This is a genomic window from Bacillus sp. FSL L8-0199, assembly GCF_038005705.1.
Classification (GTDB): domain Bacteria; phylum Bacillota; class Bacilli; order Bacillales; family Bacillaceae_G; genus Bacillus_A; species Bacillus_A cereus.
The window spans coordinates 32,501-80,000 of sequence record NZ_JBBOTS010000001.1; the positions used below are offsets into that span (position 1 = coordinate 32,501).

Here is a 47,500-nt window from a genome sequence, read left to right on the forward strand (position 1 = left end):
GGCGGCCGTAACTATAACGGTCCTAAGGTAGCGAAATTCCTTGTCGGGTAAGTTCCGACCCGCACGAAAGGTGTAACGATTTGGGCACTGTCTCAACCAGAGACTCGGTGAAATTATAGTACCTGTGAAGATGCAGGTTACCCGCGACAGGACGGAAAGACCCCGTGGAGCTTTACTGTAGCCTGATATTGAATTTTGGTACAGTTTGTACAGGATAGGCGGGAGCCATTGAAACCGGAGCGCTAGCTTCGGTGGAGGCGCTGGTGGGATACCGCCCTGACTGTATTGAAATTCTAACCTACGGGTCTTATCGACCCGGGAGACAGTGTCAGGTGGGCAGTTTGACTGGGGCGGTCGCCTCCTAAAGTGTAACGGAGGCGCCCAAAGGTTCCCTCAGAATGGTTGGAAATCATTCGTAGAGTGCAAAGGCATAAGGGAGCTTGACTGCGAGACCTACAAGTCGAGCAGGGACGAAAGTCGGGCTTAGTGATCCGGTGGTTCCGCATGGAAGGGCCATCGCTCAACGGATAAAAGCTACCCCGGGGATAACAGGCTTATCTCCCCCAAGAGTCCACATCGACGGGGAGGTTTGGCACCTCGATGTCGGCTCATCGCATCCTGGGGCTGTAGTCGGTCCCAAGGGTTGGGCTGTTCGCCCATTAAAGCGGTACGCGAGCTGGGTTCAGAACGTCGTGAGACAGTTCGGTCCCTATCCGTCGTGGGCGTAGGAAATTTGAGAGGAGCTGTCCTTAGTACGAGAGGACCGGGATGGACGCACCGCTGGTGTACCAGTTGTTCTGCCAAGGGCATAGCTGGGTAGCTATGTGCGGAAGGGATAAGTGCTGAAAGCATCTAAGCATGAAGCCCCCCTCAAGATGAGATTTCCCATAGCGTAAGCTAGTAAGATCCCTGAAAGATGATCAGGTTGATAGGTTCGAGGTGGAAGCATGGTGACATGTGGAGCTGACGAATACTAATAGATCGAGGACTTAACCATATAATATGTAGCAATGTTATCTAGTTTTGAAGGAATATGCCTTCAATAGTTTGGTGATGATGGCAGAGAGGTCACACCCGTTCCCATACCGAACACGGAAGTTAAGCTCTCTAGCGCCGATGGTAGTTGGGACCTTGTCCCTGTGAGAGTAGGACGTCGCCAAGCAACTAAAAACACAAGTCATTTGACTTGTGTTTTTTTGTATTGTTAAAAAGAATAGGAAAGAAGTAAGAGTAATACAAACACGTTGCCCAAGAGTTAATCATATTATATAAAAGATGGGTGTATATTTTTCTGTAAATTGTTAAGGATTAGAAGTATAAAATAGGTTCACTTAAATAGGGAGGGAAGGTTATGAAATTACAAAGTGAAGTTTGTATTGTTTGTGAGACGAAAAGAAAAGAAGGTATATATGTTTATAATAATTTAATATGCTATGAATGTGAAAAGGATATGGTGAATACAGAGACAGATGATCCGAAATATATACATTATTTAAAGCAGCTTCGAAAACTAGAAGTATCATATTTTTAAATAGGCATATGCCTATTATTTTTTTTGTTCTGTATAATAGATAGAGAATGAATAATAAGGAAGAGATGTAGATGAATCAAAATCGTATGCCTTTATATGAGGCGTTAATAGAGTTTAAAGAAAGAGGGCCGTTATCCTTTCATGTTCCAGGTCATAAGAATGGTTTAAACTTCCCTCAGGAGGCAATAAGAGAGTTTAAAGATATTCTATCTATTGATATAACTGAGTTAGCAGGACTAGATGATTTGCATAGTCCGTTTGAATGTATAGATGAGGCACAACAATTATTGGCTGAAGTTTATAATACAAAGAGGAGCTATTTTTTAATTAATGGTTCAACAGTCGGGAACTTAGCAATGATTTTGTCTTGTTGCGGGGAACATGATATTGTTCTTGTACAAAGAAATTGTCATAAATCAATTATTAATGCTTTAAAACTTGCGGGAGCAAATCCCATTTTTTTAGATCCATGGATTGACGAAGCTTATAATGTACCAGTGGGAGTTCGTAACGAAATTATTAAGAAAGCAATTGGAAAGTATCCAAATGCGAAAGCACTCATTTTAACGCATCCTAATTATTATGGTATGGGGATGGATCTAGAGGCAAGCATCGCTTTTGCACATGCACATAAAATACCTGTTTTGGTAGATGAGGCACATGGGGCACATCTGTGTTTGGGAGAACCATTCCCGAAGTCAGCATTAACATATGGTGCAGATATTGTAGTTCATTCTGCACATAAAACATTACCCGCAATGACAATGGGTTCCTATTTACATATAAATAGTCACTTAGTAGATGAAGAGAAGGTTACTACTTATTTAAGTATGCTACAATCTAGTAGTCCATCGTATCCAATTATGGCTTCCTTGGATATAGCACGCTTTACAATGGCACGTATAAAAGAAGAAGGTCACAGTGAAATTGTTGAGTTTTTACGAAGATTTAAGGAACAACTACGTTCTATTCCTCAAATCGCCATTTTAGAATATCCGTTGCAAGATGAGTTAAAGGTCACCGTACAAACTCGTTGTCAGTTATCAGGGTACGAATTACAGTCTGTATTTGAAAAGGTCGGTATATATACAGAGATGGCTGATCCGTACAATGTCCTATTTATTTTACCACTACAAGCAAATGAGGGGTATATGAAGGTTATAGAGATGATCCGAGTAGCATTGCAACATTATGAGGTGAAAGACAAGAGAGAATCTATTCGTTATACTTATAAAGGTGAGTTCTCTCTTTTACCGTATACGTATAAACAACTAGAAGGATATAAAACAAAGATAGTATCTATAGAAGAGGCTGTTGGAATGATAGCGGCGGAAATGGTGATTCCGTATCCACCTGGAATTCCATTGATTATGTATGGAGAGAGAATTACTTCAGGGCATAAAGAGCAAATTATGTATTTAGAGAGAGCAGGAGCTCGTTTTCAAGGGAATACGAAATATATGAAAGTGTATGATATAGAAAGTAGGTTTTAGGATGAAGGGATTATTTGTAACAATTGAGGGCCCAGAAGGTTCAGGTAAAACAACGTTAATTAAAAGCTTATTGCCATATTTTGAAAAAAAAGCACAAAAGGTAATGGCGACAAGGGAACCAGGCGGTATTGCAATTTCTGAGGACATTAGGACGATTTTACATAAACAAGAATATACGATGATGGAAGCACGTACAGAAGCGCTTCTTTATGCTGCTGCGCGCAGACAACATTTAGTAGAAAAAGTTATGCCAGCACTTAATGAGAACTACCTCGTGTTATGTGATCGTTTTATAGATAGCTCTTTAGCATACCAAGGCTATGCAAGAGGATTGGGTATGGATAAGGTATTTGAAATAAATCGTTTCGCAACAGAGGACTGTATGCCTAGTTTAACAATTTATCTAGACATTGAGCCTGAGGTTGGTTTGGCTCGGATTGAAAAAGATGCAGGACGTGAAGTAAATCGACTAGATATGGAAGATATCTCTTTCCATAAACGTGTGCGCGAAGGGTATTTACAAGTTGTAGAACGTTTCTCGGATCGTATTGTATTGGTAAATGCTGATCAGCCGATGGAAAAACTTATAGAAGAAGTTGTTCAGATTATAGAAGATAAATTGTTATAATAGAAGGAAAGAATGAAATAAGTGAGGTATGCATTATGACGAAGACGTGGGAGCAGCTTTCTGCTATACAACCCATCGGTGTAAAAATGTTGATGAATAGCATTGCAAAAGAGCGTATATCCCACGCTTACTTGTTAGAGGGAGGGAAAGGGACAGGAAAGTTTGCGACAGCAATTCAAATGGCAAAGAGTTTCCTCTGTTCTGAGCGGAATGGGGTAGAGCCCTGCCATGTATGTACAAACTGTAAGCGAATTGATTCAGGTAACCACCCTAACTTACATATTGTAAAACCAGACGGATTATCTATTAAAAAGCAGCAAATTCATGATTTACAAGAAGAGTTTTCAAAAACAGGATTAGAGGCAAATAAAAAATTATATATTATTGAGCACGCAGATCGTATGACAGCAAATGCGGCAAATACACTTTTGAAATTTTTAGAAGAACCAAGTAGTGATACAACTGCTATTTTACTTACTGAACAAAGTCATCAAATTTTAAATACGATTTTATCTCGTTGCCAAGTTGTTACGTTTAGACCGTTACCTACGGAATCTTTAATTAGAAGATTACAGGATGAAGGGATTACAGCATCTTTATCGACACTTGCTGCTCAACTTACAAATAGTTTTGATGAAGCTTTAGCTTTATGTAGTGATGAATGGTTTGCACAAGCACGAGCTTTAGTGATAAAATTATGTGAAGCGCTCGAAAAAGATAAAACCTCTATTTTTTTTGTACAAGAAAAATGGGGAAAACACTTTGGAGAGAAAGAACAATTACAGCAAGGTTTAGATATGTTACTCCTTATTTATAAGGATTTATTATATGTTCAACTTGGAGAAGAAGATCGTCTTGTTTTTCATGATCAGAAAGAGATGTTTGAATCGTTTTCCTATGCTCAGAAGCGCATTGTATCAGCTCTCTTTAATATATTAGAGGCAAAAAATAGAATCAACGCTAATGTAAATGCGCAGCTTGTGTTCGAACAGTTAGTGTTGCGGTTGCAGGAGGGATGACCGTTTTGTATGATGTAGTAGGTGTTCGCTTTAAGAAGGCCGGAAAGGTATATTACTTTGATCCAAATCAGTTCGATATCTCTGAAAATGAGTTTGTCATTGTAGAAACGGTAAGAGGTATTGAATACGGAAAAGTAGTTATTACCAAAAAACAAGTTGATGAAAACGACGTTGTATTACCGCTAAAAAAGGTTATTCGTATTGCAAATGAAAATGATCGTACCATTGTTGAAGAGAACAAACATGCTGCAAAAGAAGCATATCAAGTCTGTCAACAAAAGGTAGTAGAGCATAATCTTGATATGAAACTTGTAGATGTAGAGTATACATTCGATCGTAATAAGATTATTTTCTATTTTACTGCGGATGGTCGGATCGATTTCCGCGAACTAGTGAAGGACTTAGCCGCAATTTTTAGAACAAGAATTGAACTAAGACAAATTGGTGTTCGTGATGAAGCGAAGATGCTAGGTGGTATTGGTCCATGTGGTCGTATGCTTTGTTGTTCTACTTTTTTAGGGGATTTTGAACCTGTATCCATTAAAATGGCAAAGGATCAAAATTTATCATTAAATCCTGCAAAAATCTCTGGTTTATGTGGTCGCTTAATGTGTTGCTTAAAATATGAGAATGATGAATATGAGGCAGCAAAGGAACAACTTCCTGATTTAGATCAACGTATACAAACCCCGCATGGTACTGGCCGTGTTATCGGATTAAATATTTTAGAAAGATTAATTCAAGTGGAACTAGTAGACAAGGAACGGATAGTAGAATATACGTTAGATGAGTTAGTGAATAAAGGGGTCGTTTCGAGTCAAACCACAGATTAATGAGGTGGGTGCTTGTGGAGAAAAAAGATATTTTTGAATCGGTTTCTAGTATGGAAGAGCAAATTGGACATTTATATAAACAGTTGGGAGAGTTAAAACAGCATCTTGCAGAGTTGTTGGAAGAAAACCAGCATATAAAAATGGAAAATAACAATTTGCGACACCGTTTTGAAGAAGTGCAGAATAAAGAAAAACAAAAAACTCAAAAACGTAAAGAAGTGAAGCCGAAAACAGATATTGGTGAAGGCTATGACAATTTAGCGAGACTGTATCAAGAAGGTTTTCATATTTGCAATCTACATTATGGAAGTGTACGTAAAGAGGGAGATTGTTTGTTCTGTCTGTCATTCTTAAATAAAAAGTGAAATTACCTTTCCAATTATAATTGGAAAGGTAATTTTTTATACATGAAATAGGGTAGGTTAAGGGTAAGAAAAGGAGCAGTATATGAATTTATATGAAGATGAACGTTTAGATTACTTATTAGCACAAGACATGAAGATTATACAAAGCCCATCAGTATTTAATTTTTCTTTAGATGCCGTTTTACTTGCAGATTTTGCATGGGTACCAATTCAAAAGGGGAATTTACTTGATTTGTGTACAGGTAACGCGGTTGTTCCCCTTCTATTAAGTACAAGAACAAAAGGAAATATTACTGGTGTGGAAATTCAAGAACGCTTATATGATATGGGAGTAAGAAGTGTTCAATACAATGGGTTGGAAGAAAGAATTCACCTCATACATGGAGATTTGAAAGATATGCCAGAGAAACTTGGGCGTCATCAATATGATGTTGTTACATGTAATCCACCATATTTTCAAACACCTCAAACTTCAGAGAAAAATATGAATGAACATTTAGCGATAGCTCGTCATGAAATTATGTGTACATTAGAAGATGTTGTATCTGCAAGTAGTCAGTTAGTAAAACAAGGTGGGAAAGTAGCGTTTGTACATCGTCCAGGGCGATTACTAGACATTGTCACATTAATGCGTAAATATAAAATTGAACCAAAGCGTGTGCAATTTGTTTATCCTAAGGTTGGAAAAGAAGCAAATACATTGTTAATTGAAGGAATTAAGGATGGAAATGCAGATTTGAAAATCTTACCGCCTCTCGTTGTATATGAGAACAATAACGAATATACAAAGGAGCTACGTTCAATTTTATATGGAGAAGAATAAGCACTTTTTTTATGTGGTAGAGTGCTCTGATGGAAGTTATTATGCTGGATATACAAACCATATAGAAAAGAGAATTCAGACTCATAATAGCGGCAAAGGGGCTAAGTATACACGCGTCAGGCTTCCTGTCGTTTTAAAATATGTAGAGGCCCATGATGATAAGCGTACAGCTATGCAAGCGGAGTATTACTTTAAGAAATTAACGAGAAAACAAAAAGAGGCATATATGCAAAAAGGAGAACGCTATGTGGCAACAAAAAAGCTTTCAACAAAATGAAAAGGGAGTTTTATATTTAGTACCAACTCCTATTGGAAATCTAGAAGATATGACATTTCGTGCAATCCGAATTTTAAAAGAAGTTGATTTAATTGCTGCTGAAGATACGAGACAAACGAAAAAACTTTGTAATTATTTTGAAATTGAAACACCTGTCACGAGTTATCATGAGCACAATAAAGAAGTAAGTGGGAAGAAACTATTAGAGAAATTAGAGGATGGAAAGAATGTAGCACTTGTTAGTGACGCTGGTATGCCATGTATTTCTGATCCAGGTTACGATATTGTCGTTGAGGCAGTAGCTGAGCAATATCATGTAATTCCGCTTCCTGGAGCAAATGCAGCCCTTACAGCATTAATTGCATCTGGTCTTGAAACAAAGCAGTTTTATTTCTATGGTTTCTTGCAGAGAAACAAAAAGGAACGGAAGATGGAGTTAGAAAAGCTTCGTTATGTACAAACTACAATGATGTTTTATGAAGCACCTCATCGTTTAGATGATACTTTAATTTCGATGCAGGAAGTGTTGGGAAATAGAGAGATTGTATTATGTCGAGAGTTAACGAAAAAATTTGAGGAATTTATTCGAGGAACAATCGAAGAAGCAATTGAGTGGACGAAGCAAAATGAAGTACGTGGTGAGTTTTGTATTTTAGTAGCTGGTTCAACAGAAGAACCTGCTCCAGAAGAACAATGGTGGGAATCTCTTTCGGTATATGATCATATTGAATATTATATAAATGAAAAAAGTATGAATTCAAAAGAAGCGATTAAAACAGTCGCTAAAGATCGAGATTTGTCGAAAAGAGATGTATATCAAATCTATCATGTCGATAAAAAATAAGCTTCTCATAATTGAGAAGCTTATTTTGCTGTTTCGATATAATCTTGAAGTTCGTTTAAGATTTGCTCAGCGCCTTCTTTGCTTAAGATGATTTTACCTTCAGCTAAAGAAAGGTTACCGTCAGATACTTCACCAGTTACTTGGCAAGTCATGTTTGGTTTATATTTCTTTAAGATGATTTTTTCGTCATCAACATAGATTTCAAGAGCGTCCTTTTCTGCAATACCTAAAGTACGGCGTAATTCGATTGGAATTACTACACGACCTAATTCATCAACTTTACGAACAATACCAGTAGATTTCATAATTTTTTTCCTCCTAAATAAATAGTTTATAAGTTTCGAGTCTATTTTTAGATTCGTCATTTTTCGACAAAATACCCTATGGACATATGATACCAATCATTTACATTTCCGTCAATTCTTAAATTCTATATTTTTTAAAAAGATTTATAGATTTCTTATTTCTTATATATAATAGATTGAGAGGAAATTCCACAATTATTTACATTATTTTCTGAAAAAAATAATAAATTTAAAGTAGATATTGTATATTTTTTTGAAATATGAGCAATAGATGATAAAGATATCGAGCATTAAGACCTAAATTTAAAATTAGGTTGGCGTAAAGAAGATAAGTTAGATTTGGGCTGCTCGTAAAGCCCAATTAACGTGGGCTAATAATTAGTGGGGAGGAACAAAACCCTACTGATTAAAGTTTCACTTTATATATGAGTTTTTGATATACTGTTTATAAATACATATGAGGTTATTCGGGAGGTCCAAAACAATGACAGAGGAAAATAAGTCCTTTTATATTACTACCCCAATTTATTATCCAAGTGGAAAATTACACATTGGACATGCTTATACGACAGTAGCAGGAGATGCGATGGCACGATATAAGCGTATGCAAGGTTATAATGTGCATTATTTAACAGGAACTGATGAGCATGGACAGAAGATCCAAAAGAAAGCAGAAGAGTTAAATATTACGCCACAGGCATATGTTGATAACATTGTTGCAGGAATCAAAGAGCTTTGGGAGAAGATGGATATTTCTTATGATGATTTTATTCGTACAACTGAAGATCGTCATAAAGATGTTGTCGAAAAAATCTTTAAGCAATTAGTAGATCAAGGTGACATTTATCTTGATGAATATGAAGGTTGGTATTCTGTACAAGATGAGACGTTCTATACAGAGCATCAATTAGTAGATCCAATTATGGAAGGCGACAAAGTAGTTGGAGGAAAAAGCCCAGATAGTGGTCATGATGTAGAACTTGTTCGTGAAGAATCTTATTTCTTTAGAATGGGTAAATATGTCGACAGACTATTAAAGTTCTATGAAGATAATCCACATTTCATTCAGCCGGAGTCTCGTAAAAATGAAATGATTAATAATTTTATTAAACCAGGATTAGAAGATTTAGCGGTTTCTCGTACTTCATTTGACTGGGGAGTTCGTGTTCCTGGTAACCCAAAACACGTTATTTACGTATGGGTTGACGCATTATCTAACTATATTACGGCGTTAGGTTATGGAACAGCAAATGAAGAGAAATATAAAAAATTCTGGCCTGCAGATGTGCATTTAGTTGGGAAAGAAATTGTTCGTTTCCATACAATTTATTGGCCGATAATTTTAATGGCATTAGATTTACCTCTTCCGAAGAAAGTCTTTGCTCATGGCTGGATTTTAATGAAGGATGGAAAGATGAGTAAGTCAAAAGGAAACGTAGTAGATCCAGTTACATTAATCGATCGTTACGGATTAGATGCATTACGTTATTACCTACTTCGTGAAGTTCCATTTGGATCTGATGGCGTATTCACACCAGAAGGATTTGTGGAGCGTATTAATTTCGACTTAGCAAATGACTTAGGTAATTTATTAAATCGTACAGTAGCTATGATTGATAAGTATTTTAACGGAGAAATCCCTGCATTTAAAGAAAATGTGACGGAATTTGATGAAACGTTAGTAGCGTTTGCACAAGATACTTTGAAAAAAGTAGAAGAAGCAATGGAGAATATGGAGTTCTCTGTAGCGTTAGGATCTATTTGGCAACTAGTTAGTCGTACGAATAAATATATTGATGAAACACAACCATGGGTATTAGCAAAAGATGAGAATGATCGTAAAAAGTTAGCCTCTGTAATGGCTCATTTAGCAGAAGTACTTCGTCAAACAGGTATTATGCTTATGCCATTCTTAACAGTAGCACCAAGCAAGATGTTTGCTCAGCTTGGCCTTACTGATGAAGCTCATAAATCTTGGGAAAGTCTATCTACAATTGGCTGCATTCCAGCTGGAACAAAAGTAGAAAAAGGAAACCAAATTTTCCCTCGTTTAGAAATGGAAGTGGAAGTAGAGTACATTAAAGAACAAATGAAAAGCTCTGCTCCTAAAGTAGAAGAGAAAAAAGAAGAAGAACCGAAGGCAGAAGAAATTACAATTGATGATTTCTTTAAAGTAGAATTACGCGTAGCTGAAGTACTATCTGCTGAACCTGTGAAAAAAGCAGACAAGTTGTTAAAAATTCAACTAGACTTAGGCACAGAAAAGCGTCAAGTTGTTTCTGGAATTGCAAAATTCTATTCGCCGGAAGACTTAAAAGGTAAAAAGGTTATTTGTGTAACAAACTTAAAACCTGTAAAATTACGCGGTGAATTATCGCAAGGTATGATTTTAGCGGGCGAAGAGAATGGCGTATTGTCATTAGCATCAATCGACCAAAATCTACCAAATGGTACGAAAATCAAGTAATTAAGACAAGAAAAGAGATGTTTCACGTGTAACATGTGTGAAGCGTCTTTTTTCTTTTTACACTCTCTATTTTTGCATTAAGATTGTAGTATTGTTATCGTTAAGTTATTAAAGAACTTATTTTTGTAGAATAAACTTGATTTCAATATAAAAGGAGTTATGTATTATGTTGTTTGATACACATTCACATTTGAATGCAGAGCAATTCGAAGAAGATTTGCAAGAGGTTATTTCCCGAATGAAAGAAGCGGGAGTTACTTATACAGTTGTTGTTGGTTTTGATGAAGTAACGATAAAAAAGGCGATGGAATTAGCTGAAGCCTATGATTTTATTTACGCTGCGGTTGGCTGGCATCCAGTTGATGCAATCGACATGACAGAAGAACATTTAGCTTGGTTAGAAGAACTTGCTTCTCATCCTAAAGTCGTTGCACTTGGAGAAATGGGCTTAGATTATCACTGGGATAAGTCTCCAAAAGAAATACAGAAAGAAGTATTTCGTAAACAAATTGCATTAGCGAAAAAAGTGCAATTGCCGATTATTATACATAACCGCGATGCAACTCAAGATATTGTTGATATTCTAGAAGAAGAGAATGCAGCTGAAGTAGGGGGCATTATGCATTGCTTTAGCGGTAGCGTAGAAGTAGCAGAGCGATGTGTTGATATGAACTTTTTAATTTCGTTAGGTGGACCAGTTACATTTAAAAACGCTAAGAAACCGAAAGAAGTTGCTACGGAGATTCCATTAGAGAAATTGTTAATAGAGACGGATTGTCCCTACTTAACGCCGCATCCATTTCGCGGGAAACGAAATGAACCGAGTTATGTAAAACTCGTAGCAGAAGAAATTGCGAATTTAAAAGGAATTTCTTATGAGGAAGTAGCAGAAATGACAACTAAAAATGCAAAAGTTTTATTTGGTGTTGAATAAAAAGAACGGGGGAAACCTGTTCTTTTTTATTTTGAGAAAAACTAGTAGAAGTAATCAAGAAAATAAATGTGAATGATGAAGTGTTACAATAAGGACAGAGAACAAAGATTTTTCTATTCTATTTTTTAAAATATAAGAATGGGGAAAATAATAATGGAAAAGTCGTCATTTTTTTGTTTTACTAAGTAGAGACGAAATGAGTGTGGAGGCAAGCATGAAAATAAAAGAGATTATCGTTGTAGAAGGTAAAGATGATACAGTTGCGATTAAGCGTGCTGTTGATGCGGATACAATTGAAACGAACGGTTCAGCAATCGGTGATCATGTTATTGAGCAAGTTAAATTAGCGCAGCAAAAAAGGGGCGTTATTATTTTCACAGATCCGGATTATCCTGGAGAGCGTATTCGAAAAATTATTTCTGACAAGGTTCCTGGCTGTAAGCATGCTTTTTTACCGAAGGAAGAAGCGCTTGCTAAAAGGAAAAAGGGTGTTGGGATTGAACATGCTTCTAATGAGTCGATTCGCCGTGCTCTAGAGAATATACATGAAGAAATGGAAGCTTACACAAGTGAAATTAGTTGGAGTGATTTAGTCGATGCAGGCTTAGTGGGCGGAGAAATGGCAAAGAGCCGCAGAGAAAGAATGGGTAAGCTATTAAAGATTGGTTATACAAATGCAAAACAGTTACATAAACGATTACAGATGTTTCAAGTTTCAAAGGAATCATTTGCAGAAGCTTATAAGCAAGTAATACAGGAGGAAAAAAAATGAAGGATATCGCAACGCCAAATCGTACAAAAGACATTGTTGAAAAATATGGATTTTCATTCAAAAAAAGTTTAGGACAAAACTTTTTAATTGATACAAATGTATTAAATCGTATTGTCGATCATGCAGAAATTGGTTCAGAAAGTGGTGCAATTGAAATTGGACCAGGTATTGGTGCATTAACAGAGCAATTAGCGAAGCGTGCTAAAAAAGTAGTGGCTTTTGAAATTGATCAAAGACTATTACCAATTTTAGATGAGACGTTAGCGCCATATGGTAATGTTACAGTTATTAATAAAGACGTACTAAAAGCAGATGTACATGAAGTATTTAATGAGCAATTTGAAGAAGGGCAAGATGTAATGGTAGTAGCTAACTTACCATACTATATTACAACGCCAATTTTATTTAAATTGCTTGAAGAAAAGTTACCAGTTCGTGGATTTGTTGTTATGATGCAAAAAGAAGTTGGAGATCGTTTAGCTGCTAAACCTGGAACGAAAGAGTATGGTTCTTTATCGATTGCCATTCAGTACTATACAGAGGTTGAAACAGTTATGACTGTACCGCGTACAGTGTTTGTACCACAGCCAAACGTTGATTCTGCAATTATCCGCCTTCTAAAGCGTCCTAAACCGGTTGTAGAGGTGACAGATGAAACGTTCTTCTTTGAAGTAGTACGAGCAAGTTTCGCACAGCGCCGTAAAACTTTAATGAATAATTTATCAAATAATTTAAATGGTTTCCCGAAAGATAAGGAGTTATTGGATCGAATTTTAACAGAAGTAGGAATTGATCCAAAGCGAAGAGGCGAAACGCTATCTATTGAAGAGTTTGCAACATTAAGTAATGCATTAGTTCTTCATAAATTATCATAAGAATATGAAAGGGACAGTTCAAGTTGAACTGTCCCTTTTGTCACCTTTCTCTCTCTAAATTCATACTTTAAAAACAGGTAAGATGGCCTAATGAGTTTGGAGGTAGGAGAATGGTTTTACATGTTGGAGAGTTAGTGGAACGATATTCTCATAAGAGGGATATTCTTTTTCGTATTATAGAAATAAAAGGCGAGATAGCTATATTGTTTGGAGAGGAAATTAGACTGGTGGCGGATGCGCCACTGGAAGATTTAATTAGTATAGATCAAAGAGAACATAAAAAAAGGGTGAAGCGTGAGAAAGAAACAATGGAGCGCACGTATCGTTTGTTTCAACAAGATTATGTACTGATGAAACAAAGGCATGAACATACTTCAACTGGTGGATACACAAGTGAGGTGAATTATTTTCAAATGCCGGGACGTGTATTGCATATAGATGGAGACCCTTTATATTTGCGCAAGTGCTTAGATTTATATAATAAAATTGGCGTTCCTGTTCAAGGTATTCATTGTAAAGAAACGGAGATGCATGAAAAAGTAGTAGACTTAATAGATCACTTTCGCCCAGACATTCTCGTTATTACAGGGCATGATGCATATACAAAATCAAAAGGAGTGAAGGGAGATTTAGCGGCATATAGGCATTCAAGGCATTTTGTACAGGCTGTTCGTGAAGTGCGAAAAAAATATCCATCATTGGATCAACTTGTTATTTTTGCTGGGGCATGTCAATCACATTTTGAGGCACTAATTCGTGCAGGGGCCAATTTCGCTAGTTCACCATCTAGAATTAATATTCATGCACTAGATCCTGTATATGTAGTTGGTAAAATTAGTTTTACTTCATTTATGGAGAGAGTCAATGTATGGGATGTCGTACGTAATACAATTACTGGTGAAAAGGGACTAGGTGGAATTGAAACGAGAGGGATTTTACGAACGGGATTACCTTTTCAACATTACGAAGAGTAAGCAGGATACATATGTATCTTGCTTTTTTGTATGGAAGGATTTAAATGAATTTGGATAAAAAGAGGTAAGAACGTAAAGACTACGTAATGATACTTTTACAATATAGTATTTCTTCTATCTATTCAAACGCAGGATGATATTAGCTGTGAATCGCGGTTAATAATTAGGATAGATATATCGTGCTTTAAGTGTTCAATCTAAATTACAGCGAGGTGTAGCGAAGTATATGTCAAAACGTTTAGATGAAATTAAAAGCGAATTAGATCACCATCTTGGACAGCGACTTATGTTAAAAGCAAATAGTGGAAGAAGAAAAACTGTGGAGCAATCAGGTGTACTAGCAGAAACATACCGCTCCGTTTTTGTTGTACAATTGGATCAACAAGAAGATGCGTTGCAACGTGTATCTTATAGTTATGCAGATGTTTTAACAGAGACAGTAGAGTTAACATTTTATGGAGACCCTCATAATGAGGTCATTTTATAATCTGTATATCATTACATATATTCCCATAAATGAAAAGCTATATTATTTTGCATACTAACTATACCGTAGCAAAATAAGGAGGGACTCTGCATTGAGTAGACGAAGAGGTGTCATGTCAAACCAATTTAAAGAAGAGCTAGCAAAAGAGCTTGGCTTTTATGATGTTGTTCAGAAAGAAGGATGGGGCGGAATTCGTGCGAAAGATGCTGGTAACATGGTGAAACGTGCTATAGAAATTGCAGAACAGCAATTAATGAAACGAAACCAGTAGTTGTAAGATACTTTCTATGCTACGGTAGCCGAGGAGACATTCCTCGGCTTTTTGTACTCTAAAAGGTGCCATCATTTTACATAAGTAGTTTCATTCTGAATGCTTTTCGTTATAATTAGGGAAGTGTCATCGTCTTACTATAAATTTATGGTAAAATAAACGATAAAAGATTGAGTACATAGAGTGGGTGAATAGATTGAAGCTACTAGTGAAAGCACCAGCAAAGATTAATCTGTCGTTAGATGTACTGGGAAAAAGACAAGACGGATATCATGAAGTGAAAATGATTATGACAACCATTGATTTAGCAGATCGTCTAGAACTAACGGAATTAGCAGAAGACCGTATTGAAATTTTATCCCATAATCGGTATGTCCCAGACGACCAACGAAATTTAGCTTATCAGGCAGCGAAATTATTAAAAGAGAAGTTTAATGTAAAAAAAGGTGTATCTATTACTATTGAAAAAACGATTCCAGTAGCAGCTGGATTAGCAGGTGGAAGTAGTGATGCAGCAGCGACATTACGTGGTCTTAATAAATTATGGAATTTAGGGCTTACAATTGATGAGTTAGCAGAGCTTGGCGCAGAAATTGGATCAGATGTATCGTTCTGTGTATACGGAGGCACAGCAATTGCCACTGGAAGAGGAGAGAAAATTGAGCATATAAAGACTCCGCCTTCTTGTTGGGTTATTTTAGCGAAACCACATATAGGTGTATCTACTGCTGATGTGTATGGAAATTTAAAGTTAAATCGAGTTACACATCCAAATGTAGATAAAATGGTTGATGTCATAAATTCTGGTGATTATAAAGGAATTTGTGATACTGTTGGTAACGTTTTAGAAGATGTAACATTTGGAATGCATCCTGAAGTTGCCCGTATTAAATCACAGATGAAGCGATTTGGAGCGGATGCTGTATTAATGAGTGGAAGTGGTCCAACTGTATTTGGACTTGTACACCATGATTCACGAATGCATCGCATTTATAACGGATTAAAAGGATTTTGTGAACAAGTCTATGCGGTACGTTTATTAGGAGAGCGAGAAACGCTTGAATAAAGACGTATAATACGTTATGATTTGTTTAGAATATTCGTGATTTGAGGTGAGAGTATGAAAATTAGAAGAAGTACAAGATTAGTCGATATGACTTATTACTTGCTACAAAACCCTCGTCAGCTAGTATCTCTCACTTTTTTTGCTGAAAGGTATCAATCGGCTAAGTCTTCCATTAGTGAAGATTTAGTTATTATTAAGCAAACGTTTGAACAACAAGGGGTCGGCACATTGCAAACGATACCAGGAGCAGCAGGAGGAGTGAAATATATACCGTATATAAGTGAAGAAGAGGCAGATCTAATTATTGATGAGCTTTGTGGCTTATTTGAAAACCGAGATCGTATTTTGCCTGGCGGTTACTTATACATGACAGATTTATTGAGTAATCCTCGCCATATTAATGGCGCAGGTCGTTTGTTTGCTTCTGTTTTTGCTAGGCAACCAATTGATGCAGTTATGACGGTGGCAACGAAGGGGATTCCACTTGCTTATGCAGTGGCAAATTACTTAGATGTACCAGTTGTAATTGCAAGGAAAGATAATAAGGTAACAGAAGGTCCGACTGTTAGTATTAACTATGTGTCGGGTTCTTCTAAACGAATTCAAACAATGACGTTAGCGAAACGCAGTCTTCCAGAAGGGTCGAATGTTTTAATCATTGATGACTTCATGAAAGCTGGCGGAACAATTCAAGGTATGATGAGTATGTTAGAAGAGTTCAAGGCTAATGTTGTTGGTATTGGTGTATTAGTAGAATCCACAGATATTGAAGAACGACTAATTAATAATTTTGTATCATTAATTCGTCTATCGGAAGTTGATGTGAAAGAAAAAACGATTCAAGTGGAAAAAGGGAATTATTCTCTTGCGCCATTTGATGAAGGGCTTGTAGAGGCGGAATAAAAGATAGAGCAGATAGCTCTATCTTTTTTTATTTTATTTATAGATTATAAAATAGATGGACAAACTGCCTTTCGTACACTATTTTTAAAGAGTAAAATAAATAATAAAAGGGTGAAAAGTATGAAAGTTGTTCAAACAAGCAAGGCACCACAAGCAATTGGACCTTATTCACAGGGGATTATTGTAAATAACATGTTCTATAGCTCAGGACAAATTCCATTGATGGCAAATGGGGAGCTTGTAACAGGAGATGTAACAGTACAAACAGAACAAGTATTTCAAAATTTACAAGCGGTATTAGAGGAAGCAGGTGCTTCATTTGATACAGTCGTAAAAACAACAGTATTTTTAAAGGACATGGATGATTTTAATGCTGTGAATGAAGTGTATAGCTCTTATTTCACTACTCATAAACCAGCTCGATCTTGTGTGCAAGTAGCAAAATTACCGAAAGATGTTTCCGTTGAAATTGAAGTAATCGCCCTAGTTAAGTAACCTTTTGTAAGCGATAACCTCCACTAATCTCTATATTCAACTACTTTAAAAATTTTTATCTTAAAAATTTTTAAAAAATTAAAGGGAAAATAGAAAATTTGTGGAATTTATACAAATATATCGCTTATTTAGAAAAGGGTGGTGAACACAAGATGGAAGTGACTGACGTAAGATTACGCCGCGTAAACACAGAAGGCCGCATGAGAGCAATTGCCTCTATTACTCTAGACCATGAATTTGTTGTTCATGATATTCGTGTAATTGATGGTAATAATGGATTATTTGTAGCAATGCCAAGTAAACGTACTCCAGATGGAGAGTTCCGTGACATTGCACATCCAATTAATTCTGGTACACGCTCTAAAATTCAAGATGCGGTTTTAACAGAGTATCATCGTTTAGGCGAGTTAGAAGAGGTTGAGTTTGAAGAAGCAGGTGCTTCGTAAAATTCGAATGAAAAGGGCTTTTGACAAAAAGCCTTATAATTTTGTAGCAAACTCCTGTAAGCATTTACAGGGGTTTGTTTTTTTGCTTTATATTTGGAAACTTCATAATTTATTAACATAAAAAGAAGAAACTACTAATTTTTTCAAAATCATTTTAAATAGTATAGCTTATTTCTTAAAAAAGATACTAAAGAGTAAAACATCTTATAAGAATTATGGTAAAATTTAATAGTTAAAATGTGTTTCTTGAAATATATGATGATTTAGGATAATATCTTTAATGGATAAATAGGTTGCGATGGAGGGTCTATATGTCAAACAGATTTGCAGTGATTCTAGCTGCAGGTAAAGGCACACGTATGAAGTCAAAGCTATACAAAGTGCTGCATCCTGTATGTGGAAAACCTATGGTACAACACGTAGTCGATCAAGTATCTCAATTAGGATTGCAGAAACTTGTAACGGTTGTTGGACATGGTGCTGAAATGGTACAAGAACAGCTAGGGAACGTAAGTGAGTTTGCATTACAAGCAGAACAACTTGGTACAGCACATGCTGTAGATCAAGCTGCAAATGTACTTGCAAATGAAGAAGGAACAACTTTAGTTATTTGTGGTGATACGCCTCTAATAACTGCTGAAACAATGGAAGCATTACTTCAGCAACATAAAGAAGCAGGAGCAATGGCGACGGTGCTAACAGCATACATAGAAGAGCCTGCTGGATATGGCCGTATTGTTCGTAATGAGAATGGTCATGTTGAAAAGATTGTTGAGCATAAAGATGCAAATGAGAAAGAATTAGCTATTAAAGAAATCAATACAGGTACGTATTGTTTTGATAATAAGGCTTTATTTGCTTCACTTTCTAAAGTTTCAAATGATAACGTGCAAGGTGAATATTACCTTCCAGATGTTATTGAGATTTTAAAAAATGAAGGTCATATCGTATCAGCTTATCAAACAGAGCAGTTCGATGAAACGTTAGGTGTTAACGACAGAGTCGCTCTATCGCAAGCGGAAATTATTATGAAAAACCGTATCAATCGAAAGAACATGGTAAATGGTGTTACAATTATTGATCCAAGTAACACTTATATTTCTGCTGATGCAATTATCGGTAGCGATACAGTTCTTCATCCAGGAACAATTATTGAGGGGAACACTGTAATTGGTTCTGATTGTGAAATTGGACCGCATACAGTAATTCGCGATAGTGAAATTGGAGATCGTACGACAATTCGACAATCTACTGTACATGATAGTAAGCTTGGTACAGAAGTATCGGTTGGTCCATTTGCACATATTCGCCCAGATTCAGTTATTGGAGACGAAGTACGCGTTGGAAACTTCGTGGAAATCAAAAAAACTGTCTTTGGTAATAGAAGTAAAGCTTCACACTTGAGTTATATCGGGGATGCACAAGTTGGAGAAGACGTGAATCTTGGTTGTGGTTCAATTACGGTGAACTATGACGGTAAGAATAAATTCAAAACTGTGATTGGTAATGGGGTATTTATTGGATGTAATTCAAACCTTGTTGCTCCAGTAACAGTTGAAGATGGTGCTTATGTGGCGGCAGGCTCTACAATTACAGAGAATGTTCCATCAAAAGCATTATCGGTAGCACGTGCACGTCAAGTTAACAAAGAAGACTATGTTGATCAATTGCTGAATAAGAAAAAATCATAATAATGTGGAGGGTTAATCTAGATGTCGACTCAATATCTAAATTCTAATTTGAAAGTATTCTCTTTAAACTCTAATAAGGAACTTGCTGAGCAGATTGCAAAGCATATTGGAGTAGGACTAGGAAAATGTTCTGTTGATCGTTTTAGTGATGGAGAAGTTCAAATTAACATTGAAGAAAGTATCCGTGGTTGCGATGTATTCATTATTCAATCTACAAGCTTCCCAGTAAACGAACATATCATGGAATTACTTATTATGATCGATGCATTAAAACGTGCATCTGCGAAAACAATTAATATTGTTATTCCTTACTATGGTTATGCGCGTCAAGACCGTAAAGCGCGTTCTCGTGAACCAATTACATCGAAACTTGTAGCAAACTTGCTTGAAACAGCAGGTGCAACTCGTGTAATCACTCTAGATTTACATGCTCCACAAATTCAAGGGTTCTTTGATATCCCAATCGACCACTTAATGGGTGTACCGATTCTTTCTGATTACTTTGAAACAAAAGGTCTTAAAGATATCGTAATCGTGTCTCCTGATCATGGTGGTGTAACTCGTGCGAGAAAAATGGCAGATCGTCTAAAAGCGCCAATCGCTATTATTGATAAGCGTCGTCCTCGCCCGAACGTTTCAGAGGTAATGAACATTATCGGTAATATTGAAGGCAAAACAGCGATTTTAATTGATGACATCATTGATACAGCTGGTACAATTACATTAGCAGCAAACGCTCTTGTTGAGAACGGTGCTTCTGAAGTATATGCTTGCTGTACACACCCAGTATTATCTGGTCCAGCAATTGAGCGTATTCAAAATTCAAATATTAAAGAGTTAGTTGTAACGAACTCTATCGTATTACCGGAAGAGAAGAAAATCGACAAAGTACATGAACTTTCAGTTGCTCCATTAATCGGAGAAGCAATCATTCGTGTATACGAAGAAGAATCTGTGAGTGTATTATTCAATTAATTGGATAGAATGAGACGTAACCAAAATTGGTTACGTCTTTTCGTATCGAAAAAAGAAAGTAGTGGTACAAGAATGAAATTGATAGTAGGACTTGGGAACCCAGGTAGAGAATATGAATTAACAAGGCATAATATTGGATTTATGGCCATTGATGAACTTGCGAAGCGTTGGAACATTTCTTTGAATGAACAAAAATTTAAAGGTGTATTTGGTGCAGGGTTTGTTAATGGAGAAAAGGTAATCTTATTAAAGCCGCTAACATACATGAATTTATCTGGGGAAAGTATTCGTCCACTCATGGATTATTATAAAATTGATGTTGAGGACTTCGTTGTTATGTACGACGATTTAGACATTCCTGTAGGTAAATTGCGTCTTCGCATGAAAGGTAGTGCTGGTGGACATAATGGTGTAAAGTCAACGATTTCGCACCTAGGAACACAAGAATTTCAACGTATCCGTATGGGAATTGATCGCCCGAAAAATGGAATGAAGGTAGTCGATTATGTATTAGGACGCTTTACATCTGAAGAGATTCCGGATGTTAACCATTCTATTGAAAAAGCAGCGGATGCATGTGAAGAGTGGCTAAATAAGCCTTTTCTTCAAATCATGAATACTTTCAATAGTTAAAAATAAGATTGGGAATATTTCTCTTTTGTTTTACCCATACTAGTAGTAATTGAATTTTTAGGAGGCTAGTATGGAAGGGTATTATTATTGCAGACACTGCGGAGGTAATGTAGGCTCCATTAACGCAGAAAAAGTATATAGCGACGTTTTATTTCAACTAACGGAGCAAGAAGTAGTAGAAATGATTCATTTTCATGAGAATGGAAATATATATATAAAAACGATTTGTGAATCGTGTCAAGAAACGCTCGCATCTTATCCTGAGTATTATGAGTATGAAAAATTTCTGCAATAAAATGTTGTCGCTTTGGCATGTCCAAAGCATTTTTCTGTTTTCCTTTTCCAAAATATTTGCATAAAATAGAATGACTTGCTCTTTATGTTGAGAGGAGTTTTAAAAATGATAGGTTTATTAGAGCAATTTTATAAAAATGAAGAGATACAATCGGTTATTAATGGGTTAGAAGATGGGTTAAAAGAACAACTTATATCAGGGATGGCAACGTCTTCTCGTTCATTATTAATGGCGGCTTTATATAAAAAAACAAAAAAATCACAATTAATCGTGACACATAACTTATACCAAGCACAAAAAGTACATGAAGATTTAGTGGCGTTACTTGGTGAAAAAGATGTGTGGTTATATCCAGTGAATGAACTGATAGCATCGGAAATTGGAGTTGCAAGTCCAGAATTGAAGGCGCAACGTATAGAAGTGTTAAATCGCTTGGCTGCGGGAGAGAATGGAATCATTGTAGCGCCAGTGGCAGGATTGCGTAGATTTTTACCAATAAAAGAATTGTGGAAGCAAAAGCAAGTTGAAATCAATCTAGGGCAAGAGATTGATTTAGATGCGCTCTTGCATACTTTACATCATATTGGCTATGAACGTAAGTCGATGGTAGAAGCTCCAGGGGAGTTCAGTTTGCGTGGGGGAATATTAGATATATATCCTTTAACTGAAGAACTACCATTTCGTATTGAATTCTTTGATACAGAAGTCGATTCTATTCGATTATTTGATGTGGATGAACAGCGTTCTCAAGGTAAAAAAGAAAGCGTTAGGTTTGGTCCGGCAACAGAGTTTTTATTTTCACAGGAAGAATTAAAATCAGGAATTCAGCATCTTGAAGAAGGCTTGACTAAGACGATGCAAAAACTTTCTGATGATAAACTAAAGACTAAAGTGCTTGAGACGGTAAGTCATGAAATTGAGATGTTGAAAAACGGGCAAAGTATAGAACAGATGTTTAAATACTTATCTATTTTCTATAAAGAACCTGCTAGTCTGATAGATTATTTACCAGAAGATGGTGTTGTAATTTTAGATGAGATTTCCCGTATTCAAGAAACAGCATCACATCTTGAAACAGAAGAGGCGGAATGGTATATATCACTTCTTGGTGAAGGAACAATTATTCAAGATTTATCTTTCTCTCACCCATTCGAGGGGTTTCTTCATCATAAAAAAAGAAGTTTTGTATATTTAACGTTATTCTTGCGTCATATCGCACACACACATCCGCAAAATATTGTTAATGTAACATGTAAAACAATGCAAGATTTCCATGGACAGATGAATTTGTTAAAAACAGAAATTGATAGATGGAATGAAGGGCATTTTACGACTGTTGTACTCGGAACAGATGATGAACGTGTGAAAAAATTACAACATATTTTAAGTGATTATGATATTGAGGCAGATATTGTAGAAGGTACAGATATTTTATTGCCTGGAAGATTACAAATTGCTGTAGGTGATTTACATGCAGGATTTGAAATGCCGATGCAAAAGCTTGTTGTCATTACTGAAAAGGAGCTTTTTCATAAGAAAGTTAAAAAATCACAACGTAAACAAAAGTTATCGAATGCTGAACGTATTAAAAGTTATTCGGAATTAAAAGTTGGAGATTATGTAGTTCATGTAAATCATGGTATAGGTAAATTTTTAGGTATTGAGACATTAGAGATTAATGGTGTTCATAAAGATTATTTAAATATTAAATATCAAGGTAATGATAAGCTATACGTTCCAATTGAACAAATTGATCAAGTTCAAAAATATGTAGGATCTGAAGGTAAGGATCCGAAAGTTTACAAATTAGGTGGGAATGATTGGAAAAAGGTTAAAACGAAAGTTGAAAAATCTGTACAAGACATTGCGGATGACCTAATTAAACTATATGCTGAGCGCGAAGCTTCAAAAGGCTATGCATATACGCCAGATACGGCAGAACAACAAGAGTTCGAATCATCTTTCCCGTATCAAGAGACAGAGGATCAGTTACGTTCTATTGACGAGATTAAAAAAGATATGGAACGCGGACGCCCGATGGATAGGCTCCTTTGTGGTGACGTAGGGTATGGAAAGACTGAAGTGGCTATTCGTGCGGCATTTAAAGCAATTATGGATGAAAAACAAGTTGCAATTTTAGTACCGACAACGATTCTTGCGCAGCAACACTATGAAACAATTCGAGAGCGTTTTCAAGATTATCCGATCAATATAGGCTTATTAAGTAGATTCCGTACGAGAAAACAACAAAATGAAACAATTAAGGGCTTAAAGGATGGAACAGTAGATATTGTAATCGGAACACATCGTATTTTATCTAAAGATGTTACGTATAAAGATTTAGGGCTTCTTATTATTGATGAAGAACAAAGATTTGGTGTGACACATAAAGAAAAAATTAAACAATTGAAGGCGAATGTTGACGTATTAACATTAACGGCAACTCCGATTCCGCGGACGCTTCATATGTCTATGCTTGGTGTGCGCGACTTATCTGTTATTGAGACACCACCAGAAAATCGTTTCCCAGTCCAAACGTATGTAGTCGAGTATAATCCAGCGTTAATGCGAGAGGCGATAGAGCGAGAGCTTGCAAGAGGTGGTCAAGTTTACTTCCTATATAATCGTGTAGAGGATATTGAAAGAAAAGCAGATGAAATTTCGATGTTAGTTCCAGATGCCCGCGTAACGTACGCACATGGGAAAATGAACGAAAGCGAATTAGAGTCTGTTATGCTATCATTTTTAGAAGGACAGCATGATGTTCTTGTAAGTACAACAATTATTGAGACGGGTGTAGATATCCCGAATGTAAATACGTTAATTGTATTTGATGCAGATCGTATGGGATTATCACAGTTGTATCAGCTTCGTGGGCGTGTTGGACGTTCTAATCGTGTTGCATATGCATACTTTGCATATAAACGTGACAAAGTGCTGTCAGAGGTTGCAGAGAAGCGTCTACAAGCAATTAAAGAGTTCACGGAACTTGGATCTGGTTTCAAAATTGCGATGAGAGATTTATCTATTCGTGGAGCAGGTAATTTGTTAGGGGCAGAACAGCATGGATTTATTGATTCTGTCGGATTTGATCTATATTCTCAAATGTTAAAAGATGCAATTGAACAGCGTAGAGGAACAGATGGGGCTGAAAATATAGTTAATGTTGAAATTGACTTAGAGGTAGATGCATACTTACCAGATGCTTATATTTCAGATAGTAAGCAAAAAATTATGATGTATAAACAATTTAGAGGTGTTTCTGCAATTGAGGATATTGAAGAATTGCAGGAAGAAATGATCGATAGATTTGGCGATTATCCACAAGAAGTTGGTTATTTATTACAAATTGCAAATATTAAAGTGTTGGCAATGAAAGAAAAAATTGAATTAATTAAGCAGAATAAATTTGAAGTAACATTCCTGTTTTCTGAACAAGCAAGTCAAAATATTGATGGTGGAAAATTATTCATGCTCGGAAATAGTTTTGGACGTATGATCGGTTTAGGAATGGAAGGATCACAATTGAAAATTGTTATGAAAACAAATGGCTTAGAGACATCGAAGTGGTTAACGATTGCTGAAAATTTATTAAAAGGCTTGCCAGATGTAAAAAAAGAAGTAATAAATGCCTAAAATAAGATAAAAAAATACAATTCGACGTGCATAGAAGAACTAATGTGTAAAATACTATATCTAACAGTTGGTGATTTTTACATGAACAGGTAAATTCACCACTTTGATCATCAGTAGAAAGTGAGGCAGCATTAGAATGAAAGCAACTGGAATCGTACGTCGAATTGATGATTTAGGCAGGGTCGTAATCCCGAAGGAAATTCGTAGAACTTTACGTATTCGAGAAGGAGACCCACTAGAAATATTTGTTGATCGCGATGGAGAGGTAATTTTAAAGAAGTATTCTCCAATTAGTGAGCTAGGTGATTTTGCAAAAGAATATGCTGATGCTTTATATGACAGCTTAGGACATAATGTGCTTGTGTGTGATCGAGATTCTATCATCGCAGTATCAGGCGTATCGAAAAAAGAATACTTAAATAAAAGTGTTGGCGATTTAATTGAAAAAACGATGGAAGAACGAAAGTCTGTTATTATGACGGATGAAAGTGATATTTCCATTATTGATGGTGTAACAGAAAAGGTTCATTCTTATACAGTTGGACCGATTGTTGCAAACGGAGATCCGATTGGAGCCGTCATTATTTTTTCAAAAGAAGCTATTATAAGCGAGATCGAGCATAAAGCGGTTAATACTGCTGCCAGTTTCTTAGCGAAACAAATGGAACAGTAAGGGTATATTGATTTTAGAAGTAGCAATCTTTCCTAATTATGATCTTTCTTTTTGAGAAATCAATTATTTGGAGATATATGTATATTGAATGAAGGTAGCACTTTGCTACCTTTTTTCGTTGAATATTTTTAACGTGTAGGAACTCATTATTACCCGTGTTGGGAAGGGAGTTTGTTCTTTTCTTTATGATATAATACGAGAGGTGAGAATAGAAAAAGGAGTTTTCTTGTATGGAAGCGAAGAAGTATCAAGCCTTTTGGCGTGGGGCTATTATATTAACGATTGCAAGTTTCGTTACAAAAGTATTAAGCGCTTTTTACCGTATTCCATATCAAAATATAGCGGGGGATATTGGGTTTTATATTTACCAACAAATTTACCCGTTTTATGGATTTTGTTTAATTTTAGCTACTTATGGATTTCCTGTTATCATTTCGAAAATGGTTGCAGAACGACTAGAGCGGGGAAAACAAAAAGAAGCAGAAGAAATTATTTGTGTATCTTTTTGGTTCTTATTAGGAATTGGTTTTATAGGCTTCTTTACATTGTTTTTTGGGGCCGAAACAATTGCGGTAGCTATGGGCGATATACACTTAGATAAATTACTACGTGTTATTTCATTTTCATTCTTATTGATGCCATTTTTGTCTGTAGCAAGAGGGTATTTTCAAGGATTCAACAATATGATGCCAACGGCTGTTTCGCAAGTAATAGAACAAACAATTCGAGTTTCTATTATTGTATTTTTATCGCTATTCCTAATTGCTCACGGATTTGATTTATATACAGTTGGTGCAGGGGCTATGTTAGGCTCAATTGCGGGTGGACTTATTGGGATTATTGTACTTATATTGTATATGCGTCAAGATTTTCGTTCTATATTCTTCAAAAGTGCAGCGAGAATTAAGGGTAAAAGGAAGATAGTTAAAATCCTTTTTTGGCAGGGGTTAGCGATTTGTGTTAGTAATTTAGTGCTTATTTTTATACAGATGGCTGATTCAGTGTCCTTTTACAGCTTACTTATTGGTGCGGGAGAACAGGCTGAAAATGCAAAGGTATTAAAGGGTGTTTATGATAGAAGTATTCCGCTAATGCAATTAGGTACTGTTGTGACGACTTCTTTCTCGTTGTCACTTATTCCGATTATTACAGCGGCGAAGGAAAGAGGAGATCTTTCCTTTATTCAAGAAAAGGTAAAGTTAGCAGTGAAAATAACATGTGTTATTGGACTTGCAGCAGCTATTGGACTAACTTGTATTATTCAACCTACGAATATTATGTTGTTTGAAAACAGTGATGGATCAGATGTTTTATCTATTTTATCGTTATCTATTTTATTTAGTTCATTGTCAATTACGACAGCTTCTATTTTACAAGGATTGGGGCAAACGTTTAAGCCAGCATTATTTGTTGTATTTGGAGGTTGCTTAAAGTTAGCGTTAAATTATATATTCATGCCTTATTTTGGTGTGAAAGGTGCAGCCTTTGCGACTTTATGTGCGTTAATTATAATCTCTGGACTAAATACTTTGTTGCTTACGAGAGCTGTATCAGGGTCACTTATCAATAAGCGAAATATGTTAGGGATAGTAATTAGTGGTATCTGTATGGGATTTGTATTAATGATGTTCACACGTGTGTTACAGATGTCTGGATTAGTAATTGATACGGAACATAGAGGAAGCGCGACACTTGAAGCGTTGTTAGGTGTAGCCATTGGCGGATTGACATATATGTTTTTTATTTTGAAATTACGTGTATTTACAAAAAAAGAATTAGGAACCGTTATGAAACAAGAGAAAAAAGAAGGTTCATTGAAGAAGAGTGGATAGAGGTGACTGGTTGTGAGTGGAATCATTACTGTTTTAGGTTTAGGAGCTGGTGAATTAGATCAGCTAACGATGGGTGTATATCGAAAAATAAAAGAAGCAGACCATCTGTTTGTTAGAACGAAAGAACATCCAGTTATAGAAGAATTGGAGAAAGAAGGCGTACAATATACGTCTTTTGATGCTGTATATGAAGCACATGATACGTTTGAAATTGTATATGAAACAATTGCGAATAAATTGCTAGAACAAGCTGAAGGTACAGAAATTATCTATGCTGTTCCCGGGCATCCACTTGTAGCAGAAAGAACAGTTCAGCTACTGTTGGAAAAAGGAGAGGTTTCAAATGTTGAAGTGCGAATTGAGGGTGGACAAAGTTTCCTTGATCCTATGTTTGCAAGTCTAAAGATTGATCCGATTGAAGGATTCCAATTACTTGATGCTACATCATTTGAAAGAGGGCAATTAGAACTGCGTCAACATTTAATCTTTTGCCAAGTATATGATGAATTCGTTGCATCTGATGTGAAATTAACATTAATGGAGATGTTACCAGATGATTATGAAGTGTATATCGTAACAGCTGCAGGAACTTCATTTGAACAAGTAAAGAAGGTACCGTTGTACATGTTAGATCATGAAACGGAATTGAATAATTTAACGAGTGTGTACGTGCCGCCAGTTCAGGAGCGTGCGCCCTTGTATCAACAGTTTGATGTTCTTAGAGAAATTATTGTGGAACTTCGTGGTCCAAATGGTTGTCCGTGGGATAAAAAGCAAACACATCAATCATTAAAGAAATATTTAATTGAGGAAGCTTATGAAGTGTTGGAAGCAATCGATGAAGAGGATGATGATCACTTAGTAGAAGAATTAGGTGATATATTATTACAAGTTATGCTTCATGCTCAAATCGGAGAAGATGAAGGTTGGTTCTCTATAGATGATATCATTCGAACTCTATCTGAGAAAATGGTTCGTCGCCATCCGCATGTGTTTGGAAATACGGATGTAAACAACGCTGATGAAGTGATTGCAAATTGGGAAGAAATTAAAAAACAAGAAAAAGGATTCGTGAAAGAATCTGTTTTAAATGGCGTTCCCAAAAGTTTGCCGCAGTTACTACGCGCCTATGAAATCCAGAAGAAAGCTGGTAAGGTTGGATTTGATTGGGTTGATGTGCAACCGATGATAGAAAAAGCTTTGGAAGAATGGCAAGAGTTCCAACAAGAGGTTACAAATATGGATGAGAAAAAGATGCTAGGTGAGTTTGGTGATTTACTATTTGCATTTGTTAATATAGCTCGTCATTACAAAATAGATCCAGAAGAGGCGTTACGTTCAACTAATGAGAAATTTACTGGTCGTTTTTTATACATGGAGGCAAAAGTAGCTGAAATGAATAAAGAGATGAAAGATTTATCATTAGAACAGTTAGATGTTTTATGGGAAGAAGCGAAACAAACAGAGCGTTAATAGGGGGATTTGATATGCGTCTAGATAAGTTTTTAAAAGTATCACGTTTAATTAAAAGAAGAACATTAGCGAAAGAAGTAGCTGATCAAGGAAGAATATCTATTAATGGTCAAGTGGCAAAAGCGAGTTCTGATGTGAAAGTAGCTGATGAATTAACAATTCGTTTTGGTCAAAAAATAGTGACTGTGAAAATAAATGAATTAAAAGAAACAACTAAAAAAGAAGATGCAGCAAATATGTATAGCTTAGTTCGTGAAGAAAAAGTAAAAGCGGAAGAAGGCTTGTTCTAAAATCATTTATCCCCTCATACATTACTATTAGCTAGTAAAAACCTATGGGGGGATTTACGTGAATAATGGTTACTCACCTACGTCTTCTAATCAACAAAATGTTTCTGTAGAGCATGACATTATTATGCGTGGCAGGCGTATAATTGATATTACCGGTGTGAAGCAGGTAGAGAGTTTTGATAGCGAAGAGTTTTTACTAGAGACCGTAATGGGTTTTTTAACAATTCGTGGTCAAAATTTACAAATGAAAAATTTAGATGTGGAAAAAGGTATTGTGTCGATTAAAGGGAAAGTTAATGAGATGCTGTATATTGATGAAAATCAAGGGGAAAAAACTAAAGGTTTCTTTAGTAAGTTGTTTAAATGAGCTTAACAATTCAGTTGTATACAATGCTTTCAATGATTGGAATGGGTGCTTGGATTGGAGCGTCTTTAGATACATATCAACGTTTTTTAAAGCGCCAAGAACGTAAACGTTGGCTTGTATTTATACATGATATATTATTTTGGATTGTCCAAGCATTATCCGTCTTTTATGTATTGCTTCTCGTAAATGAAGCTGAGCTACGTATATATGTGTTTTTGGCATTATTATGTGGTTTTGCGGCATATCAAAGCTTACTGAAGGCACTATACATGAAGCTGTTAAATTTTCTCATCTATATTTTTATGCAAACAACATATTTTTTTGTTCGAATTATACAGCTACTCATGATAAAACCTGTTATTATTATAGCGCAGCTATTTATTGCATTTATATTATTCTTATTTCGTATACTGCTTTCAATTGGACATGTGTTATGGAAAATGGTGATTTGGATATTACTTTTCATATGGAAAGTTTTTTTCTGGCCTGTTCGATTTATTGCTTCGCTCATATGGAAACTTCTCCCTAATCGTGTTAAACTTTTTATAGTGAAACATATAGGGTTCCTGCAATATATAGCAAAATTGAAGGGACATATCTTCCAACTATGGGAGCATATAAAAAAGAAGTTAGGGGGACCTCGGAAATGAGGGAACTGAGACAAAGAACAATCGAAAAACAGAGTCCAAATCCTGTTAAAGAGCATATAATACAAACGGATGAGAACAGGAAGCGACTTTATCGCCGTTTAGCGGTTTTTCTTGTCTTTACTTTTACAATTATTGCGAGTATTAGTGTAACGTTTTATCAACAAAACAGTTCCATTAAAGCAAAAGAAGCAAAAGTTAAGGACATGAAAAAAGAACTGGATTCATTAACGAATAAAGAAAAAAGTCTAAAAGACGAAGTTCAAAAGTTAAATGATGAAGAGTACGTATTAAAGATTGCTAGAAGGGATTATTTCTTCTCTGGTAAAGGGGAGATAATTTTTCCTGTTTCTAAGTAGAGTATGTCTTATTGACACTATATTTTAGGATTATATATAATAAAGTAAAATTTGACTTTTTAACCACTAAGGAGGAGCATTTTTTTTATGTCAATCGAGGTAGGCAGCAAGTTACAGGGTAAAGTAACAGGTATTACAAATTTTGGGGCTTTTGTGGAGCTGCCAGAGGGCTTAACGGGTCTTGTTCATATTAGTGAAGTTGCTGATAACTATGTAAAAGATATTAACGATCACTTAAAAGTGGGCGACCAAGTAGAAGTAAAAGTTATTAATGTTGAAAAAGATGGAAAGATTGGTTTATCTATCAAAAAAGCGAAAGAACGTGAAAAAACAGAAGGAGATCGTCCACGCGGTGAATACCAACGCGGTGGTGATCAACAACGTTCTGGACGTCCACAACGTAATAATCGCTCTTTCAACAGAGATAATCGCGGTGGCGGTAACGACCGAGCTCCGAAAGAAACATTTGAGCAAAAGATGGCACGCTTCTTAAAAGATAGCGAAGATCGTTTAACTTCTTTAAAGCGTAACACAGAGTCTAAACGTGGTGGCCGTGGCGCGCGTCGCGGATAATAAGGACGTTTAGTTTTTAACATATAGAGAGGTACCCAGAGTGATGGCTCAGGGTGCTTTTTTATATGTTAAAAATATTTTTAAAAAAGTTTTTGAGATGTGTTGACTTTAATTAGTATCTGATGTAAGATACTAATTGTCCGTTAAATAAGACGACATGGCGGTGTAGCTCAGCTGGCTAGAGCGTACGGTTCATACCCGTGAGGTCGGGGGTTCGATCCCCTCCGCCGCTATATTTAATTTAACGGCCCGTTGGTCAAGTGGTTAAGACACCGCCCTTTCACGGCGGTAACACGGGTTCGAATCCCGTACGGGTCATCTAAAAAGATCATGCAAATTTGCATGATCTTTTTTTGTTAAATAAATTAAGATATACAACACTTCTACAAAATCACCCTATATTTTCTGAATATTTAATTAAAATCTCAAAAATAACTTACATACCGTGTATATCTGTAGAGTTATTTCGAATAAAAAGTCGAACGATTATAAAAGTGAAAACTGTTGTTTTGACAAAAAAACCAACAATCATCTTTTATAATGACAGTAATTAAACTATGCAGGTGGTGTTAAAAATATGCCTAAAGCAGGAAGGAATACTATGAATACAAGTGCATTGGCAATGAATGAGAGTCAGCTTGGAGGAATAAAGTGGACGAGTAAGTTGCGAATGAAATTTGAGCAAGTTTTCTTTAGATGGGGATTTATTATTGTTGTTATTGGTTTTCTTTTGGGACGAGCATATATATTAACAAATATTTTACCGTTTGCACTCCCATTTTTTGCTGCTGTTTATGTTATGAAGCGGGATAAGATGCCGCTAGCATTTTTAGCTCTAATGGGAGGAGCTCTTTCGGTATCGATAGATAATTTGTTTTTTACCTTTGCATCTATCTTTACCTTCTTCATTTATAATATCTTCTTTAGTCGATTTACACGTAAAACTGTTGGACTTGTTCCATTTCAAGTATTTATCTCCGCATTAACCGCACACTTAGTTGTTGTATATTTTGCGCAACAAACTGTCACCATGTACGATTTACTCGTTAGTACCATTGAGGCTGGGCTTAGTTTCGTATTAACTATGATATTTTTACAAAGCGTCCCGCTTTTAGTGGAAAGGAAAGGAAAACAACAGGCATTAGAGACGGAAGAAATTGTTTGTTTGATTATATTACTAGCATCTGTTTTAACGGGTACAACAGATTGGTTTGTATATGATGCTTCTATTCAACATATTTTTACAAGGTATTTAGTGCTAGTATTTGCATTTATTGCGGGTGCTGCCACAGGATCCACAGTAGGGGTTGTAACAGGACTAATATTAAGTTTAGCAAATGTGTCTAGCTTGTCTCAGCTTAGCCTTCTTGCTTTCTCTGGATTGCTTGGTGGATTGTTAAAAGAAGGGAAGCGTTTAGGTGTTAGTTTAGGTTTATTAATTGGGACAAGCTTAATTACATTATATGTGGACAAACAGACAAATATTGTAACAACTTTAATTGAGTCAGGTGTAGCGATTGTTATCTTCTTATTAACACCGAAGCTTGTTTTGGATCGTATTGCTAAATTTATGCCAGGTACACAAGAGCATTCGCAAGATCAACAACAGTATTTAAGAAGGATGCGTGATGTTACAGCAAATAAAATCAACCAATTTGCAAATGTATTTGCTGCTTTATCTAATAGCTTTTCTGTATATGGGTATGTAGAGGAAGAAGATAAAGAGACAGAAGCAGATTTGTTTTTGAGTACAATTACTGCGAAAACATGTCAAACATGCTTTAAAAAGGATCAATGCTGGGTAGTGAATTTTGATAAAACGTACGATTATATGAAACAAATAATGAATGAAACGGAAGAAGGAACCCTGCAACATAATCGTAAATTAGTTCGTGAGTGGGACAAGCATTGTGTGAGAGGGAAAAAAGTGACGGATTTAGTAGCGGGTGAATTAGATCACTTCTATGAGGGACAAAAATTACGAAAACAAATGAAGGAAAATCGTAGAATAGTAGCGGAGCAATTATTAGGTGTATCAAAGGTTATGGAGGATTTTGCTAAGGAGATACAACGAGAGCGTGAAAATCATCAAGTGCAGGAAGAACAGATTATGCAAGCATTCCGTGATTTTGGTGTCGAAGTAGAGCATGTTGATATTTATTGTTTAGATAGAGGAAGTATTGATATTGAAATGTTAATTCCAGTTGCATCTAATGAACATGGTGAATGTGAAAAGTTAGTTGCACCGATGCTTTCGGATATCCTTAAAGAAAATATTGTCGTTAAACATGAAGAAAAGTCTTCTTATCCAAATGGCCATAGTTTAATATCATTTGGTTCGGCGAAGACGTATTCTCTTGATACAGGATTGGCTACAGCTGCAAAAGGCGGTGGATTTGTTTCGGGTGACTCTTATGCGATGATGGATTTAAGTGTTGGTAAATATGCACTTGCAATTAGTGATGGTATGGGGAATGGGCAAAGGGCTCATATGGAAAGTAAGGAAACGGTGAAATTATTACAAAAAATACTCCAATCGGGCATTGATGAAGAAATAGCAATTAAGTCTATCAATTCAATTCTTTCTTTGAGAACGACAGAAGAGATGTTTACGACGTTAGATTTAGCTATGGTAGATTTGCGGGATGCGAGTGCAAGGTTTTTAAAGATTGGATCGACGCCGAGTTTTGTTAAACGCGCAAATAATATTTTGAAAATTGAAGCAAGTAATTTGCCGATGGGAATCATTGAAGATGTTGAAGTTGATGTGGTGGGTGAACAATTAAAAACGGGCGATATTCTTATTATGATGAGCGATGGGATTTTTGAAGGAGCACAGCATGTGGAGAATCATGAATTGTGGATGAAACGAAAAATTAAAGAATTGCAAACCGAAGACCCGCAAGAAATTGCTGATATCATTATGGAAGAAGTGATTCGCTCTTGTGATGGTTATATAAATGATGATATGACTATTGTAGTGGCAAAAGTGAAGAAAAATATGCCGAAGTGGGCTACGATTCCGATTGTAGGAATGCAGGCGCAGTAAAATGTAAGTGGAATGTTTATCTATAATTTGATTTTAAAAACCTAGGTGAATACCTAGGTTTTTTTGTGGAAAAAGGTAATGTTATTAATTTTGTGAATATACACGGAGGATGTAAGATAAAAATGTAATTTTTGTATATCTTTTTTTTGCACAATGTTTGTAAAAGTTGTACCATTGTAGACAAGGCAACTAACGTTGCTGTTCTTGTTTAATGAAAGGTGATTACGAAGTTGAAAGATACATTTGTTGAAAAAGTAGATGACTTTGTAAAGCAGCATGATGTATTAAAGAATGATTCAACAATTGTTGTGGGAGTTTCTGGTGGTCCTGACTCGTTAGCGCTTTTATATTATTTACTAGAAAAAAGAGCGGAAAAACAGTTGGAAATTGTAGTAGCTCATGTGGATCATATGTTTAGAGGTGATGAATCTCATGAGGATTTACGGTTTGTGCAGGGCCTTTGTGAAGAACTGGGAATTATTTGTGAAACGATAAGGATTAATGTATCACAATATCAACAGCAATACGGAATGAATGCACAGGTTGCTGCTAGAGAATGCAGATATGCATTTTTGGAAAGAATAATGAAGAAATATGATGCAAGATATGTTGCTCTTGGACATCATGGAGATGATCAAGTCGAGACAATTTTAATGCGTCTTGTAAGAGGGAGTACTCCGAAAGGATATGCAGGAATTGCAGTGAAGCGTCCTTTTCATAATGGGTATTTAATTAGGCCGTTACTTGGGGTAACGAAGGAAGAAATTGTTGATTACTGTAATAAGCTAAATTTAATGCCACGTATAGATCCGAGTAATAAAAAGGAAGTATATACAAGGAATCGATTACGTAAATATGTCCTTCCTCATTTGAAAGAAGAAAATCCACAAGTGCATGAGAAATTCCAAAAATTTAGCGTGCAGATGCAAGAGGATGAGGCTTATTTGCAGGAATTAGCTTTTGAAAAAATGAATAAAGTAATTACAAAAAAAAGTGATAAACAAATTAGCTTATCAATTCCTGCCTTTGAATCCATGTCTATGCCTTTACAAAGAAGAGGGATTCAACTAATATTAAACTATCTTTATGAATATAAGATTCCATCTTCTCTTTCTTCCATACATATTGACAAGGTGATTGAGTTTTTTAAGCGGACACAACCTTCAGGTTCACTTGATTTTCCAGGTGATTTGAAAATTGTTCGTACATACGAGGAGTGTAGCTTTAGATTTAAACAAGAAATTGTTTCTCCTTTTTTACAAGATTTATCAGTACCCGGGACCATTACGCTATTGAACGGGGATGAATTTGTAACAGAGGTGAGCGAAGATATACCAAGTAACATGAATGAAACAGTATTTGTTGCTAAGTATAATGATATATCATATCCACTTCGTATTCGTTCTAGGGAAAATGGAGATCGCATGTCAATACAAGGTATGAATGGCACGAAAAAGATAAAAGCTATTTTTATCGAAGCAAAAGTACCGAAAGAAAAAAGAGAAGAATGGCCGGTCGTTTGTGATGCAAGTGGGACCATTATTTGGGTACCCTTGTTGAAGCGATCTGCATTTGCAATTTCGAAAGAGATGGCAAAGAAGGATAAATATATGATTATTCACTACAAAAGCAAGGAGTCTTCCGGGAGGATAATGAAATGATGAATCAAGATATCGAAAAAGTATTAATTTCTGAAGAGCAAATACAAGAAAAGGTGCGCGAACTAGGTGCAATTGTTGCAGAGGATTATAAAAACACAGTACCTCTTGCAATTGGTGTATTAAAAGGCGCAATGCCATTCATGGCAGATTTATTAAAGAGAACAGATACATATCTTGAAATGGATTTTATGGCTGTATCTAGTTACGGTCACTCTACAGTTTCAACAGGCGAAGTGAAAATTTTAAAAGATCTTGATACTTCTGTAGAAGGTCGCGATATTTTAATCGTCGAAGATATTATTGATAGTGGTCTTACACTAAGCTACTTAGTAGACTTATTCAAATATCGTAAAGCGAAGTCTGTAAAAATTGTTACATTATTAGATAAGCCAACAGGCCGTAAGGTTGATCTGAAAGCGGATTATGTTGGATTTACTGTTCCACATGAATTTGTAGTAGGATATGGATTAGATTATAAAGAGCAGTACCGTAATCTTCCTTATGTAGGCGTATTAAAACCAAGCGTTTACTCAAATTAATTAAATATAGGCTTCACAATTGTATAGGAAAGTTTTTCTATGTTACGATTTACTATAGTGTTTATGCCGTGAGAGGAGGTTAGGAATGAATCGTATCTTCCGTAATACCATCTTTTATTTACTGATATTCTTAGTAGTAATTGGAATCGTGAGCTATTTTAATGGTTCGACACAAAAAACGACATCAGTTAGCTACGACAAATTCATTACTAAACTAGAAAGCGGTGAAGTGCGTAATGTGCAACTTCAACCGAAAAATGGTGTATTTGAGGTAAAAGGACAATTTAATAACTCTAGCCAAGGAGAACAATTTGTTACTTATGCACCAAATACTGAGGAATTACAAAAGAAAATTAATGATAAAGCGAAAGGTGCCGAAGTTAAGTATCAACCAGCAGAAGAAACAAGTGCTTGGGTAACATTCTTTACTTCAATCATTCCATTTGTCATCATCTTCATTTTATTCTTCTTCTTATTAAACCAAGCTCAAGGCGGCGGTAGCCGTGTTATGAACTTCGGGAAAAGTAAGGCGAAGTTATATAATGATGAAAAGAAAAAAGTTCGTTTCAGAGATGTTGCTGGTGCGGATGAAGAGAAACAAGAACTTGTTGAGGTAGTTGAATTCTTGAAAGACCCTCGTAAGTTCTCTGAAGTTGGTGCTCGTATTCCAAAGGGTGTCCTATTAGTTGGACCTCCAGGTACAGGTAAAACTTTATTAGCACGTGCTGTTGCAGGTGAGGCTGGCGTTCCATTCTTCTCTATCAGTGGTTCTGACTTCGTAGAGATGTTTGTCGGTGTCGGTGCATCACGTGTACGTGATTTATTTGAAAATGCAAAGAAAAATGCTCCTTGTATCATTTTCATTGATGAAATTGATGCAGTAGGGCGTCAACGTGGCGCAGGTCTTGGTGGTGGCCATGATGAGCGTGAGCAAACGTTGAACCAATTACTTGTTGAAATGGATGGATTCGGTGCAAACGAAGGTATTATTATCATCGCTGCGACAAACCGTCCTGATATTCTTGATCCAGCATTATTACGTCCAGGTCGTTTTGACCGTCAAATTACAGTAGATCGTCCAGATGTAAATGGCCGTGAAGCTGTACTGAAGGTGCATGCTCGTAATAAACCGCTTGATGAGAATATCAACTTAAGAGCAATTGCAACTCGTACGCCAGGATTCTCTGGTGCTGATCTTGAAAACTTATTAAACGAAGCTGCTTTAGTAGCTGCGCGTCAAGATAAGAAGAAAATTGATATGAGTGACATTGATGAAGCAACGGATCGCGTTATTGCAGGTCCGGCTAAGAAAAGTCGTGTTATCTCTGAAAAAGAACGTAATATCGTTGCTTTCCATGAAGCGGGTCATACTGTAATTGGTGTTGTTCTTGATGAAGCTGATGTCGTTCATAAAGTAACAATTGTCCCTCGTGGTCAAGCTGGTGGATATGCAGTAATGCTTCCGAAAGAAGATCGTTACTTCATGACAAAGCCAGAGTTACTTGATAAAATCACTGGTTTACTTGGTGGTCGAGTAGCTGAGGAGATTGTATTTGGTGAAGTGAGTACAGGTGCTCACAACGACTTCCAACGTGCGACGGGCATTGCGAGACGTATGGTTACAGAATTCGGTATGAGTGATAAGCTTGGACCAATGCAATTTGGTAGTTCGCAAGGTGGTCAAGTGTTCTTAGGAAGAGACTTCCATTCAGAGCAAAACTACAGTGATGCAATTGCACACGATATCGATGTAGAAATGCAAACGATTATGAAAGAATGTTATGCTCGTGCAAAAGACATTCTTACTGAAAATCGTGATAAGCTAGATCTTATTGCAAAAACGTTACTTGAAGTAGAAACGTTAGATGCTGAGCAAATCAATCATTTATGTGATTACGGCAGATTGCCAGAACGTCCAACATCTTCAGATGATGTGAAAGTAAACATCAACATGAAGAAAGACGATGAAGATAAAGAAGATAAGTAAGAAACGAAGGAGTGACTATCGTCACTCCTTTTTTGTTTGTTAAAACCTTTATTAATTACTATTGAGAACTTAGTGGATAAAGTAATTTAAGTAAAACTAGTATTAAAAATTGAAATAGAGAGCGATCTTTTTGTAAAATGATGAGGATAGGAAAGCTGATTATATAAGTATGTGTGATATGATGTTTTTATAAGTTTTATACATACTGCACAAATATAGATTAAATAAGATAAGTGGTGAGAATATGATTTTTGTATTGGATGTAGGGAACACAAATGCTGTACTAGGTGTGTTTGAAGAGGGGGAACTTCGTCAGCATTGGCGCATGGAAACAGATCGTCATAAGACAGAAGATGAATATGGAATGCTTGTAAAGCAATTGCTTGAGCATGAAGGTCTTTCGTTTGAAGATGTGAAAGGTATTATTGTGTCTTCAGTCGTACCACCAATTATGTTTGCTTTAGAGCGCATGTGTGAAAAATATTTTAAAATTAAACCGCTTGTAGTAGGGCCTGGGATAAAAACAGGGCTAAATATTAAATATGAAAATCCGCGTGAAGTAGGCGCAGACCGAATTGTAAATGCAGTAGCAGGAATCCACTTATATGGAAGTCCGCTTATTATTGTTGATTTTGGTACGGCTACTACATATTGTTATATTAACGAAGAAAAGCATTATATGGGTGGAGTTATTACGCCAGGAATTATGATTTCAGCAGAGGCTTTATATAGCAGAGCAGCAAAACTTCCTCGTATCGAAATTACAAAACCAAGCAGTGTAGTTGGGAAAAATACAGTAAGTGCGATGCAATCGGGTATTCTTTATGGTTATGTTGGACAAGTGGAAGGTATTGTTAAGCGTATGAAAGAAGAAGCTAGACAAGAACCTAAAGTTATTGCAACAGGTGGATTAGCAAAATTAATTTCCGAAGAATCGAATGTAATTGATATTGTAGATCCATTTTTAACGTTAAAAGGTTTGTACATGTTATATGAACGTAATGCAAATTTACAGCATGAGAAAGGTGAATAAATACGTATGAAAGATTATTTAGTAAAAGCGTTAGCGTTTGATGGAGAAGTGCGTGCGTATAGTGTACGTACAACAAATACAGTAAGTGAGGCGCAAAGACGTCATGATACATGGAGAACAGCTTCAGCGGCACTAGGGCGTTCTTTAACTGCGGGTACAATGATGGGCGCAATGTTAAAAGGTGAGCAAAAGTTAACGATTAAGGTAGAAGGTAACGGTCCGATTGGTCCTATCTTAGTAGATGCTCATGCAAATGGAGATGTACGTGGTTATGTAACGAATCCGCATGTTGATTTTGAAGGAACAGAACAAGGGAAGTTACGTGTATATCAAGCGGTAGGTACAGAGGGGTTTGTAACTGTAATTAAAGATATTGGAATGCGTGAGCCGTTTATTGGTCAATCTCCAATCGTTTCAGGAGAATTAGGAGAAGACTTTACGTATTATTTTGCAGTTTCTGAACAAACGCCTTCTTCTGTAGGTGTTGGTGTTCTTGTAAATGGAGATGATAGCATATTAGCGGCAGGTGGATTTATCCTTCAAATTATGCCGGGTGCGCAAGATGAAACGATTTCATTTATTGAAGACCGTTTACAAAAAATTCCCCCTGTATCAACGTTGATTGAACAAGGCCTTTCTCCGGAAGAGCTACTATATGCAGTTCTTGGAGAAGATAAAGTAAAAGTATTAGAAACGATGGATGTTCAATTTAATTGCACATGCTCACGCGAGCGTATTGAGAGTGTATTAATTAGTTTAGGTAAAACAGAGTTAGAGCAAGTTCGTGAAGAAGAGGAAGAGACAGAAGTGCACTGTCATTTCTGTAATGAACGATACAAGTTCTCTAAAGAAGATATTACAAATTTAATCGAGAATTTGTAATAAGGGAATTAAGAGGAGCAATCCTCCAAATGAATTGACAAACAGGGAATTTTCTGACAAAATCTAAATATAGATAAAACCAATAAAAATACTCGGTGTTAGGAGTGACAGGAATGCGAGTGGCACAATCAGTTTCAGAATTAATCGGGAAAACGCCGATCGTCAAGTTGAACCGCATCGTAGAATCAGACAGCGCAGATATATACTTAAAATTAGAATTTATGAATCCGGGGAGTAGCGTTAAAGATCGTATCGCATTAGCTATGATTGAAGATGCTGAAAAAAATGGATTATTAAAAGAAGGCGATACAATCATTGAGCCGACAAGTGGTAACACAGGAATTGGTTTAGCGATGGTAGCGGCTGCTAAAGGATATAATGCAATCTTAGTAATGCCAGAAACAATGAGTATTGAGCGTCGTAATTTATTACGTGCTTACGGTGCGGAATTAGTATTGACTCCAGGGCCTGAAGGAATGGGTGGAGCAATTCGTAAAGCGACTGAATTAGCAAAAGAGCATGGCTACTTTATACCACAACAGTTCAAAAACCAATCGAATCCAGAAATTCACCGTTTAACAACAGGTCCAGAAATTATTGAACAAATGGGCGACCAATTAGATGCGTTTATTGCAGGTATTGGTACAGGTGGAACGATTACTGGTGCGGGTGAAGTACTGAAGGAAGCGTATAAAGATATTAAAATTTATGCAGTAGAACCTGCAGATTCACCAGTATTATCTGGTGGGAAACCAGGTCCACATAAAATCCAAGGAATTGGGGCGGGATTTATTCCGGAGACGTTGGATGTAGAAGTATATGATGAAATTATTCAAGTGAAAACAGAGCAAGCATTTGAATATGCGAGAAGAGTGGCTAAAGAGGAAGGCATTTTAGTTGGTATCTCTTCAGGTGCAGTTATTTATGCAGCAACAGAAGTTGCGAAAAAGTTAGGTAAAGGGAAAAAGGTACTTGTTATTATCCCGAGTAACGGTGAACGTTATTTAAGTACACCACTTTATCAATTTGAATCATAATTAAACGCGATTGAAAAAGCATCCTTGAAAAAGGGTGCTTTTTCTTTTGGGATTGGAAATAGGAAAAGAGTGAATGACTAGAAAACTTCATGTAAAATAAGAGGTAGTATAATTAAATTATTTTCACTAGCCTTCGAGTATAATCAATCTCTATATAAATAACTTATGTAGTTTGAGCTGGTTAATCTAAGAGGGTGGGATAAAAGAAGACGGGGTGTTGATATGCAACGAAGAAAATCTTTAGCGCTTTCTATTCCATATCAGTTAGATTTCTTTAAGCAATATAAATTTCTTTCTCAGGGTAAATCGCAACATATTTTGTTAGAAAGCGGCCGTGGCGGTCGTTATAACATTGTAGGGCTGAACCCAGTAGCGGTAATCCGAGGGAAGGATGAAACGTTACATATAAGTGAAAGTGGTAAGGAAACAATAAAACGAGGGAATCCGTTAGATTTAATGCAAGAATATATGGAACAATGGAAGACGGACTATAACCCAGAGTATCCGCCTTTTCAAGGTGGTGCAATTGGCTATTTCAGTTATGACTGTATCCGTTATATTGAAAAGCTACCTTCTCTTGCGGAAGATGATATTAATATACCTGACATCTTCTTTTTATTATTTGATGACGTATTTGTCTATGATCAAAAAGAAAAAGTGTTATGGGTTATTACGCATTATGTAGATAAATATGAAGAGGCAAAAGAACGGCTAAATGAGTGGAAGAGTCTTTGGATGACAGAAGCGCCTGAAGTGACTGTGCCCTTTGAAAGTCCTGAAAAGAAAAGTGAAGCAGTTGCTTTTACTGAAGCCAGCTTTATGAAGGCAGTTGAATGTATTCAAGAATATATTGGGGCGGGTGATGTGTTCCAAGTAAACTTGTCGACGAGACAAGAAAGAACGTTACAGACACACCCACTAGAAATTTATACAAGTCTTCGTGAAATTAATCCATCTCCATATATGGGTTACCTGGAGCTTGGGGATTTTCAAATTGTTAGTGGATCGCCAGAGTTGTTAATTAAGAAACAAGGAACTGAAGTAAGTACAAGACCAATTGCTGGAACGAGATCTAGAGGCGCGGATGAGCAAGAGGATGAAGAATTAGCAAGAGAATTAATTGAGAACGAAAAAGAAAGAGCAGAGCATGTAATGCTTGTGGATTTAGAAAGAAATGATTTAGGACGTGTTTGTAAATATGGCACTGTAGAAGTAGATGAATTTATGGTGATTGAGAAATACTCACATGTTATGCATATTGTTTCTAATGTACGTGGTGAGGTGGAAGAAGATAAAGATGCTTTTGATTTAGTGAAGGCTGTATTCCCTGGGGGAACAATTACTGGTGCCCCGAAAATACGTACGATGGAAATTATTGAGGAATTAGAACCTGTTCGGAGAGGGATTTATACAGGTTCAATCGGTTGGATTGGTTATTCTGGAGATACAGAATTGAATATTGTAATTAGAACACTTCTTGCTAAAGATGGAAAAGCTCATGTGCAAGCAGGGGCGGGAATTGTAATTGATTCAAATCCAGAAAATGAATATAAAGAGTCGTTAAAAAAGGCGATTGCTTTATGGCGTGCAAAAGAACGTAGCGAAGAAACGGTTAGGTGAGAGAAATGATATTAATGATTGATAATTATGATTCTTTTACATTTAATTTAGTGCAGTTTCTTGGAGAACTTGGACAAGAGCTCGTTGTTAAACGTAACGATGAAGTGACCATTTCAGATATTGAGAATATGAAACCAGATTTTCTAATGATTTCTCCAGGTCCATGTAGTCCTAATGAAGCGGGGATTAGTATGGAAGTTATTAAATACTTTGCTGGAAAGATTCCGATTTTTGGAGTTTGTCTTGGGCATCAATCCATTGCACAAGTGTTTGGTGGAGAGGTTGTCCGTGCAGAACGATTAATGCATGGGAAAACGTCGCTTATGCATCATGATGGAAAGACGATTTTTTCGGATATTCCTAATCCGTTTACTGCGACGCGCTATCATTCCCTTATTGTTAAGAAAGAGACGTTACCCGATTGCTTAGAGGTAACATCTTGGACAGAGGAAGGAGAAATTATGGCACTTCGTCATAAGACATTGCCGATAGAGGGTGTGCAATTCCATCCGGAATCTATTATGACTTCTCATGGGAAAGAGTTGTTACAGAATTTCATTCGTAAATACAGTCCAAGTGCAACATTATGTTAATTTACGTAAATGGTCAGTATGTAGAAGCAAGTGAAGCGAAAATTTCTCCTTATGATCATGGTTATTTATATGGTCTTGGAGTTTTTGAAACGTTTCGTATTTATAATGGTCATCCTTTCTTATTGGATGATCATTATGACCGTTTAATAGAAGCGCTGGATACATTGCAAATTAAATGGACAATGACAAAAAATGACGTGATGCTTATTTTAAAAAATTTACTCGCTAAGAATGAATTGGAGCATGCATATGTACGTTTTAATGTATCAGCGGGTATAGATGAAATAGGATTACAAACGGAAATGTATGAAGAGCCTTCGGTTATTGTTTTTATAAAACCTTTAACAGCTCCAGGAGATGTAGTGGAAAAAGAAGGTGTTATTCTAAAACAAGTGCGAAATACACCGGAAGGAACATTTCGCCTGAAGTCTCATCATTATTTAAATAATATTTTAGGGAAGCGTGAAATTGGAAATGTTGTGAGTAAGGAAGGTATTTTTCTTACTGAAGCAGGTTATGTTGCAGAGGGTATTGTTTCCAATCTATTTTTTGTGAAAGGTGATGTTTTATATACACCTTCGTTAGAGACAGGGATTTTAAATGGTATCACTCGTGCGTTTATTATAAAGAGTGCTGAAGAATTAAATATAGAAGTAAAGGAAGGTTTCTTTACAAAAGATGAGCTACTTTCAGCGGATGAAGTCTTCGTAACAAACTCCATTCAAGAAATTGTTCCGCTTTATCGTATAGAAGCGCAGGATTTCCCGGGTAAAGTAGGAGTGGTTACAAAAAGTTTAATGTACCTTTATGGAATGCAAAGAGAGAAATTATGGAGCAGAAATGAATTACGAAGAGGAGATGTGTAGTTTGAAGTGGGATTATGATTTATGCTGCGGCGAATATACATTGAATTTAAATGAAAAGACATTAATTATGGGGATTTTAAATGTAACACCAGATTCGTTTTCTGATGGTGGGAGTTACAACGAGGTAGATGTTGCGGTACGTCACGCAAAAAAAATGCAAGGTGAAGGTGCTCATATTATTGATATTGGTGGCGAATCTACTCGCCCAGGTTTTGCTAAAGTATCAGTAGAAGAAGAAATAAAGCGAGTTGTCCCGATGATTCAAGCAGTTTCAAAAGAAGTGAAGTTGCCTATATCTATCGATACATATAAAGCTGAAGTTGCAAAGCAAGCAATTGAGGCTGGTGCTCATATTATTAATGATATTTGGGGAGCGAAGGCGGAGCCGAAAATTGCTGAAGTCGCAGCTCATTACGATGTACCTATCATTTTAATGCATAACCGCGATAACATGAATTATCGTAATTTAATGGCGGATATGATTGCTGATTTGTATGACAGTATTAAAATTGCTAAAAATGCTGGTGTGCGAGATGAGAATATTATTTTAGATCCAGGTATCGGTTTTGCTAAAACACCTGAGCAGAACTTAGAGGCGATGCGTAATTTAGAACAGTTAAATGTGCTAGGTTATCCGGTTCTCTTAGGTACTTCGAGAAAGTCCTTTATTGGGCACGTATTAGATTTGCCAGTAGAGGAACGCCTTGAGGGAACGGGAGCTACTGTTTGTCTTGGTATTGAAAAGGGCTGTGAGTTTGTTCGTGTCCATGATGTGAAAGAAATGGCGCGTATGGCTAAAATGATGGATGCGATGATTGGTAAGGGGGTAAGGTAATTGGATAAAATTTATATCCATGATATGGAGTTTTATGGTTATCATGGCGTGTTCCCAGAGGAGAATAAATTAGGTCAGAGATTTAAAGTTGACTTAACGGTGGAGTTGGATTTAAAGCGTGCAGGGGAAAGTGATGACTTAGAGCATTCGGTCAATTATGGAGAGCTTTTCGAATTATGTAGAAAAGTTGTTGAGGATAGAAAGTATAAGCTTGTGGAGAGTATCGCTGAAAATATTGCTGCAGATATATTAAAACAATATGAAAGTATTTCGCGCTGTACAATTAAGGTAATTAAGCCGGATCCACCGATACCGGGTCATTATCGTGCTGTAGCAGTAGAAATTACGAGAGAACGTCCATGAACAATATAGCTTACATTGCATTAGGGTCAAATATTGGAGAGCGTTATACGTATCTAACCGAAGCGATTCAGTTTTTAAATAAAAATCCTTATATTCAGGTTGATGATATTTCATCTGTATATGAAACTGAGCCAGTTGGCTATACTGACCAAAGTTGCTTTTTAAATTTAGTTATAAAAATTTCTACCAATTTATCACCACAAGAATTATTGAAAGTAACACAAAAAGTAGAAAATGACCTAGGAAGAAAAAGGGAAATTAGGTGGGGGCCGAGGACTATCGACCTTGACATTTTACTTTATAATCAAGAGAATATTGAAGCAGAGAATCTTATTGTTCCGCATCCGCGGATGTTTGAAAGAGCTTTTGTTATCGTTCCGTTGTTAGAAATTAATCAAGACATAAAACAAAACATTTCATGTTCACAAGTAGAAGAAATGAAAAGGCGAGAGGGAGTAACGGTATGGAAGCAGAAAAATGGGGAAGACGCATTCGTGCTTTTCGAAAGCTAAAAGGTTACACACAAGAAGGTTTTGCTAAAGCACTAGGGGTATCTGTATCTGTTTTAGGTGAGGTTGAGAGAGGGAATAGATCGCCTTCTCAAGATTTTGTAGTAGAAGTTGCTAAGGCATTAAATGTTTCGATAGAGGAATTAATGCCAAAGTGATTGTACAGGAAGGAGTAGATTGATTGTTAAAGATTGCAAATATCGAGATGAAAAATCCGGTTGTACTAGCACCGATGGCGGGAGTGTGTAACTCTGCATTCCGTTTAACAGTAAAAGAATTTGGTGCCGGCTTAGTTTGTGCTGAAATGGTAAGTGATAAGGCAATATTACTTAATAATAAAAGAACATTAGATATGTTATATATCGACGAGAGAGAAAAGCCATTAAGTTTACAAATTTTTGGTGGAGAGAAAGAAACTCTTGTAGATGCTGCGAAATATGTAGATAAATATACGACAGCAGACATAATTGATATTAATATGGGTTGTCCAGTGCCGAAAATCGTTAAATGTGATGCTGGGGCAAGGTGGCTTTTAGACCCGAATAAAATATATGAAATGGTAGCAGCGGTTGTAGATGCTGTTGAAAAGCCGGTTACAGTTAAAATGCGTATCGGTTGGGATGAAGAACATATTTTCGCAATAGAAAATGCTAGGGCTGTTGAGCGTGCTGGTGGCCAAGCTGTGGCGGTTCACGGACGTACACGAGTGCAAATGTATGAAGGAAAAGCGGATTGGGATATTATTAAACAAGTAAAACAAGCTGTAAATATCCCGGTTATCGGAAATGGTGATGTCGCAACGCCGCAAGATGCAAAGCGTATGCTTGATGAAATTGGTGTAGATGGTGTTATGATTGGTCGTGCTGCTCTTGGAGATCCGTGGATGATTTATCGTACGGTAAAGTATTTGGAGACAGGTGAATTAATGCCGGAACCAACAGTGCGCGAGAAAATTGATGTATGTATGTTGCATCTAGATCGTCTTATCAACTTAAAGAATGAAAGTGTCGCTGTAAGAGAGATGAGAAAACATGCAGCTTGGTATTTAAAAGGTGTTCGTGGTAATGCGAGTGTACGTAATGGTATTAATGCTTGTAACACACGGGAAGACCTTGCGAATGTGTTAGGTACATTTGTAGAAGAAGTGGAAGCGAAACAACAAACAATTTACGTTGGTTAATAATGGACATAGGAGATTGACATTCTTCTATACACTTCCTATAATTACGTGAAAGAAAGAAGAGCTGCCAGTTAGTTGCTGGCAGTTTTTCTAG

The 47,500-nt window shown here is 36.4% G+C and carries 49 protein-coding genes, 2 tRNA genes and 2 rRNA genes (1 of these 53 only partly in view); 52 read left to right on the forward strand and 1 reads right to left on the reverse strand.

Features of this window, described 5'->3' with window-relative positions; all coding sequences use genetic code 11:
- The 11 genes from NST86_RS00165 to rsmI all read left to right on the forward strand — a co-directional run.
- Window positions 1-997 (forward strand): 23S ribosomal RNA (locus tag NST86_RS00165); it begins 1,926 nt to the left of the window's first position.
- 49 nt (window positions 998-1,046) lie between these two features.
- Window positions 1,047-1,162 (forward strand): 5S ribosomal RNA (gene rrf / locus NST86_RS00170).
- Window positions 1,163-1,351: 189 nt separating this feature from the next.
- Window positions 1,352-1,531, forward strand: coding sequence for a sigma factor G inhibitor Gin (locus NST86_RS00175; RefSeq protein ID WP_000776279.1), 180 nt, complete (start codon window positions 1,352-1,354; stop codon window positions 1,529-1,531).
- A gap of 71 nt (window positions 1,532-1,602) precedes the next feature.
- Window positions 1,603-3,024 (forward strand): aminotransferase class I/II-fold pyridoxal phosphate-dependent enzyme, encoded by a 1,422-nt coding sequence (locus NST86_RS00180; RefSeq protein ID WP_227593465.1) that lies wholly within the window; start codon window positions 1,603-1,605, stop codon window positions 3,022-3,024.
- A gap of 1 nt (window position 3,025) precedes the next feature.
- On the forward strand, window positions 3,026-3,652 hold the full coding sequence (tmk, locus tag NST86_RS00185; protein ID WP_000677214.1) for a dTMP kinase: 627 nt from the start codon (window positions 3,026-3,028) through the stop codon (window positions 3,650-3,652).
- Window positions 3,653-3,687: 35 nt separating this feature from the next.
- Window positions 3,688-4,671 carry a DNA polymerase III subunit delta' gene (gene holB, locus NST86_RS00190; RefSeq protein WP_000169563.1) on the forward strand — a complete coding sequence of 328 codons (984 nt, stop codon included), beginning with the start codon at window positions 3,688-3,690 and terminating at the stop codon, window positions 4,669-4,671.
- Window positions 4,672-4,676: 5 nt separating this feature from the next.
- A complete protein-coding gene (locus tag NST86_RS00195) occupies window positions 4,677-5,504 on the forward strand; it encodes a PSP1 domain-containing protein (protein WP_000272429.1) in 828 nt (275 codons plus the stop codon).
- 14 nt (window positions 5,505-5,518) lie between these two features.
- Window positions 5,519-5,869, forward strand: coding sequence for a DNA replication initiation control protein YabA (gene yabA / locus NST86_RS00200; RefSeq protein ID WP_000412063.1), 351 nt, complete (start codon window positions 5,519-5,521; stop codon window positions 5,867-5,869).
- Between the two features lie 82 nt (window positions 5,870-5,951).
- Window positions 5,952-6,692, forward strand: a complete 741-nt coding sequence (locus tag NST86_RS00205; RefSeq protein WP_001055366.1) for a tRNA1(Val) (adenine(37)-N6)-methyltransferase — start codon at window positions 5,952-5,954, stop codon at window positions 6,690-6,692.
- Complete coding sequence (locus tag NST86_RS00210; RefSeq protein WP_000414349.1) at window positions 6,679-6,969, forward strand: GIY-YIG nuclease family protein; 291 nt, start codon at window positions 6,679-6,681, stop codon at window positions 6,967-6,969. Before NST86_RS00205 ends, NST86_RS00210 begins: the two co-directional genes overlap by 14 nt.
- The gene (gene rsmI, locus NST86_RS00215; protein ID WP_000267821.1) at window positions 6,938-7,813 is read left to right on the forward strand and encodes a 16S rRNA (cytidine(1402)-2'-O)-methyltransferase; all 876 of its coding nucleotides are present in this window, start codon (window positions 6,938-6,940) and stop codon (window positions 7,811-7,813) included. Before NST86_RS00210 ends, rsmI begins: the two co-directional genes overlap by 32 nt.
- A gap of 20 nt (window positions 7,814-7,833) precedes the next feature.
- Here the strand turns inward: rsmI and NST86_RS00220 are convergent, their stop codons facing one another.
- Window positions 7,834-8,118, reverse strand: a complete 285-nt coding sequence (locus tag NST86_RS00220) for an AbrB/MazE/SpoVT family DNA-binding domain-containing protein (RefSeq protein WP_000843036.1) — start codon at window positions 8,116-8,118, stop codon at window positions 7,834-7,836.
- A 484-nt stretch (window positions 8,119-8,602) separates the two neighbouring features.
- On the opposite strand from NST86_RS00220, the gene metG reads away from it, so the two are divergent.
- From metG to dusB, 41 genes are all read left to right on the forward strand, one after another.
- Entirely contained in the window at window positions 8,603-10,585 is a 1,983-nt protein-coding gene (gene metG / locus NST86_RS00225) for a methionine--tRNA ligase (RefSeq protein ID WP_392389472.1), read from the forward strand.
- A gap of 166 nt (window positions 10,586-10,751) precedes the next feature.
- Window positions 10,752-11,519: a TatD family hydrolase gene (locus NST86_RS00230; RefSeq protein ID WP_086409622.1), complete on the forward strand. Its 768-nt coding sequence runs from the start codon at window positions 10,752-10,754 to the stop codon at window positions 11,517-11,519.
- A 214-nt stretch (window positions 11,520-11,733) separates the two neighbouring features.
- Window positions 11,734-12,291, forward strand: coding sequence for a ribonuclease M5 (rnmV, locus tag NST86_RS00235; protein ID WP_000692835.1), 558 nt, complete (start codon window positions 11,734-11,736; stop codon window positions 12,289-12,291).
- On the forward strand, window positions 12,288-13,166 hold the full coding sequence (rsmA, locus tag NST86_RS00240) for a 16S rRNA (adenine(1518)-N(6)/adenine(1519)-N(6))-dimethyltransferase RsmA (protein WP_000651548.1): 879 nt from the start codon (window positions 12,288-12,290) through the stop codon (window positions 13,164-13,166). Before rnmV ends, rsmA begins: the two co-directional genes overlap by 4 nt.
- 110 nt (window positions 13,167-13,276) lie before the next feature.
- Window positions 13,277-14,140, forward strand: coding sequence for a sporulation peptidase YabG (gene yabG, locus NST86_RS00245; RefSeq protein WP_000242868.1), 864 nt, complete (start codon window positions 13,277-13,279; stop codon window positions 14,138-14,140).
- A gap of 226 nt (window positions 14,141-14,366) precedes the next feature.
- On the forward strand, window positions 14,367-14,627 hold the full coding sequence (veg, locus tag NST86_RS00250) for a biofilm formation stimulator Veg (protein ID WP_000044347.1): 261 nt from the start codon (window positions 14,367-14,369) through the stop codon (window positions 14,625-14,627).
- Window positions 14,628-14,718: 91 nt separating this feature from the next.
- Window positions 14,719-14,898: an acid-soluble spore protein SspF gene (gene sspF, locus NST86_RS00255; protein ID WP_002094215.1), complete on the forward strand. Its 180-nt coding sequence runs from the start codon at window positions 14,719-14,721 to the stop codon at window positions 14,896-14,898.
- Between the two features lie 196 nt (window positions 14,899-15,094).
- Window positions 15,095-15,964, forward strand: coding sequence for a 4-(cytidine 5'-diphospho)-2-C-methyl-D-erythritol kinase (gene ispE / locus NST86_RS00260; protein WP_000772104.1), 870 nt, complete (start codon window positions 15,095-15,097; stop codon window positions 15,962-15,964).
- Window positions 15,965-16,018: 54 nt separating this feature from the next.
- The gene (gene purR / locus NST86_RS00265; RefSeq protein WP_000702468.1) at window positions 16,019-16,867 is read left to right on the forward strand and encodes a pur operon repressor; all 849 of its coding nucleotides are present in this window, start codon (window positions 16,019-16,021) and stop codon (window positions 16,865-16,867) included.
- A 120-nt stretch (window positions 16,868-16,987) separates the two neighbouring features.
- Window positions 16,988-17,362 (forward strand): RidA family protein, encoded by a 375-nt coding sequence (locus NST86_RS00270; RefSeq protein WP_000869812.1) that lies wholly within the window; start codon window positions 16,988-16,990, stop codon window positions 17,360-17,362.
- Window positions 17,363-17,514: 152 nt separating this feature from the next.
- Window positions 17,515-17,808: a septation regulator SpoVG gene (gene spoVG / locus NST86_RS00275; protein ID WP_000454041.1), complete on the forward strand. Its 294-nt coding sequence runs from the start codon at window positions 17,515-17,517 to the stop codon at window positions 17,806-17,808.
- A gap of 311 nt (window positions 17,809-18,119) precedes the next feature.
- Window positions 18,120-19,499: a bifunctional UDP-N-acetylglucosamine diphosphorylase/glucosamine-1-phosphate N-acetyltransferase GlmU gene (gene glmU / locus NST86_RS00280; protein ID WP_000071033.1), complete on the forward strand. Its 1,380-nt coding sequence runs from the start codon at window positions 18,120-18,122 to the stop codon at window positions 19,497-19,499.
- A 21-nt stretch (window positions 19,500-19,520) separates the two neighbouring features.
- Complete coding sequence (locus tag NST86_RS00285) at window positions 19,521-20,474, forward strand: ribose-phosphate diphosphokinase (protein ID WP_000107420.1); 954 nt, start codon at window positions 19,521-19,523, stop codon at window positions 20,472-20,474.
- A gap of 72 nt (window positions 20,475-20,546) precedes the next feature.
- Window positions 20,547-21,107 carry an aminoacyl-tRNA hydrolase gene (gene pth / locus NST86_RS00290; RefSeq protein WP_000767702.1) on the forward strand — a complete coding sequence of 187 codons (561 nt, stop codon included), beginning with the start codon at window positions 20,547-20,549 and terminating at the stop codon, window positions 21,105-21,107.
- A gap of 70 nt (window positions 21,108-21,177) precedes the next feature.
- Window positions 21,178-21,402: an anti-sigma-F factor Fin family protein gene (locus NST86_RS00295; protein WP_000399438.1), complete on the forward strand. Its 225-nt coding sequence runs from the start codon at window positions 21,178-21,180 to the stop codon at window positions 21,400-21,402.
- Window positions 21,403-21,507: 105 nt separating this feature from the next.
- Window positions 21,508-25,038, forward strand: a complete 3,531-nt coding sequence (gene mfd / locus NST86_RS00300; RefSeq protein WP_000579680.1) for a transcription-repair coupling factor — start codon at window positions 21,508-21,510, stop codon at window positions 25,036-25,038.
- A gap of 136 nt (window positions 25,039-25,174) precedes the next feature.
- Window positions 25,175-25,711: a stage V sporulation protein T gene (gene spoVT / locus NST86_RS00305; RefSeq protein WP_000648302.1), complete on the forward strand. Its 537-nt coding sequence runs from the start codon at window positions 25,175-25,177 to the stop codon at window positions 25,709-25,711.
- Between the two features lie 230 nt (window positions 25,712-25,941).
- Window positions 25,942-27,543 carry a putative polysaccharide biosynthesis protein gene (locus NST86_RS00310; RefSeq protein WP_000387590.1) on the forward strand — a complete coding sequence of 534 codons (1,602 nt, stop codon included), beginning with the start codon at window positions 25,942-25,944 and terminating at the stop codon, window positions 27,541-27,543.
- A 12-nt stretch (window positions 27,544-27,555) separates the two neighbouring features.
- A complete protein-coding gene (mazG, locus tag NST86_RS00315) occupies window positions 27,556-29,016 on the forward strand; it encodes a nucleoside triphosphate pyrophosphohydrolase (RefSeq protein WP_227593463.1) in 1,461 nt (486 codons plus the stop codon).
- Between the two features lie 14 nt (window positions 29,017-29,030).
- Window positions 29,031-29,306, forward strand: a complete 276-nt coding sequence (locus NST86_RS00320) for an RNA-binding S4 domain-containing protein (RefSeq protein WP_001234876.1) — start codon at window positions 29,031-29,033, stop codon at window positions 29,304-29,306.
- Between the two features lie 58 nt (window positions 29,307-29,364).
- Entirely contained in the window at window positions 29,365-29,673 is a 309-nt protein-coding gene (yabP, locus tag NST86_RS00325; RefSeq protein WP_001059104.1) for a sporulation protein YabP, read from the forward strand.
- Window positions 29,670-30,323: a spore cortex biosynthesis protein YabQ gene (gene yabQ, locus NST86_RS00330; RefSeq protein WP_000059777.1), complete on the forward strand. Its 654-nt coding sequence runs from the start codon at window positions 29,670-29,672 to the stop codon at window positions 30,321-30,323. The genes yabP and yabQ overlap by 4 nt, the downstream gene beginning before the upstream one ends.
- Window positions 30,320-30,679, forward strand: a complete 360-nt coding sequence (gene divIC, locus NST86_RS00335; RefSeq protein ID WP_001208739.1) for a cell division protein DivIC — start codon at window positions 30,320-30,322, stop codon at window positions 30,677-30,679. Before yabQ ends, divIC begins: the two co-directional genes overlap by 4 nt.
- An 87-nt stretch (window positions 30,680-30,766) precedes the next feature.
- A complete protein-coding gene (locus NST86_RS00340) occupies window positions 30,767-31,252 on the forward strand; it encodes a S1 domain-containing RNA-binding protein (RefSeq protein WP_000021451.1) in 486 nt (161 codons plus the stop codon).
- Window positions 31,253-31,411: 159 nt separating this feature from the next.
- A tRNA-Met gene (locus tag NST86_RS00345) sits at window positions 31,412-31,485 on the forward strand.
- A 13-nt stretch (window positions 31,486-31,498) separates the two neighbouring features.
- Window positions 31,499-31,570, forward strand: a tRNA-Glu gene (locus NST86_RS00350).
- Between the two features lie 259 nt (window positions 31,571-31,829).
- A complete protein-coding gene (spoIIE, locus tag NST86_RS00355) occupies window positions 31,830-34,301 on the forward strand; it encodes a stage II sporulation protein E (RefSeq protein ID WP_001123552.1) in 2,472 nt (823 codons plus the stop codon).
- A 230-nt stretch (window positions 34,302-34,531) separates the two neighbouring features.
- On the forward strand, window positions 34,532-35,962 hold the full coding sequence (tilS, locus tag NST86_RS00360) for a tRNA lysidine(34) synthetase TilS (protein ID WP_000655458.1): 1,431 nt from the start codon (window positions 34,532-34,534) through the stop codon (window positions 35,960-35,962).
- On the forward strand, window positions 35,959-36,501 hold the full coding sequence (gene hpt / locus NST86_RS00365; protein ID WP_000981844.1) for a hypoxanthine phosphoribosyltransferase: 543 nt from the start codon (window positions 35,959-35,961) through the stop codon (window positions 36,499-36,501). Before tilS ends, hpt begins: the two co-directional genes overlap by 4 nt.
- A gap of 85 nt (window positions 36,502-36,586) precedes the next feature.
- Window positions 36,587-38,488: an ATP-dependent zinc metalloprotease FtsH gene (gene ftsH / locus NST86_RS00370; RefSeq protein WP_001079672.1), complete on the forward strand. Its 1,902-nt coding sequence runs from the start codon at window positions 36,587-36,589 to the stop codon at window positions 38,486-38,488.
- A gap of 244 nt (window positions 38,489-38,732) precedes the next feature.
- Window positions 38,733-39,521: a type III pantothenate kinase gene (locus NST86_RS00375; protein ID WP_000578368.1), complete on the forward strand. Its 789-nt coding sequence runs from the start codon at window positions 38,733-38,735 to the stop codon at window positions 39,519-39,521.
- A 6-nt stretch (window positions 39,522-39,527) separates the two neighbouring features.
- A complete protein-coding gene (gene hslO / locus NST86_RS00380; protein WP_000656372.1) occupies window positions 39,528-40,403 on the forward strand; it encodes a redox-regulated molecular chaperone HslO in 876 nt (291 codons plus the stop codon).
- A gap of 113 nt (window positions 40,404-40,516) precedes the next feature.
- A complete protein-coding gene (gene cysK / locus NST86_RS00385) occupies window positions 40,517-41,440 on the forward strand; it encodes a cysteine synthase A (RefSeq protein WP_001261718.1) in 924 nt (307 codons plus the stop codon).
- Window positions 41,441-41,662: 222 nt separating this feature from the next.
- Window positions 41,663-43,060: an aminodeoxychorismate synthase component I gene (gene pabB / locus NST86_RS00390; RefSeq protein WP_098617279.1), complete on the forward strand. Its 1,398-nt coding sequence runs from the start codon at window positions 41,663-41,665 to the stop codon at window positions 43,058-43,060.
- Window positions 43,061-43,065: 5 nt separating this feature from the next.
- Window positions 43,066-43,653 carry an aminodeoxychorismate/anthranilate synthase component II gene (gene pabA, locus NST86_RS00395; protein ID WP_000602297.1) on the forward strand — a complete coding sequence of 196 codons (588 nt, stop codon included), beginning with the start codon at window positions 43,066-43,068 and terminating at the stop codon, window positions 43,651-43,653.
- Complete coding sequence (gene pabC / locus NST86_RS00400; protein WP_000909876.1) at window positions 43,647-44,519, forward strand: aminodeoxychorismate lyase; 873 nt, start codon at window positions 43,647-43,649, stop codon at window positions 44,517-44,519. Before pabA ends, pabC begins: the two co-directional genes overlap by 7 nt.
- Window positions 44,494-45,354, forward strand: a complete 861-nt coding sequence (gene folP / locus NST86_RS00405) for a dihydropteroate synthase (protein ID WP_061663948.1) — start codon at window positions 44,494-44,496, stop codon at window positions 45,352-45,354. Before pabC ends, folP begins: the two co-directional genes overlap by 26 nt.
- Window positions 45,355-45,717 carry a dihydroneopterin aldolase gene (gene folB, locus NST86_RS00410; RefSeq protein WP_000358062.1) on the forward strand — a complete coding sequence of 121 codons (363 nt, stop codon included), beginning with the start codon at window positions 45,355-45,357 and terminating at the stop codon, window positions 45,715-45,717.
- The gene (gene folK, locus NST86_RS00415; protein ID WP_001059447.1) at window positions 45,714-46,229 is read left to right on the forward strand and encodes a 2-amino-4-hydroxy-6-hydroxymethyldihydropteridine diphosphokinase; all 516 of its coding nucleotides are present in this window, start codon (window positions 45,714-45,716) and stop codon (window positions 46,227-46,229) included. The genes folB and folK overlap by 4 nt, the downstream gene beginning before the upstream one ends.
- Window positions 46,181-46,384, forward strand: coding sequence for a helix-turn-helix domain-containing protein (locus NST86_RS00420; RefSeq protein ID WP_000387024.1), 204 nt, complete (start codon window positions 46,181-46,183; stop codon window positions 46,382-46,384). The genes folK and NST86_RS00420 overlap by 49 nt, the downstream gene beginning before the upstream one ends.
- A gap of 23 nt (window positions 46,385-46,407) precedes the next feature.
- Window positions 46,408-47,406, forward strand: a complete 999-nt coding sequence (dusB, locus tag NST86_RS00425; protein WP_000912248.1) for a tRNA dihydrouridine synthase DusB — start codon at window positions 46,408-46,410, stop codon at window positions 47,404-47,406.
- The last annotated feature ends 94 nt before the right edge of the window (window positions 47,407-47,500 follow it).

Excerpts from the sequence above, each read along its gene's own strand:
- NST86_RS00175 (WP_000776279.1), top strand. The coding sequence starts at position 1,352 with ATGAAATTACAAAGTGAAGTTTGTATTGTTTGTGAGACGAAAAGAAAA.
- NST86_RS00180 (WP_227593465.1), top strand. The coding sequence starts at position 1,603 with ATGAATCAAAATCGTATGCCTTTATATGAGGCGTTAATAGAGTTTAAA.
- tmk (WP_000677214.1), top strand. The coding sequence starts at position 3,026 with ATGAAGGGATTATTTGTAACAATTGAGGGCCCAGAAGGTTCAGGTAAA.
- holB (WP_000169563.1), top strand. The coding sequence starts at position 3,688 with ATGACGAAGACGTGGGAGCAGCTTTCTGCTATACAACCCATCGGTGTA.
- NST86_RS00205 (WP_001055366.1), top strand. The coding sequence starts at position 5,952 with ATGAATTTATATGAAGATGAACGTTTAGATTACTTATTAGCACAAGAC.
- NST86_RS00210 (WP_000414349.1), top strand. The coding sequence starts at position 6,679 with ATGGAGAAGAATAAGCACTTTTTTTATGTGGTAGAGTGCTCTGATGGA.
- rsmI (WP_000267821.1), top strand. The coding sequence starts at position 6,938 with ATGTGGCAACAAAAAAGCTTTCAACAAAATGAAAAGGGAGTTTTATAT.
- NST86_RS00220 (WP_000843036.1), bottom strand. The coding sequence starts at position 8,118 with ATGAAATCTACTGGTATTGTTCGTAAAGTTGATGAATTAGGTCGTGTA.
- metG (WP_392389472.1), top strand. The coding sequence starts at position 8,603 with ATGACAGAGGAAAATAAGTCCTTTTATATTACTACCCCAATTTATTAT.
- NST86_RS00230 (WP_086409622.1), top strand. The coding sequence starts at position 10,752 with ATGTTGTTTGATACACATTCACATTTGAATGCAGAGCAATTCGAAGAA.
- rnmV (WP_000692835.1), top strand. The coding sequence starts at position 11,734 with ATGAAAATAAAAGAGATTATCGTTGTAGAAGGTAAAGATGATACAGTT.
- rsmA (WP_000651548.1), top strand. The coding sequence starts at position 12,288 with ATGAAGGATATCGCAACGCCAAATCGTACAAAAGACATTGTTGAAAAA.
- yabG (WP_000242868.1), top strand. The coding sequence starts at position 13,277 with ATGGTTTTACATGTTGGAGAGTTAGTGGAACGATATTCTCATAAGAGG.
- veg (WP_000044347.1), top strand. The coding sequence starts at position 14,367 with ATGTCAAAACGTTTAGATGAAATTAAAAGCGAATTAGATCACCATCTT.
- purR (WP_000702468.1), top strand. The coding sequence starts at position 16,019 with ATGAAAATTAGAAGAAGTACAAGATTAGTCGATATGACTTATTACTTG.
- NST86_RS00270 (WP_000869812.1), top strand. The coding sequence starts at position 16,988 with ATGAAAGTTGTTCAAACAAGCAAGGCACCACAAGCAATTGGACCTTAT.
- spoVG (WP_000454041.1), top strand. The coding sequence starts at position 17,515 with ATGGAAGTGACTGACGTAAGATTACGCCGCGTAAACACAGAAGGCCGC.
- glmU (WP_000071033.1), top strand. The coding sequence starts at position 18,120 with ATGTCAAACAGATTTGCAGTGATTCTAGCTGCAGGTAAAGGCACACGT.
- NST86_RS00285 (WP_000107420.1), top strand. The coding sequence starts at position 19,521 with ATGTCGACTCAATATCTAAATTCTAATTTGAAAGTATTCTCTTTAAAC.
- pth (WP_000767702.1), top strand. The coding sequence starts at position 20,547 with ATGAAATTGATAGTAGGACTTGGGAACCCAGGTAGAGAATATGAATTA.
- NST86_RS00295 (WP_000399438.1), top strand. The coding sequence starts at position 21,178 with ATGGAAGGGTATTATTATTGCAGACACTGCGGAGGTAATGTAGGCTCC.
- mfd (WP_000579680.1), top strand. The coding sequence starts at position 21,508 with ATGATAGGTTTATTAGAGCAATTTTATAAAAATGAAGAGATACAATCG.
- spoVT (WP_000648302.1), top strand. The coding sequence starts at position 25,175 with ATGAAAGCAACTGGAATCGTACGTCGAATTGATGATTTAGGCAGGGTC.
- NST86_RS00310 (WP_000387590.1), top strand. The coding sequence starts at position 25,942 with ATGGAAGCGAAGAAGTATCAAGCCTTTTGGCGTGGGGCTATTATATTA.
- NST86_RS00320 (WP_001234876.1), top strand. The coding sequence starts at position 29,031 with ATGCGTCTAGATAAGTTTTTAAAAGTATCACGTTTAATTAAAAGAAGA.
- yabQ (WP_000059777.1), top strand. The coding sequence starts at position 29,670 with ATGAGCTTAACAATTCAGTTGTATACAATGCTTTCAATGATTGGAATG.
- divIC (WP_001208739.1), top strand. The coding sequence starts at position 30,320 with ATGAGGGAACTGAGACAAAGAACAATCGAAAAACAGAGTCCAAATCCT.
- NST86_RS00340 (WP_000021451.1), top strand. The coding sequence starts at position 30,767 with ATGTCAATCGAGGTAGGCAGCAAGTTACAGGGTAAAGTAACAGGTATT.
- spoIIE (WP_001123552.1), top strand. The coding sequence starts at position 31,830 with ATGCCTAAAGCAGGAAGGAATACTATGAATACAAGTGCATTGGCAATG.
- hpt (WP_000981844.1), top strand. The coding sequence starts at position 35,959 with ATGATGAATCAAGATATCGAAAAAGTATTAATTTCTGAAGAGCAAATA.
- ftsH (WP_001079672.1), top strand. The coding sequence starts at position 36,587 with ATGAATCGTATCTTCCGTAATACCATCTTTTATTTACTGATATTCTTA.
- NST86_RS00375 (WP_000578368.1), top strand. The coding sequence starts at position 38,733 with ATGATTTTTGTATTGGATGTAGGGAACACAAATGCTGTACTAGGTGTG.
- hslO (WP_000656372.1), top strand. The coding sequence starts at position 39,528 with ATGAAAGATTATTTAGTAAAAGCGTTAGCGTTTGATGGAGAAGTGCGT.
- cysK (WP_001261718.1), top strand. The coding sequence starts at position 40,517 with ATGCGAGTGGCACAATCAGTTTCAGAATTAATCGGGAAAACGCCGATC.
- pabB (WP_098617279.1), top strand. The coding sequence starts at position 41,663 with ATGCAACGAAGAAAATCTTTAGCGCTTTCTATTCCATATCAGTTAGAT.
- pabA (WP_000602297.1), top strand. The coding sequence starts at position 43,066 with ATGATATTAATGATTGATAATTATGATTCTTTTACATTTAATTTAGTG.
- pabC (WP_000909876.1), top strand. The coding sequence starts at position 43,647 with ATGTTAATTTACGTAAATGGTCAGTATGTAGAAGCAAGTGAAGCGAAA.
- folP (WP_061663948.1), top strand. The coding sequence starts at position 44,494 with ATGAATTACGAAGAGGAGATGTGTAGTTTGAAGTGGGATTATGATTTA.
- folK (WP_001059447.1), top strand. The coding sequence starts at position 45,714 with ATGAACAATATAGCTTACATTGCATTAGGGTCAAATATTGGAGAGCGT.
- NST86_RS00420 (WP_000387024.1), top strand. The coding sequence starts at position 46,181 with ATGGAAGCAGAAAAATGGGGAAGACGCATTCGTGCTTTTCGAAAGCTA.